The sequence below is a fragment of the Nocardioides caldifontis genome (genome assembly GCF_008087345.1).
In the GTDB taxonomy this organism is placed as follows: Bacteria; Actinomycetota; Actinomycetes; order Propionibacteriales; family Nocardioidaceae; genus Marmoricola_A; species Marmoricola_A caldifontis.
Genome location: NZ_VHIB01000001.1, coordinates 1 through 54,935, shown reverse-complemented (window position 1 = coordinate 54,935; position 54,935 = coordinate 1). Strand labels below are relative to the sequence as shown.

The window sequence follows — 54,935 nt, the reverse complement described above, 5'->3', positions numbered from 1 at the left end:
GGCACAAGTTCCAGCTCGTGCTCCGGCCCGCGCGCACGTTCGACCACAAGGGGCACAGCCTCTACGAGGGGCCGCGGCACCGGAAGATCGGGCTGCCGACGCTGAGGGCGATGACCTTCATGAGCGACTTCGAGGGTGACGTGGTCTTCGGGTTCGGCGTGCGGAGCAAGCCGTTCCGGGTCTTCACGCTGTCCCGGCCGAGCCGCGTGGTGCTGGACTTCAAGCACCCGCAGTAGCCGCGTCAGCGCCGGGCGCCGCCGAGCCGTCGGCTCACCTGCTCGGCCGTACGCCGGGCACCGGCCACGAGCCTCGGCTGGTCGGCGTCGCCGGGGACGGTGATCGCGACCGCGGCCACCGGGTGCTCGTTGTGGTCGAGCACCGGTGAGGCCACCGAGCCGAAGCCGGGGGTGATCTCGCCGTCCTCGAAGGCGTATCCCCGCCGCCGTGTCTCGGTGAGCAGCTGGCGGAGCGCGGTCAGCGAGGAGGGTCCGTCGGGGCCGCGGGTGACGAACGCGCTCCGGTCGGGGTAGAGCGCCCGCACCTGGTTGGTCGGCAGCGCGGCCAGGATCGCCCGGCCGCTGGCGGTCAGGTGGGCGGGGAGCCGGACGCCGACGTCGGTGACGAGCGGCGGCCGACCGGGGGCGCGTTCCTCCACCACGTAGAGCACCTCCCGGCCGTGCAGCACCGCGAGGTGCGCCGACTGGCCGACCGCGTCGACGAGAGCCGCCAGGTGGGGGCGCGCGATCCGCTGCAGCGGCTCCTGGCGGGTGTAGCCGCTGCCCACCTCGAACGCCGCCAGCCCGAGCCCGTAACGGTGCTCCTCGGGCAGGTGCACCACGAACCCTTCGGCGATCATCGCGCCGACGAGGTGGTAGGCACTGCTGCGCGGCACGTCGAGCTCGCGGGCCAGCCGGTCGAGGGTGACCGGCTCCGGCTGCCGGGCGAGGAACCGGAGCACCCGGAGGGCGCGGGTGGCAGCCGGGACGTGGGACATGGACCGAGTCTCGGATACGAGACGGCTGCTGGTCCACCGCCCTGGCGGCGGCCACCTCGGCGGCGTCTCATGGAGGGGTGGCAGAACGTCGAACCGTGACCGTCGGGACCGGACCCCTCGCGCCGGAGGAGGTGGTCGCCGTCGCGCGCGAGGACGCCCGCGTCGAACTCGGGCCGGACGCCCGTGACGCCCTCCAGCGCGCCCGCAAGACCGTGGACGCGTTGGCCGAGGAAGCCACGCCGGCGTACGGCATCTCGACGGGGTTCGGGGCGCTGGCGACGAAGCACATCCCCGCCGACCGGCGGGCGCAGCTCCAGCGGTCGCTGGTCCGCTCGCACGCCGCCGGGAGCGGCCCCGAGGTCGAGCGCGAGGTCGTCCGGGCCCTGATGCTGCTCCGGCTGTCGACGCTGGCCACCGGGCACACCGGCGTGCGGCTCTCCACCGCGGAGGCGCTGGCCGCGATGCTCGACGCGGGGATCACGCCGGTCGTCCACGAGTACGGCTCCCTCGGCTGCTCGGGGGACCTCGCCCCGCTGGCGCACTGCGCGCTCGCGCTGACGGGCGAGGGCGACGTGCGGACGCCCGACGGCGAGCGCGTCCCCGCTGCCGACGCGCTGCGCGCCGCGGGGCTCGAGCCGGTCGAGCTGGTGGCCAAGGAGGGGCTGGCGCTGATCAACGGCACCGACGGGATGCTCGGGATGCTGGTGCTCGCCCTCCACGACCTGCGCCGGCTGCTGCGCACCGCGGACGTCGCCGCCGCGATGTCGGTCGAGGCGCAGCTCGGCACCGACCGGGTGTTCGCCCCCGAGCTGCAGGCGCTGCGGCCGCACCCCGGCCAGGCCGACTCGGCGGCCAACCTGCTAGGACTCCTGGCCGGGTCCGCGATCGTCGCGAGCCACCGCGGCCCCGAGTGCAACCGCGTCCAGGACGCCTACTCGCTCCGCTGCTCGCCGCAGGTGCACGGGGCGGCCCGGGACACCTGGGAGCACGCCCTCCGAGTGGCGGAGCGCGAGCTGGCGTCGGCGATCGACAACCCGGTCGTCCTCGACGACGGACGAGTGGAGTCCAACGGCAACTTCCACGGCGCCCCGGTCGGCTACGTCCTGGACTTCCTCGCGATCGCGGTCGCCGACGTCGCGTCGATCTCGGAGCGGCGCACCGACCGGTTCCTCGACCCCGCACGCAGCCACGGGCTCCCGCCGTTCCTCGCCGACGACCCAGGGGTCGACTCGGGACACATGATCGCGCAGTACACCCAGGCCGGCATCGTCTCCGAGCTCAAGCGGCTCGCCGTCCCGGCCTCCGTCGACTCGATCCCGTCCTCCGCCATGCAGGAGGACCACGTCTCGATGGGGTGGGCGGCCGCCCGCAAGCTGCGCCGTTCCGTCGACGGGCTGGGACGCGTCCTCGCCGTCGAGCTGCTCACCGCCGCCCGGGCGCTGGACCTGCGCGCGCCGCTCGCCCCCTCGCCGGCCACCGCCGCCGTGGTGGCGCTGCTCCGCGAGGGAGTCGGCGGCCCCGGCCCCGACCGCCACCTCGCGCCGGAGATCGAGCACGCGGTCTCGCTCGTCACCTCGGGCGCCGTCGTCGACGCTGCCGAGTCGGTCACCGGGCCGCTCCACTGAGTTCTGGTCACACTGAGGAGAAACTGATGGAGAAGTCGGGACGGACGATCCGGGCCCCACGAGGCACCGAGCTCACCGCTCGCAGCTGGCAGACCGAGGCCCCGCTGCGGATGCTGATGAACAACCTCGACCCGGAGAACGCCGAGCGGCCCGAGGACCTGGTGGTGTACGGCGGGACCGGCAAGGCCGCGCGCAGCTGGCCGGCGTACGACGCGATCGTCCGGACGCTGACCACGCTGGCCGACGACGAGACGCTCCTCGTGCAGAGCGGCAAGCCGGTCGGCGTCCTGCGCACCCACGAGTGGGCGCCCCGGGTGCTGATCGCCAACTCGAACCTCGTGGGGGACTGGGCGAGCTGGGAGGAGTTCCGCCGGCTGGAGGAGCTCGGGCTGACGATGTACGGCCAGATGACGGCCGGCTCGTGGATCTACATCGGCACCCAGGGGATCCTGCAGGGCACCTTCGAGACGTTCGCCGCCGTGGCGGACCGGCGATTCGGCGGCACGCTCGCCGGGACCATCACGCTCACCGCCGGGCTCGGCGGGATGGGCGGCGCCCAGCCGCTCGCGGTCACGATGAACGACGGTGTCGCGATCTGCATCGAGTGCGACGACGGCCGGATCGCCCGGCGGATCGAGCACCGCTACCTCGACGTCCGCGCCGATTCCCTCGACCACGCGCTCGAGCTCGCTGTCGCCGCCCGCGACGAGCGCCGGCCGCTCTCCATCGGCGTGCTCGGCAACGCCGCGGAGCTGGTGCCCGAGCTGCTCGACCGCGGGGCGCCGATCGACGTGGTCACCGACCAGACCAGCGCCCACGACCCGCTCTCCTACCTCCCGGTCGGGGTGGCGTTCGAGGACTGGGCCGCCGAGCGCGAGGCGGACCCGGTCGGGTTCACCAAGCGGGCGCAGGAGTCGATGGCGCGCCACGTCGAGGCGATGGTCGGGTTCATGGACCGCGGGGCCGAGGTGTTCGACTACGGCAACTCGATCAGGGACGAGGCGCGGAAGGCCGGCTACGACAGGGCGTTCGACTTCCCGGGGTTCGTGCCGGCGTACATCCGGCCGCTGTTCTGCGAGGGCAAGGGGCCGTTCCGCTGGGCGGCGCTCTCCGGCGACCCCGCCGACATCGCGGCCACCGACCGGGCGGTGCTCGAGCTGTTCCCCGAGGACGAGCGGCTGCGGAAGTGGATCACGATGGCCCAGGAGCGGGTGCAATTCCAGGGGCTGCCGGCGCGGATCTGCTGGCTCGGCGCGGGCCAGCGCCACCTCGCCGGGCTGCGGTTCAACGAGATGGTCGCCTCGGGCGAGCTCAAGGCGCCGGTGGTGATCGGGCGGGACCACCTCGACTGCGGCTCGGTGGCCTCGCCCTACCGCGAGACCGAGGCGATGGCCGACGGCTCCGACGCGATCGCCGACTGGCCGCTGCTCAACGCGCTGGTGAACACCGCCTCGGGCGCCTCGTGGGTCTCGATCCACCACGGCGGCGGCGTCGGGATGGGCCGGTCGATCCACGCCGGCCAGGTGACCGTCGCCGACGGGACCGAGCTCGCGGCGCGCAAGATCGAGCGGGTGCTCACCAACGACCCGGCCACCGGCGTGCTGCGCCACGTCGACGCGGGGTACGACCGGGCGGTCGAGGTCGCCGAGGAGCAGGGGCTGCAGGTCCCGATGGCCCGATGACGTTCGAGGCGATGTGGCGCGACCTGGTGCCGGTCGGCCGCTCGGCACGGACCGGCGGCTACGCGCGGCTGCCGTTCGCCGCCGCCGAGCGGGAGTGCCACGCGTGGTTCCTCGAGCAGTGCCGCGCGCGCGGCCTCGAGGTCGAGGGCGACGGGAACGGCAACGTGGTCGCCTGGTGGCGCCCGGAGGGAAGTCGAGGCGGCGGGGTCGTCACCGGCTCGCACCTCGACTCGGTGCCCGACGGCGGTGCGTACGACGGCCCGCTGGGCGTGGTCTCCGCGCTGGCCGCCCTCGACGTGCTCCGCGACCGCGGCTTCGTCCCCACGCGCCCGCTCGGGGTCGCGGTGTTCGTGGAGGAGGAGGGGTCGCGGTTCGGGATCGCCTGCCTGGGGTCGCGACTGGCGACCGGCACGTTGTCCGCCACGCAGGCGCAGGAGCTCCGCGACCGCGACGGCACCGCCCTCCTGGACGCCATGGCGGCGGCCGGGCTGGAGCCGTCGCTGGGTCCGTCGGCGCTGCTCGACGGGATCGGCTGCTTCGTCGAGCTCCACGTGGAGCAGGGGCGCGATCTGGTGCACCGGGGAGCCGCGGTCGGGGTGGCGAGCGCGATCCGGCCGCACGGGCGCTACCGGTTCGACTTCGCCGGCGAGGCCAACCACGCCGGGACCACGAGCATGGCGGACCGCCGCGACCCGATGCTCACCTACGCCGCGACGGTGCTCGCCGCCCGCGAGCAGGCCGGACGCACCGAGGCGCGGGCCACGTTCGGGCGCCTCGACGTGCACCCCGGCGGCACGAACGCGGTGCCCTCCCGGGTCACCGCCTGGCTGGACGCGCGGGCCGGCTCCGAGGAGGAGCTCCGCGCCCTGGTCGGCGAGGTCGAGCGGCGGGCGACCGGACACGCTGCGGTCGACGGCACCGCGGTCACCGTGACCGCCGAGTCGGTGTCGCCGGAGGTGCGGTTCGACGGGGAGCTCGCCGCGAGGATCGCGGAGGGGCTCGGCGGTGTCCCGGTCGTCCCCACGATGGCCGGCCACGACGCGGGCGTGCTGTCCGCGGCCGGGGTCCCCACCGCGATGCTCTTCGTCCGCAACCCCACCGGCGTCTCGCACTCTCCGGCGGAGCACGCCGAGGTCGAGGACTGCCTTGCCGGCGTCACTGCGCTCGCCGACACCCTCGGACGGCTGGCCGGATGAGCGACCGCTACTGGCTCGAGCGTGCGTGGCTGGGGGACCGGCTCGAGGACGGCGTGCTCGTCACGGTCGAGGACGGCCGGTTCTCCTCGGTCGAGCCTGGGGTGGCGACGCCGGCGGAAGCCGTACGGCTCGCGGGGCTGACGCTGCCGGGGCTGGCGAACTGCCACAGCCACGCGTTCCACCGGGCGCTCCGCGGCCGGACCCAGGTGCGGGGCACCTTCTGGAGCTGGCGCGAGCGGATGTACGACCTCGCCGGCCGGCTCACCCCGGACACCCTGTTCGAGCTCGCCCGGGCGACGTACCGGGAGATGGCCGCGGCCGGCATCACCACCGTCGGGGAGTTCCACTACCTCCACCACGACCGCGACGGACGCCGGCACGCGGAGGCGAACGCGACGGGGCTCGCCCTCGTCGACGCGGCCCGCGAGGCCGGCATCCGGATCGCGCTGCTCGACACCTGCTACCTCGCCTCGGGGATCGGCGCGCCGCCCGAGGGGGTGCAGCGTCGGTTCTCCGACGGCACGGCCGAGATCTGGGCCGAGCGCGCGGAGTCGCTCGCCTCGGCCGTGGCCCGCCGCCCGGACGCCTCCGCGGTGGTGGTCGGCGCGGCGATCCACTCGGTGCGTGCGGTGCCGCGCGAGGCGCTGCCGACGGTGGCGTCGTGGGCGACCGGGCGGGAGGCGCCCCTCCACGTGCACGTGTCCGAGCAGGTCGGGGAGAACGAGGCGACCCGCGCGGCGTACGGCTGCACCCCGACGGAGCTGCTCGCCGACGCCGGCGCGCTCGGGCCCCTCACCACCGCGGTCCACGCCACGCATCTCACCGACCGCGACGTCGCGCTGCTGGGCAGCAGCGCGACCACGGTCTGCGCGTGCCCGACGACCGAGCGTGACCTCGGCGACGGCGTCGGGCCGTTCCGGCGGCTCCGGGACGCGGGGGCGCCGCTGTCGGTCGGGTCGGACAGCCACGCCGTGGTCGACCCGTTCGAGGAGCTGCGCGCCGTCGAGCTCGACGAGCGGCTGGTGTCCCAGGAGCGCGGCCACTGGGCCGCCGAGGAGCTGGCGGCGGCGGCGACGTACGACGGCCACCGGTCGCTCGGCTTCGCCGACGCCGGGCGGATCGAGGTCGGCGCCCGGGCGGACCTGGTCACCCTCGACACGGCGAGCCCGCGCACGGCCGGGACGGGTGCCACCCTGGGCACCGTGGTCTTCGCCGCCTCCGCCGCCGACGTCACCCACGTCGTGGTCGACGGCCGCGTGGTCTCCACCGGCGACTCCGCCGAGGTCGGCCGGGAGCTCGACCGGATCGTCACCCGGCTGTGGGAGGACCGATGACGTCGCTGCTGGTCACCGGGGTCGGTGAGCTGGTCACCAACGACCCTGCGCTCGGCGACGGCTCGCCGATCGGGCTGCTGCGCGACGCCGCGCTCGTGGTCGAGGACGGTGTCGTCACCTGGGTCGGGAGCATGGCCGAGGCGCCGGCGGCGGACGAGGCGTACGACGTCGGCGGCCGCGCGGTCGTGCCGGGGTTCGTGGACTCCCACAGCCACCTGGTGTTCGCGGGCGACCGGAGCGCCGAGTTCGAGGCCCGGATGACCGGGACGCCGTACTCCGCCGGCGGTATCCGCACCACCGTCGCCGCCACCCGTGCCGCCACCGACGAGCAGCTGCTGGCGAACGTCATCCGGCTGGTCGGCGAGATGCGCCGCCAGGGGACGACCACGGTCGAGGTGAAGAGCGGCTACGGGCTGACGGTCGGGGACGAGGCACGGTCGCTCGCCCTCGCCCGGCAGGTCACGGAGGAGACGACGTTCCTCGGGGCGCACGTGGTGCCGCCCGAGAACGCCGACGACCCCGCGGCGTACGTCGACCTCGTGACCGGCCCCATGCTCGAGGCCTGTGCGCCGCACGCCCGCTGGATCGACGCGTTCTGCGAGCGGGGTGCCTTCGACGCCGAGCAGGCGAGGGCGGTGCTGGCCGCGGGGTCGGCGAAAGGGCTGCGTGGGCGGCTGCACGCCAACCAGCTCGGCCCCGGTCCCGGGGTGCGGCTCGCGTGCGAGCTCGGGCTGGTCGCGGTCGACCACTGCACGTACCTCACCGACGACGACGTCACCGCGCTCTCCTCCAGCGGCACGGTGGCGACGCTGCTGCCGGGGGTGGAGTTCTCGACCCGGTCGCCGTACCCGGACGCCCGCCGGCTCCTCGACGCCGGGTGCACCGTCGCGCTCGCCAGCGACTGCAACCCGGGGTCGAGCTACACCTCCTCGATGCCGCTCTGCGTCGCGCTCGCCGTCCGCGAGATGCGGATGTCACCGGCCGAGGCGCTCTGGTCGGCCACGGCGGGTGGTGCCCGTGCCCTCGACCGCGACGACGTCGGCCGGCTCTCCCCGGGGGCGAAGGGGCACCTCGTGGTGCTCGACGCCCCGTCGTACGTCCACCTCGCCTACCGCCCCGGCGTCCCGCTGGTCCACCAGGTGCTGTCGTGACCGTGTCGAGCCGCCCCTCGTGGCGCGCGTGGTGGGTGTTGAACCGCCCCTCGTGGCGCGCGTGCTCGCGTCCCTGGTCGCGCAGCTGAACGAGCTTTCACCGGATCCGCGCCGGTCCGCGTGAAAGTCCGCGCAGGTGCACGCATCGAGACACCGGCGCGTCGTACGACGGCCCGGCTCGCCACAAGGGGCGGTTCGACACAACCGCGCTCGCCACGAAGGGCGGTTCGACACAACCGCGCTCGCCACGAGGGGCGGTTCGACACAACCGCGCTCGCCACGAAGGGCGGTTCGACACAACCGCGCTCGCCACGAGGGGCGGTTCGACACAACCGCGCTCGCCACGAGGGGCGGTTCGACACAACCGCGCTCGCCACGAGGGGCGGTTCAACCACCTCGAGGGGTTTCGACAAGCTCAACGACCACCGTCGTAGATCAGGCCGGCGTCGGTGACCCGGGCGCCGGCGGAGGGGCGGTGCGGGGTACGCCGCCCGTCGTGGCCGAGGTGCTCGACGGGCACGGAGCGGATCAGGACCAGCACGTCGCTGACCAGCCGCCGGTGACAACGCCACCAGAGGCTCTCGCTGCACATGATCGCGGTGGTGCCCTCCTCCGCCAGGAGCTCGTCGAGGGCGTCGGTGAACTCGGGAGTGCGCGTGTGGACGGCGTACGCCCGGAACGCCTCCACCTCCCACCAGGTGTCCGGCGACTCCTCCGGCGCCGTGCGCCGGCCGCCGAGCCGTGGCTCCCACCGGTACGCGATGCCGGCCTCCGGCAGCCACCGCGCGAGCTCGTCGGTCGCCACGTGCGGGTGGCGTCGGCTGCCGGGGAAGCGGCGTACGTCGACGACCCGCTCCACCCTGGCGCCGCGCAGCAGCTCCACCAGCTCGTCCTGGGATGCCGTCCCGTGGCCGAACGTCAGCATGCCGTCACGCCACGCGCACGCAGCAGAACCCCGGCTCCGGGGCGAGCCGTGCCTCGAGGTCGGCCTCCCCGAGCCCGTCGAGCACGCCGCTGACCAGCGAGAGGTTCAGCCCGCAGACCAGCTCGACGTGGTCGGCGGCGAGCCGGTCGAACGGGCAGTTCGTCAGGCACAGCTCGACGTCGACCACCCGCGGCTCGTAGCCGTGCGGTCGGAGCACCTCACCGACGCGGTCCAGCGGCGACCCGGCCGGAGTCGGCGCCGCCGCGGTGAGTCGCGCTCCGACCTGCCGGGCAGCCCCCCGCACCGCCTCGTCGACCGGCACCTGGTCCCGCACCGCCCGGTCGACGCCCTCGGCGAGCACCTCGCCGACGAGGTCGTAGCGGCGCGGGGGCACCGAGACCGCGACCTCGCGCTCCGACCGGCGGTAGAGCTTCGCCGGCCTCCCCGCCCCCGGCCCCGTCCGGCCGGTGAGCCGGCGGTACTCCACCTCGAGGAGCCCGGCCGCGACCAGCTTGTCGAGGTGGAACTTCGCGGAGTGCACCGGCACGCCGACCGCCTCCGCCGCCTGCTCGCGGCTGACCGGCGCCGGCTGCCCGACGACGTGCTCGTACAGGGCGCGGCGGGCCGGCTCGGCCAGGACCCCCACGCTGCTCAGCTGGGCACCGACGTCGTCCATGCGACTCCTCTATCAGACACGGCCATTGACGAAAGAAGATTGGGGTTCTAACGTCAAGAACATACTCCGTTAGAGCCCGAGGAGGCTGCCATGACCCACCTCCGTTCCTTCCGACCCGGCACCGCGACCACCGGCGCCGAGTCCCGGGACCCGGCCGCCGAGCAGGCGTTCGCCCTGCTCCGGACCGTCTTCACCATCGCCCCGATCGCGTTCGGGCTCGACAAGTTCGCCGGGCTCCTCGCCGACTGGGAGCAGTACCTCGCCCCGTGGGTGGACGATCTCGTCCCGGGCACCGCCCACCAGGCGATGCTCGCGGTCGGCGTGGTCGAGGTCGCGGCCGGGCTGCTGGTCGCCGTACGCCCCGACCTCGGCGGCTACGTCGTCGCGGCCTGGCTGGCCGGGATCATCCTCAACCTGGTCACGATGGGGGAGTACCACGACGTCGCCCTTCGCGACTTCGGGCTGCTCGTCGCGGCCCTCGCCCTCGCCCGGCTGGCCGCGGGCCGCACGCGCACCGGGGCGGCCCGATGACCGCGCCGATGTCTGCGGCGACGTCTGCGGCGATGTCTGCGCAGCCCGACGCCGCGACCGTGCTGCCGTGGCGGCCGCGCGTCGCCGCGGAGACGACGGTCGACCTCGAGGCCGCCGAGGAGGCCGCCGCCGCTCTTCTCGCCGCGCTCGGCCAGCGGCTGGACACGCCGCACCTCGCCGAGACGCCGAGGCGGATGGCGGCGGCGTACGCCGAGCTGCTGAGCCCCGCGCCGTTCGAGCTCACGACGTTCCCCAACACCGAGGGGTACGACGAGCTGGTGCTCGTCCGCGACATCCCGGTGCGCTCGGTGTGCGAGCACCACGGGCTGCCGTTCACCGGGGTCGCGCACATCGGCTACCTCCCCGGTGAGCGGATCCTCGGGTTGTCGAAGTTCGCCCGGCTCGTCGAGTTCTTCGCCTCGAGCACCCAGACCCAGGAGCGGCTCACCAAGCAGGTGGCCGAGCACCTGCAGACCCACGTCGCGCCGCGCGGCGTCGGGGTGGTCGTCGAGGCCGAGCACACGTGCATGAGCCTGCGCGGAGTCCGCGCACCGGGCACCCGCACGGTCACCTCCGCGATGCTCGGCACCCTGCGCACCGACCCGTCGTCGCGCGCGGAGTTCCTGGCGCTGACCCGCGATCGGGGTGGTCCGCGATGAGCAGCGGGGCCTTCGTGGTGGTCGGTGCCGGGCTGGCCGGCGCCACCGCGGTCGCGACGTTGCGGGAGCAGGGGTACGACGGACGCCTGGTGCTCGTCGGCGCCGAGCCGCACCTGCCGTACGAGCGCCCGCCGCTGTCCAAGGCCTACCTCGCGGGCCAGGCCTCCTTCGAGGACGCGTTCGTCCACCCGGCGGAGTTCTACGACACCCGCGACGTGGAGCTCCGGCTCGGTGCACCGGCCACCGGGCTCGACCTCGAGGCCCACACCGTGAAGGTCGGTGGCGAGCGGTTCGGCTACGACCGTCTCCTGCTCGCCACCGGGTCGACCGCCCGTCGCCTCCCGTCGGCCGACCGCAGCGGAGCGACCGTGGCCTACCTGCGCACCGTCGAGGACTCCGACCGGATCAGGGCGGCGCTCCGCCCCGGTCGCCGTGTGGTCGTCGTCGGCGGCGGCTGGATCGGCCTCGAGGTAGCCGCCACCGCGCGCACCGCCGGCTGCGACGTCGTCGTGGTCGAGCCGCTCGCGGAGCCGTTGACGCGGGTGCTGGGCCCGACCGTCGGCCGGCTCTTCGCCGACCTGCACCGCGCCCACGGGGTCGAGGTCCGCACCTCGACGGCCGTCACCGGGATCCGCAGCCGGCCCCCGACCGGGACGCCCGCCGACGGTGTCCCCGCCGTGGTGGAGCTCGACGACGGCACCGCCGTCCAGGCCGACCTGCTGGTCGTCGGGATCGGCGCGGTGCCGACCACCGAGCTCGCGGAGGCAGCCGGCCTCGAGGTGGGCGACGGCGTCCTCGCCGACGAGACGCTGCGCACCTCCCACCCGGACGTGTTCGTCGCCGGCGACCTCGCGAACGCCTGGCACGCGCGGTTCGGACGGCGGCTCCGCGTCGAGCACTGGCACAACGCGAAGGCGCAGGGGGCGACGGCGGCCCGGAACATGCTGGGCGCGGAGGAGCCCCACGACCACCTCCCGTACTTCTTCACCGACCAGTACGACCTCGGCATGGAGTACGTCGGTCACGCCGGCGGCGACGACGGGCTGGTGCTCCGAGGCGACCCGGGAAGCGGCGTCTACACCGCCTTCTGGGCCACCGGCGACCGGGTCTCGGCCGCGATGCACGTCAACGACTGGGACGCCACCCCGTCGCTGCGCGCGATCGTGGGTGCCGACCACGTCGACCTCGCCCGGCTCCGGGACCCCGCGGTCCCCTTGGGCGAGGTCGTCGCGAGTCCTACAGTGCCGTGAACCCGTCCTGAGGAGAGCCATGGAGCCCCGGCCGCCCGTCCCGCCGTTCACCGAGGAAGACGCGATCAAGAAGGTCCGAGCCGCGGAGGACGGCTGGAACACCCGGAACCCCGAGAAGGTCGCCCTCGCCTACACCCCCGACAGCCGGTGGCGGAACCGGTCGGAGTTCTTCACCGGCCGCGAGGCGATCGTCGAGTTCCTGACCCGCAAGTGGGCCAAGGAGCTCGACTACCGGCTGATCAAGGAGATGTGGGCCTTCGGCGAGGACCGGATCGCGGTGCGGTTCGCCTACGAGTGGCACGACGACACGGGCGCCTGGTTCCGCTCGTACGGCAACGAGAACTGGCTTTTCGACGCCAACGGGCTGATGGCGCGCCGCCACGCCAGCATCAACGACGTGCCCATCGACGAGGCGGACCGCAAGTTCCGCTGGCCGCTCGACGGTCCGCGCCCCGCGGACCACCCGGGGCTCACCGACCTCGACCTGTGAGCGCTGACGTGTCCACGTGGCTGACCGACACGCTCGGTATCGAGGTGCCGCTGGTCCAGGCGCCGATGGCGCGGGTCAGCGAAGGAGTGATGGCCGCGGCGGTCTCCGCGGCCGGCGGGCTCGGGATGGTCGGCGTCGGCCCGACCGCTTCCCGTGAATGGGTGCACGAACAGGCGCGGACCGCGGGAGGTGCGGGAGCGCCGTACGGCCTCGGGTTCATGGCGTGGGCGCTCGAGCGGGACCCCCGACCCCTCGAGGCGGCGCTCGAGACCGACACCGCCCTCGTCTCGGTGAGCTTCGGCGCGTTCGAGGAGCCGCTCCGCCGGGCGAAGGCTGCCGGGAAGCTGGTGACCACCCAGGTCGGCAACGTCGCCGAGGCGCGGCGTGCCGAGCAGGCGGGCGTCGACCTCGTGGTCGCGCGGGGGCGGGAGGCCGGCGGCCACGGCCGCGACGAGGTCAGCACCCTGCCGCTGCTCCAGCTGGTGCGCGCCGCCGCCGACGTCCCGGTCGTCGCGGCGGGCGGGATCGCGAACGCCGACGGGCTGGCCGCGGTCCTCGCCGGAGGCGCCGTCGGTGCCTGGGTCGGGACGGCGTTCCTCTGCTGCCGGGAGAGCGTCTTCCCCGCCGCCGCCCGGCAGCGGCTGATCGCCGCCGACGACACGGCCACCGTCTACGGCCGCGTCTTCGACGTCGCCCAGCGGGCCCCCTGGCCGCGGGAGTACGGCGGACGCGCGCTGCGCAACCGGTTCTTCGACGAGTGGGTGGGCCATGAGGACGAGCTCGAGGCGGACACCGAGGCGTTGGCCCGGTACGACGCGGCCGCGCGCGAAGGGGACTTCGACGTCGCCGTCGTCTACGCCGGCCAGGGTGCGGCGCTGCTGACCGAGGAGACGGCAGCGGCGGACGTGGTCGCCTCCTTCGCCCGCGCGGGGACCGTCACCCCCGGATGAGCCCGAGCCCGGTGGCGTGGTGCCGTACGGCGTCGCTGTCGGCCGCCAGCACGAACGGCGTCTCGTGGCCCCAGGCGCTCGAGATCTTCTCGACGCGGCCGTCGCCCGGGTCGAGCCGCACCTCGCGGATGTAGACGGCGAGGATCCGGCCGGGGTGCTCGCGCACGATGTCGGCGTAGACCGCGGGGTCCTTCTCGCCGGAGTCGCCGATGAGCACGAACCGGAGCCCGGGGTGGAGCGCGAGGACCTCGCGGATCCGGTCGTGCTTCTCCTCCCGGCCCTTCGCGGCGCCGAGGAGGTCCCGCAGCAGCACCGGGCCGAGCGGGAACCCCCGGTGCCGGAGGAACGCCTCGATGAACGCGTGCAGGTTCCACGGGCTGGAGGAGACGTAGAAGAACGGGTTCCGCCCGCCGTGCGCGAGGTCGGTGTAGAGCTCGGCCGCGCCCTCGAACGGCACCCGCGTGAGGGCGGAGCCGGTGAGCGTCTGGAGGACCATCCGGCCGGCCCGCTGGACGCCGGTCTGCAGGATCGTGTCGTCGATGTCGGAGATGACGCCGAAAGCGGCGTCGGGGCCCGGGACGCGCACGTCGAACGTGGTGGTGTGCGGCGCGGTCAGCCCGCGGTACTCCCCGGCCAGCTCCACCGTCCCCTGCGACCAGGGCGGTCGCACGGCCGGCGGCGCGAGCCGGACGACGAAGTACCCCTCCGCGTCGGTCACCGCCTCCACCTCCGTGCCGGCGACGGAGACCCGGAGCGGCACCCCGGGGAGCTCGTCGGTGACGAAGCTCCGCACGGAGCGGCGGACGGCCGCGCCGACTCCCTCACCCTCGACGGCGGAGGAGGGCGGCGGGTCGTCGACCACACGGCCGCGGACCACCACCTGGCCGTCGCTGCCGTGACCGCCGTACGCCACGATCCGGAAGTGCTCGGGCACCCGCGACGCCCGCCGCCGCAGCCGCGCCGCGTCCCAGGCTTGCTCGGCGCGGAGGAGCCACCGGGGGACGCTCATGGGGTCGACAGTATGCGCCGGAGGTACGACGAAGGGGCCCCCGACCAGGTCAGGAGCCCCTCCGTTGCCGTGGCCAGGGGCGGGGTCGAACCGCCGACCTACCGATTTTCAGTCGGTCGCTCGTACCAACTGAGCTACCTGGCCGGGCCGACCGGAACTCTACCCGACACCGCCCGCGTCGCAGGACGCGGAGGTAGGGAAGGGCTCCGGAACACCGACGCCCCGGACCTGAGGTCCGGGGCGCACTGGCGACCCCGACGGGACTCGAACCCGCGGCCTCCGCCGTGACAGGGCGGCGCGCTAACCAACTGCGCTACGGGGCCAGGACTGCGGCGCTCGCGAGGAGCACCTGCGACGGGCAACTCTAACAGTTGTCCGGCGTTCGTCCGAATCGAGCCCGGCGAGGGGTTGCTCACGGTCCCGGTGGGCCGCTCGCCGCGCCGTTCGAGGGACAGATCGGACACCGAAGAGGTACGTTGCCCTGCCGCTCGAGCGCGGCGCCCCGCACCCGGAGGAACCCCATGAAGAGCTGGCTCACGCGCGCCGTCTGCGCGGCCGTCCTCGCCACCGGCGCCCTGGCCGCCCCCGCCGCGAGCGCGGCGACCCTCACGATCCGCGACAGCGCCGGCGACGTCGGGGTCACCGTCGGGCCGGACAGCGTCCGGCTGCACGGCAGCCGTGCGAACGCCGACCTGCTCCGGGTCCGGGTGGCCCACCGGCCGCGCGTGGTCCACGCGACGCTGGTCTACGACGACCTCCGGCGCGGCACCGACTGGCGGCTGGGGATCGTCCGGCTCCGGACCTCGCTCGGCCGCACCTTCCAGGTGAGCTGGAACGCCGAGTCCAGCAACGCCCGCGGCTCGGCTGACCTGGGGCGCGTGCACCAGGGGCGGGGCGGGGTCAGGTGCCGCGGCCTCGCGCACACCGTCGACCACGCCGCTGACGCCGTCACCCTGACCGTGCCTCGCTCGTGCATCGGCACCCCGCGTTGGGTCCGGGCCAAGGCGTACGGCGTCGCGGTCAAGGGCGACTTCTCCCGGTCGTACGTCGACGTCGCCGGCACCGACCGGTGGGTGGCTCGCGACTGGTCCGGCCCGATCCGGGTCGGCTAGCCCGAGGCGTGTGTCCTGGGTGTTGAGCCGCCCCTTCTGGCGCGCGTGAGATCGAGCCGCCCGGTGTGGCGCGGCCGACCGAGTTGCCGGTGGGCATCAGGGGCGAGTACGCCGGTGCAGGGCCGGTCGGACGGGCAGCTTCCGCGAAAATCAGCCTGAGATGGGCCCACGGAGTCGAGTTGCATGTTCGGGTGGCCTTCGAGGCCCTGCACGCGCCACGAGGGGCGGTTCAACACGTCCCGCACGCGCCACAAGGGGCGGTTCGAGGCCACCGACGCGCGCCACGAGGGGCGGCTCGACGGGGGGCAGCTGCCCGGACCAGGCGGCGACCTGGGGCACCCCCAACGCTGCACCCCCAACGGGATTCGAACCCGTGCTACCGCCGTGAAAGGGCGGGGTCCTAGGCCGCTAGACGATGGGGGCCCGTCCACACCGACCGGCGGGCGGACCCGGACATCGTAGAGCACCCCGGCGGCCGTCAGCCCTCCGGTTCGAGGCGGACCGCGCCCGGCCCGCGGGCCGCCAGGACGTCGCCCGGGTTGCGGAGCCGGCACGACTGGAGGCTGAGGCAGCCGCAGCCGATGCAGCCGTCGAGCTCGTCGCGGAGGAGCTGGAGCCGCTCGATCTGCTCGTCGAGCCGCGTCCGCCAGCTCCGGCTGAGCCGGTGCCAGTCGCGCTTGGTCGGGGTGCGCCCTGCCGGGAGGGTGCTCAGCGCGGCGGTGATCTCCTCGAGGCTCAGCCCGACCCGCTGGGCGGCCCGGATGAACCCGAGCCGTCGCAGCGTCGCCTTCTCGTAGCGGCGCTGGTTGCCGGCCGTCCGGACCGACGACACGAGCCCCTTGGACTCGTAGAACCGGATCGCCGACGTGGAGATCCCGGACCGCTCAGCGAGCTGACCGATCGTGAGCACGTCACCCACCATCCTTGACTTCAAGTGAACTTGAACTTGTCCCATGGTGCCATGACAACGACGACGAGAGACGCCACGGGCACCTACGGGCACGTGCTCGACCTGATCACCACCATGACCGGCGACGAGAAGCACGCCGCGGCCTCGGAGTCGACGGTCGACGTGCTCTGGACGCTCTACGACCGCGTCCTCGACGTCTCGCCCGACCGCCTCGACGACCCCACCCGCGACCGGTTCCTGCTGAGCAAGGGCCACGGGCCGATGGCCTACTACGCGGTGCTCGCCGCGAAGGGGTTCATCCCGGCCGAGTGGCTGCCGCGGTGGACGGCGTTCGACAGCCCGCTCGGCTACCACCCCGACCGGCTGCTGGTGCCGGGCGTGGAGATCTCGTCCGGCTCGCTGGGCCACGGTCTCCCGCTCGCCGTCGGGCTGGCCGCCGGGCTGCGCGCCCGACGGATCGGGTCGCGCGTCGTCGTGCTGGTCGGTGACGCCGAGCTGGACGAGGGCTCCAACGCGGAGGCGATCACGGTCGCCGCCGCCCTCGGGCTCGACAACCTCACGGTGGTCGTCGTCGACAACGAGTCGACCTCCTACCCGGTGCCGATCCCCGAGCGGTTCGCCGTCGAGGGGTGGGCCACCGCCGCCGTGGACGGCCGCGACCACGACCGGCTGGAGGCCGCGCTGCGACGGCGCCCGGGCCGGCCGGACGTCGTGGTCGCCGTCGTGGAGAGGAAGATGCGATGAGCAGCCCCCGCGGTGCCTTCGCCCGCACCACCAACGCGCTCCTCGACGAGGACCCCCGGGTCGCCGTCGTCCTCGCGGAGATCTCGCGGCAGTACTTCCCCGACGCCGAGCGCCGCCACCCCGGCCGGGTCGTCAACGTCGGGATCCGCGAGCAGCTGTTGGTCAGCGTCGGCGCCGGGATGGCGCTCGCCGGGATGCGGCCGGTCGTGCACACCTTCGGCCCGTTCCTCGTCGAGCGCGCGTTCGAGCAGGTGAAGCTCGACTTCGCCCACCAGGGGGTCGGCGGGGTGCTGGTCGGCTCCGGCGGCTCCTTCGACATGGCCGGGGCCGGGCGGACCCACCAGTCCCCGGGCGACGTGGCCCTGATGGACACCCTCGACGCGCACATCGAGGCACCGGCCACCGCCGACGGCGTGGAGGCCGCGCTCCGCCGGGCCGTCGCGTCGGACGGGCTCCACTACGTCCGGGTCACCGAGCAGGTCGACCGCACCCCGGTCACCACCCGACCCGGTCGCCTCACCGCCGTACGACGGGGGAGCGGGGGTGTCGTCGTGGTGCTCGGGCCGGGGCTCGACGCGGTGCTGGAAGCCACGCAGGGGCTCGACGTCACCGTCCTGCACTCGACCACCGTGCGCCCGTTCGACGCGGCAGGGCTCCGGGCGCACGTCGGGGACCGGGCGGACGTGGTGCTCGTCGAACCGTGGCTGGCGGGCACGTCGAGCCGGGTCGTGGCCGACGCGCTCGTCGACGTGCCGCACCGGCTGCTGGCGCTCGGGGTGGGCCGGGGCGAGCTGCGCCGCTACGGGACGCCGGCCGACCACGTCCGCCACCACGGGCTGGACGCCGAGGGGATCCGGCGGGAGGTCGGCTGGTTCCTGCCCGCCTGACAGGATGGTGGTGTGCCGATCGAGATGAGCCGGGAGAGGTTCGAGGAGCTCGTCTCCGAGGCGCTCGACACGGTGCCGGTGGAGCTGGCCCGGCTGATCGACAACTGCGTGGTGCTCGTCGAGGACGACCCGCCGCCGGACGACCCCGACCTGCTCGGGATCTACGACGGGATCCCGCTGACCGAGCGGGACAGCACCTACGTCATGACGGTCCCGGACCGGATCACGATCTTCCGCAACCCCACGCTGGACATGTGCGAGTCGGAGGAGGAGATCGTCGAGGAGGTGCGGATCACCGTGGTCCACGAGATCGCGCACCACTTCGGGATCGACGACGACCGGCTCCACGAGCTCGGCTACGCCTGAGGTCGGCTCAGCTCCCCGCCGCGAACCCCACGGCGCACGCCGCGAGGGAGAGCACCACGGTCCCGACGACGTACGCCGACCCGCGCCGCGGCCCCAGCCCGACCGCCTGCACGGCGAACGCCGAGAAGGTGGTGAGCCCGCCGCAGAACCCGACCCCGAGCAGCGCCCAGCCCCGGTCGTCGAGCGACAGCGCCGCGAAGAGGCCGAGCAGCCCCGACCCCACGACGTTGACCGCTGCGGTTCCCCACGGCGTGCGACCGTCGAGCCAGTGAGCCACGAGGAAGCGCAGCGGCGCACCGAGGGCGGCCCCGACGACGACGCACAGGACCGTCACGATTCGCCCTCCTCGGCGGCGAACAGGGCCCGGTCGCCGGCGGTGCTGAGCCGGTCGGCGACCACCACCGCCGCGAGGCAGGTCAGGAGCGTCCCGACGACGTAGGCGAGCGCCACGCCGGGGTGACCGCCCGCCAGCAGCGCCCGGGTCTCCTCCGAGTACGCCGACAGGGTGGTGAACCCGCCGAGCACCCCCGGTCCCAGCAGCGCGACGAGGGCGGGACGCGAGCGGACACCGGCGACCGCCGGGAGCAGCGCGAGGAGCGCCGAGCCGACCACGTTGACGCCGAACGTGGCCCACGGGAAGGAGCCGCCGGGCGTCGCGAACGCCTCCCCGAGCGCCCAGCGGGCCAGCGCGCCGAGCGCCCCGCCCACGGCCACGGCCGCCACCACCGTCGGGCGCGGTGCGGGGCGGCTCATCCGGGCATCGTCCCACCGGGCGGGCCGGCTGCTGTGAAGGGGAGCGCCCGAGGGGGTCGCGTAGCCCCCGCCGAATGGGGGAACGTGAGACGTGTGAGCGACCCCATGCCGGGGTCGGGGCATCCGGGAGCCCGGTCGGGTGTTGCAACGGATGAGGCGGACGACGTCCGCGGTGCAGGAGGACGAGACGCGATGACGACCACAGGCCAGACGACGAACGAGCGGTCCGGAGGCAGGCACCGGGTCGTCGTGATCGGCTCCGGGTTCGGCGGGCTCTTCGCCACCAAGGAGCTGAAGCGCGCCGACGTCGAGGTCACGCTGATCGCGAAGACCAGCCACCACCTCTTCCAACCGCTGCTGTACCAGGTCGCGACCGGGATCCTCTCGCAGGGCGAGATCGCCCCTCCGACCCGTGAGATCTTCGCGGACCAGAAGAACGCCAAGGTCCTGCTGGGCGAGGTCACCGACATCGACCTGGAGAACAAGCTGGTCACCTCGGTCGTGCTCGGCCGGACCACCGTGACGCCGTACGACTCGCTCATCGTGGCGGCCGGCGCCGGGCAGTCCTACTTCGGCAACGACCACTTCTCCGAGTTCGCCCCCGGCATGAAGTCCATCGACGACGCCCTCGAGCTGCGCGGCCGGATCTTCGGGGCCTTCGAGCTCGCCGAGCTCGCCGAGACCGAGGAGGAGGTCGAGCGGCTGCTCACCTTCGTGGTCGTCGGCGCCGGCCCGACCGGTGTCGAGATGGCGGGCCAGATCGCCGAGCTCGCCCACAACACGCTGCGCAAGGACTTCCGCCGGATCAACACCCACGCGGCACGGGTGATCCTGGTCGACGCGGCCCCCCAGGTGCTGCCGCCGTTCGGCGCCAAGCTCGGGGCGTCCACCCAGCGCTCCCTCGAGAAGCGGGGCGTGGAGGTCCGGCTCGGCGAGATGGTCGTCGACGTCGACGAGCGCGGCCTCGTCGTGCAGGCCAAGGACGGCACCCGGACCCGCATCGATGCCGTGGCGAAGGTGTGGGCCGCCGGCGTCCAGGCGAGCCCGCTGGGCAAGATCCTCGCCGAGCAGACCGGCGCCCCCCTCGACCGCGCCGGCCGGATCGGGGTCAACCCCGACACCACGCTCCCCGGCCACCCCGAGGTGTTCGTGATCGGCGACATGATGTCGCTCGACAACCTTCCCGGGGTCGCCCAGGTCGCGATCCAGCAGGGGAAGTACGCCGCGAAGGAGATCAAGAACCGGCTCAAGGGCCGGCCGCCGCAGAAGCCCTTCAAGTACTTCGACAAGGGCAGCATGGCGACCATCTCCCGGTTCAGCGCGGTCGCGCTGATCGGCAAGATCCGGCTCACCGGCTTCATCGCCTGGCTGATGTGGCTCGGGGTGCACCTCGTGTACCTGACCGGGTTCAAGAACCGGTTCGCGACGCTGGTGAAGTGGTTCGTCACGTTCATCAGCAACAACCGGTCCGAGCGCGCAGCGACCGAGCAGCAGATCTTCGGCCGGCTCGCGCTCGGCAAGCTGGAGCACGGCGCCGCCGACCTCGTCACCCCGCCGGGTGAGTGGAACCGGATCCGCGAGGAGCTGGTGGCGCGCGCCGAGGAGGAGGCCCGGCTCACCGACTCGGGTCAGCGCGGCGTGCGACGCGAGACCGTCGGCGCCGGCGCCGGGTCCGGCGACAGCAGCAACACCAACGCCCGGATCAGCGGCGCCTGAGGCCGGCCGCGCGGCGGGCCGTCACTCGAAGCTGGACTTCCGGTCCGTCCAGGACGGGTGCTCCAGCGCCCAGCTCGGCAGGATGAAGAGCCCCTCGGCCTCGACGGTCACGTTGCCGTCGGGGTCGAGCACGTCGCCCTTCGCGATCGACTTGCGCCCCTGGATGCTCTCGCTCCACCCGCGGAACCGCAGCTTCCCCAGCGGCGTCGGCCGGCGGTAGTGCACGGTCAGCCGACCGGTCATCCCCGGACCGCCGGCCCGGGCGGTCGCCTCGCCGAGCAGCTGGTCGAGGAGCATCGCGGACACCCCGCCGTGCACCAGCCCGGGCGGCCCCTCGTAGAGCGCCCCGAGCTCGACGTCGTAGACGACCCGGCCCTCGTCGTCGATCGTGCGCCGCTCCTCCGAGAACGCCGCGAACGGGTTGCGGAGCCCGAGCACCGCGTTGCCCTGGTTGCGGATCTCGTTCTCCCGCGGACCGAGCTCGGTGCCCAGTGAGCCCTCCTGGGCGCGGGTGAGCAGCCGCTCGGTGAGCCGCTCGACCTCCGCGGTGACCGCCTCCGCCTCGTCGAGCTCCACCTGCGTCCGCAGCTGCGCGTCGGCGAGCGCCCGGGTCGCCGCGGTGAGGGCGCCGTGCACGCGGTCCAGCCGGTCGGCCTCCTCAGAGGTGAGCGTGGAGGGCGTGTAGAACGCGAAGTCCATGCGCGCACCCTAGGTCACGTCCCGGCCCGCCAGGTTTGGCACCCGGGCCGGTGTGGCACTGTGAGTCGTGCCCCCCGAGCCGATCGTTCCTGCACGCGCGCCCTCGACCGGCCCCCTCGCCGTCCGGCGGGCAGGGGTCCTGCTCCACGTCACCTCGCTTCCGGGGGTGGACGGCGGCCACGGGGAGCTCGGCCCCGCGGCGTACCGCTTCGTCGACTTCCTCGAGACGGCCGGCTGCACGGTCTGGCAGGTGCTGCCGCTGGTCCCGACTCACGAGGGGGACGGGTCGCCGTACAACGCGATCAGCGCGATGGCCGGCAACCCCGACCTGGTCAGCCTCGACCTGCTCGTCAAGGACGGTCTCCTCGAGCCCGAGGCGGTCGCCGCCGTGCGCGCCGGGCGGGCCACCCGGCAGGAGGCGCACCGGGCCGCCGCGGCGACGTACTTCGCCCGGCACGGCGAGGACGCCGACACCGAGTTCACCCGTTGGTGCGCGGACGAGGCGGAGTGGCTCGAGACCTACGTGACGTTCGTGGCGCTGCGCGAGTCGCTCGGCCACGTCAGCTGGCTGGACTGGCCCGCCGCGCTGCGGGACAAGGACCGCGCCGCAGTCGCCGAGGCCGTCGAGCCGCTGCAGGGCCGGATGAACGACCTGCGCTTCGAGCAGTGGCTGTTCGCGCGGCAGTGGCAGGCACTTCGGGAGTACGCCGCCGGGCGGGGCGTGCTCTTCTTCGGCGACCTCCCGATCTTCGTCTCCCTCGACAGCGCCGACGTGTGGGCGGCCCGGCACATCTTCCGGCTCGACGAGGAGGGTCGGCCGCTGACGGTGACCGGGGTGCCTCCGGACTACTTCTCCGAGGACGGACAGCGCTGGAACAACCCACACTACGACTGGGACGCGATGGCCGCCGACGACTTCGCCTGGTGGCGGCTGCGGATCGCCAACCAGCGCAAGCTCTTCGACCTCGTGCGCATCGACCACTTCCGCGGCTTCCAGGCCGCCTGGCACGTGCCGGCCGACGCCCCGACCGCGCGGGAGGGGGAGTGGGTGGAGAACCCGGGGCCGGACGTGCTCGCCGCCCTGCTCGACACCGCGGGCACCGGCACCCTCGTCGCCGAGGACCTCGGCATCATCACCGCCGAGGTCAACGCGCTGCGGACCGGCGCGGGGCTGCCGGGCATGAAGGTGCTCCACTTCGCCTTCGACGGCAACGCCGACAACGCCTACCTCCCGGAGAACCACGAGGAGGCGACGGTCGCCTACACCGGCACCCACGACAACGACACCACCATGGGCTGGTGGGAGGCGCAGAGCCAGGAGGAGCGCGGCGAGGTGCGGCGCCACCTGCTCGACCCCTCCGAGCACATGCCGTGGGCCCTCGTCCGGCTCGCGATGGCGTCGCACGCGCGGCTCGCCGTCGTGCCCGCCCAGGACCTGCTCGAGCTCGACGCCTCCGCGCGCATGAACACCCCGGGCTCCGCCGAGGGCAACTGGAGCTGGCAGGCGGAGAACGGTGCGTTCACCGAGGCGGTCGCGCTGCGGATGCGCGCGTTGGTCGAGGAGTACGACCGGCTGCCCGCCTAGTCGACCCCCAGCCCCTCCTCGCGGGCACGGATCATCGCGGCGGCCCGGTCGGGAGCCCCGATCTTCGCCAGCACGTTCGCGACGTGGTTGCGGACCGTCTTCGGGCTGAGCACCAGCCGCCGGGAGATCGTGGTGTTGTCGAAGCCGCGGGCCAGCAGGTCGAGCACCTCGCGCTCCCGGTCGGTCAGCTCGGGGAACGGCAGCCGCACCGCCGTACGACCGGAGACGACGGCGGCCATCGCCCGCTCGGCGACCTGGGGACCGAGGATCATCTCGCCGTTCGCGACCGCCCGGACCGCTCGCTCGACCTCCGCGGGCGAGGCGGCCTTGAGCAGGTAGCCGCGCGCCCCGGCCCGCACCGACGCGACCACCGACTCGTCGTCCTCGCGCATCGTGACCACCAGGACGCGCACGTGCGGGTGGCGACGGACCAGGTCGCGGGTCGCCTCGATGCCGGAGTCGTCGCCGAGGTGCAGGTCCATCAGCACCACGTCGGTGTGCTGGTCGACGACCTCCAGCGCCTCGGCGCGCGTCGCCGCCTGGCCGACGACCGTGAACCCGTCGATCGTGCCGAGCAGCGCGACCATCCCGAGCCGGAACACCGGATGGTCGTCGACCACCACGAGCGAGACCTGGTCAGCCACGGGCGACCACCCCGACCGGCAGCGTGGCGCGGACCACGGTGCCGCCGCCCTCGCGCGGCAGCCGCTCGACCCGGCCGCCCTGCTCCTCGGCGCGCTCCCGCATCGAATGGGTGCCCACGCCGCCCCTCGCATCGGCGGGGACCCCGCGGCCGTCGTCGGCGACGGTGAGGACGAGCGCCTCGTCGACCACGCGGGCGTCGACCCAGCAGCGGCTCGCGCCGCTGTGCCGGACCACGTTCACCACCGCCTCCGTCGCGATGCCGTACGCCGCGCCGGCCAGCGCAGGATCCACGGTCTCCACCCCCTCGCTGGTCACGGAGACCTCCACCCCCTCCTCGGCGTACCTCGTCGCGAGCTCGGTCAGCGCCGCGTCGAGCCCGAGCTCGTCGAGCACCGGTGGCAGCAGCTGGTGGGACAGGGAGCGCACCTCGTCGACCCGCTGGTCGAGCTCCTCCTGGAGCGCGCCCAGGAGCTGTTCGGCGGCCGCCGGGTCGGTGGCGAGCAGGTTGCGGACCCCCTGGAGCCCCAGCCGGAGCCCGGCCAGGGACGGGCCGAGCCCGTCGTGGATCTCGCGCCGGATCAGCCGTCGCTCCTCCAGCCGCGCCCGCGAGAGCCGGTCGCGGGCGGCCGCGACCTCGTGCCCCGCGAGGGTCACGGCGACGGCGGTGGCGAGCACCGCGGAGAGGTCGCGCAGCGTCGCCTCGTCGCGGGTCCCGAGAGCCTCGCCGGCCGGCAGGGTGACCTCCAGCCCGCCCACGGTCGTGCCCCGGTGGAGCAGCGGCACCGAACGCGGGGCCGAGGTCGGGGAGCCCCACACGACCTCGGCGAGGGGCGGGGCCTCGAGCCGCACCGACTCCAGCCGCATCGCCCGGCCGAGGTCGGCGACCAGCCCCTCGAGGAGGAGGTCGGGGTCGTCCGTGCGGAGGTTCGAGCCGATGCGGCGCACCAGCCGGGCCGGGTCCGCGGCGGCGCCGTACACCAGCCGCTCGACCAGCCGGCCCAGCCAGAGCCGCGCGGGCTGCACGGCCACCGCGACCACGCCGGCGCCGACCAGCGCCGCGGCGCCGTCCGGCATCAGCGCGGACACCAGCGGCACGACGACGAGGTACAGCGCGAGCAGCCCCACGGTCAGCAGCCCGGCCAGCGTCGCCCGGCTGACCGCGAGCCCGAGGTCCCACATCCGGCCGCGCAGCACCGCGGTGAGGACCGCCGCCGGGTAGACCGCTTGGGTGGCGAGCTGGACGACCGGGGTGAACCAGTACGGCACCGGCATCGCGTCGAACGGGAACAGGAACGGGGCGAACGACAACGCGATGCCCAGCGACCCGACGGCCAGCCAGCCGAGCCCGTTGCGCTCGGCGACCGGGCCGCGCCGGTGGCGCCACTCCACCTCCGCCGCGGCGGCCGACCCCACCACCATCGCGAGCGCGGTGAGGCCGCGGATGTCGTCGACCAGCTGGAACCCGGCCGCGACGGTGAACGTGGTCGTGACGGCAACCCCGGCCGCGACGCCCGCCCAGGACCACCAGCGCAGCGGGTGGTCGCGGACCAGCCAGGGCACCACCAGGAACAGCGCCAAGGTCCCGGGCATCCAGGCCGTGCCCTGTAGCCGCCCGATCTCCTCCTCGAGCGGCAGCCCGCCGCGCGCCCAGGAGAGCTGCTCGTACGCCGCCCCGAGGCCGGCGAGACCGCCCCCGACCGCCGCGATCCCGAGCACGGCGGGGACGACGTGGCGCCGACGGGCCAGCACCACCGCCGCGACCGTGCCGTAGACGGTCGCGACCGTGACGTCGACGAGGAAGAAGAGCAGGTCCTCGCTGAGCGGCGGCCGGGCCGCGAGCAGCAGGACGGTCGAGACCAGGGCGAGCCCCCAGGCCACCACGGCGACGGCCGTGGCGACCCGGGGGAGCCCGTCCCGATGGGGGGACGGTAGGGAGAGCGCGGACGTCATGAGGACGGGAACTCTAGTGCGCCCGCTGCCCCGTGGGTGGCGTCACCGACCGGCGTGCGCCGCCCGGTCGCCGAAGGCGAAGCCGGCGGCGGCGACCAGCACGAGGACCGGGCCGGAGAAGCCGGCCATGTACTGCAGCGGCGAGAGCCCGGCGAGCAGCGTGACGCCGCCGAGGAGCGCCGCGACCCAGCCGATCCAGCGGGGTGCTGCGGCGTGGCGCAGGGCAGCCACCGCGACGGCGATGCCGGTGACGCCCGCACCGACCCACAGCCACGGGATCGTGCCGATCCAGTGCGCGAACACGACCGCCATCTCCGGGGTCAGCTTCGAGTCGTCGTTGGTGACCCCGAAGACCATCTCGGTCGTGAAGCCGGCGCCGAGCAGCCCGGCGACCGCGGTGAGGAAGGTCCCGCCGAGCGCGACGTCGGGGAGCAGGCTGTCGGCCGGCGCCTGCTGGCGGAGCCTCCGCCGCAGCCCCGCGCCGAAGACGAGGAGCAGCACGGTCGCCAGCATCGTCGTGGTGTGGAAGGTGAGGATCGACGGGACGCACTCCTCGAGCCGGTCCATGATCCGCTGCGGGTCGCCGGCGAACCGTTCGTCGTAGACGGCGTCCACCCCCAGGGAGGCCTGCATCCCGACCGTCCCGAGGAGGCCGGCCGCCACCCCGGCGTACGCCCAGAGACGGCTCGGCGCGTGGGAGCTGGTCACGGGCGCGAGGCCCAGGGTGCCGGGGGCGGTGGAGGTGTGCGTCATGGTGCTCTCCTTCGAGCGTCGATCTCGTGGTCGTGGAGGACTCTGGCGAGCCCGGCGTCCCGACCGGGAGGGCGCCGTGTCCCGACCTCTCGGGCAGCTGCATGCGTTGTGCGATCAACGTTCGCCAGGAGGGGCTGCGGGGCGTAGTGTCGAACCACCAGCTCTGCTGGCGCGGTGGTCAAGGCGTGGCGCCGCATCCGCATCGTCCCGGGTCCTCCGGGAGATCGGCCCAGGTGCCCCCATGGACCTCCCCCTCCTCACCGTCCTGGTCGAGATCGACCCGCCCGCGCTCCTCGTCCGGCTCCAGGGCGAGATCGACCTGAGCTGCGTCGACCTCCTCGACAGCATCACGGGGCTGAGCCTCGAGGAGGTCGACCGGGTCATGCTCGACCTGTCCGGCCTCGTGTTCACCGACTCGGCCGGCGCCGACGCCCTGCTGCGGCTGCGGGAGGACCTCCTGGCCACCGGCCGGATCGTCATGCTGGTCGGGCCGCGACGGATCGTCCGCACGGTCTTCGAGCTGCTCGGCGCGGGGCACCTGCTGGCCGCCTGAGCCGTTTGTCGTCCCGGTCCGCGGGTACGCCGGAGGGGTCCCCCACCCCGCCGAGAGGATGCCCATGCCGACCAAGGACCCGTTGACGATCGTCGCCGCCGCGGCTGTCGGGGTCGTGAGCGCCGCCCGGCTGACCCGGCTGGTCACGAAGGACCACTGGCCGCCGATGTCGTTCGTCCGCCGCAAGTACGTCGAGATGACCGAGGGCACCGAGTGGTCGGTGCTCGCGGAGTGCCCCTTCTGCGTCGCGCCGTACGTCGTCGCCGCGGACCTCGCCTGGGCCCTCAAGTCCGACCTCGGCAAGAACTGGTGGGTCGCCAACGGGTGGCTCGCCGCGTCGTACGCCGCCTCGCTGATCGTGGTCCGCGACGACGTGCCCGAGCGGACCATCACCGTCAAGGAAGGCTCCGACGACGAGGCCTGACGCCCGCTCTATGGTGGCCGGGTGAGGGAGACCGGCATCCGAGGGAACACCCGCGCGCTCGAGGACGGGGTCGTCACCGACTTCTCCGACCGGATGAGCTACGGCGGCTACCTCGACCTCCCGACGCTGCTGTCGGCGCAGCGGCCGCTGAGCGACCCGGAGCACCACGACGAGCTGCTGTTCATCGTCCAGCACCAGACCACCGAGCTGTGGCTCAAGCTGGTCCTCCACGAGCTCCGCAACGCCTGCGAGCTGCTCCGCGACGACGACCTCGCGCCGGCGCTCAAGCGCATCGCCCGGGTCAAGCACATCCAGCGGACGCTGACCGAGCAGTGGTCGGTGCTCGCGACGCTGACCCCGAGCGAGTACGCCGAGTTCCGAGGCGTTCTCGGCAACGCCAGCGGGTTCCAGTCGTGGCAGTACCGTGCCGTGGAGTTCGTCCTCGGCAACAAGAACCCGGCGATGCTCAAGGTGTTCGAGGCCGACCCGGCCGCGCAGGCGGTCGTCCGCGAGGCCCTCGAGATGCCGTCGCTGTACGACGAGTTCCTCCGCTACCTGGCCCGCCGGGGGCACGCCGTCCCCGCGCACGTGCTGGAGCGTGACGTCACCCAGGCCTGGCAGTTCGAGGAGGCACTGGTCCCGGTGATCCGGGCGGTCTACGAGGCGCCCGACGAGCACTGGTCGGAGTACGAGACCTGCGAGGAGCTCGTCGACCTCGAGGAGAACGTCCAGAACTGGCGGTTCCGCCACCTCAAGACCGTCGAGCGGATCATCGGCATGAAGCCGGGCACGGGCGGGTCCAGCGGGGCGCCGTTCCTCAAGGCGGCGCTGGAGCTGACCTTCTTCCCCGAGCTCTACGCCGTGCGCACGCAGATCGGTCGGTGACCCGTGGCCACCGAGGACGACGTGCGCCGGCTCTGCCTGGCGATGCCGGACGTCACCGAACGGCCCAGCTGGGGGCAGCCCACGTGGTTCCGCGGCACCGGGAAGAGGGGGAAGCTCTTCGCCCGGATGTGGGAGGACGGCGTGCTCACCGTGAAGACCGAGGAGCGCGACGTGCTCGCGGGGTCGCAGCCCGACACCTTCTACTGGACGCCGCACCACGACCGCTCGCCGCTGCTCGTCCTCGCCCGGCTCGACCGGATCGGGGAGACCGAGCTCGTCGAGCTGCTGGAGGATTCCTACCGGCTGGCTGGGTAGGAGTGGGTCGTGACCGAGACACCCGATGACCAGCAGTGGACGCAGACCTGTGCGACGTGCGGGACGGAGCTGGCGCACGCCACCGTCGACATGAACCCCGAGAAGCTCGACCGCCCCGAGCTGCGCCCCGGCGAGATGGCGGCCGTCGACTACTGCCCCAACCCGGACTGCCCGTCGAACAAGCCGGCGTGACCTTGCCCTCGCGCACACCGGCACGCAGGATCGGCGCGTGAGCGCGCCCCTCGCAGCACCTCGGCGACCCTCGCGCGCCGACTTCGTCGGCCTCGGCGTCCTCCTGCTCCTCCTCGTCGTCGGGCTCAGCTGGGCCAAGTGGATGCCCTACTGGGAACGGACCTGGTCGCTGGTCGACCAGCCCGCCTGGCCGTCCGGGGCGATCTTCGAGTCGGCCGGCGACGCCCCGTCGTTGAGCGGGGCCTGGGAGTTCACCCGGGCGTACGTCGACGCGGTGTGGAAGGCCGTCGTCGTGGCGCTGCTCGTCGCCGCCGCCATCGACGCGCTCGTCCCGCGGGCGTGGCTGGTCCGGCTGATGAACCGCCGTACCCCTGTCGGGCAGGCGCTGGTCGGCGGCGCGGCCTCGCTGCCGAGCATGATGTGCTCCTGCTGCACCGCCCCGGTCGCGGTGGGACTGCGCCGCTCCGGCGTCTCGACGGGCGCCGCGCTCGCCTACTGGGTGGGCAACCCGCTGCTGAACCCCGCAGTGATCCTCTTCCTCGCGATCGTGCTGCCGTGGGAGCTGCTCGCCACCCGTGTCCTGGTCGGGGTTCTCGTGGTCGTCGGCGCCAGCGCGCTGATCGGCCGGCTTCTCGGTGACGGGACCGTCGCGGTGCCGACGCCCGAGGAGCCGCCTGCGGTGGCCGAGCTGCCCGGTCGGTACGTGCGGTCGCTGAGCCGGTTCGTCCTCGTCCTGGTGCCGGAGTACCTCGCCCTGGTCTTCGTCATGGGGCTGCTCAGCCCGTGGCTCAGCGGGTTCTCCTCGCTCGAGGCGTCCCTCGGCGTCGCGGCCCTGCTCGTCGCCGCGGTGGCCGGCACGCTGCTCGTCATCCCGACCGGCGGCGAGATCCCCGTCGTCGCGGCGCTCCTCGCGGCCGGCGCGGGGGCCGGGACGGCCGGAGCGCTGCTGGTCACGCTCCCGGCGCTGAGCGTCCCCTCGGCGGTGATGGTCGGCAAGGCGCTGGGGTGGCGGGCGACCGCTGCGATGGCGGGTGCCGTCGCGGTGGGCGGCGTGGTGGCGGGGGTGGTCCTGGCGGTGCTGGTCTGAGGGTTTCGACGAGCTCAACCACCTAGCAGTGCCAGGTCCTGCTCGTCGAGCTCCAGCTCGGCGGCGGCCGCGGAGTCCTCGACCGACTCCGGCCGGCTCGCTCCCGGGATCGGCACGACCGCGTCGGAGAGCGACAGCTCCCAGGCCAGGCAGATCCGCTGCGGGCTGACCCCGTGGCGGCGGGCCACCTCGGCGAAGCCGCTCCACTTGCTGCCGAGCGCTGCTGCGTCGCCCATCCCGCCCAGCGGGCTCCAGGCGAGGAAGGTCAGCCCGAGCTCGGCGCACAGGTCGATCTCGGGCCGCGAGCTCCGGAAGGCGGGGGAGAACTGGTTCTGCACCGCGACCAGCCCGTCGCCGAGGACACCGTGCGCCAGCCGGATCTGGTCGGGGTCGGCGTTCGAGAGCCCGACCGCGGCGACGAGCCCCTCGTCGAGCAGCGCCTTCAGCCCACCGACCGTCTCGTCGTACGGCACCTCGGGGTCGGGGCGGTGGTGCTGGTAGAGGTCGATCCGCTCCACGCCGAGCCGCTCGAGCGACGCCAGGCACGCCTTGCGGAGGTGCTCCGGCGACCCGTCGAGCCCCCAGTCGGTGCCGCTGCGGGTGTGGCCGCCCTTCGTCGCCACCAGCACGTGGTCGGCGCCGACCTCGCGGAGCGCCTTCGCGACCAGCCGCTCGTTGTGGCCGAAGGTCGCCTCGTCCGGCGCGTAGGCGTCCGCGGTGTCCACCAGAGTCACGCCGAGCTCGACGGCCCGGCGGATCGTCGCGAGCGACCGCTCCTCGTCGTTGTGCGTGCGGACCGACATGGGCATGGCGCCCAGCCCGATCGCGCTGACCTGCCGGGTGCCGAGGCGTCGCTGCTGCATGGCGCCCACGGTAGGCAGGCGTCACAACGACCCGATCCGGGTACGCCGCAGCCATGGCGAAGCTCGTGGCGGATCTTCTCGTGGAACGGCTCCAGGCTTGGGGGGTGCCCCGGCTCTTCGGCTACTCCGGCGACGGCATCAACACGTTCATGGGCGCGCTCCGCCGGGCGGGCGGCACCCCGGAGCTCGTGCAGGCGCGCCACGAGGAGGCCGCCGCGCTGATGGCGGTCGGCCACGCGAAGTACACGGGCGGCGTCGGTGTGGTCACCAGCACCCAGGGCCCGGGTGCGGTCCACCTCCTCAACGGGCTGTACGACGCGAAGCTGGACCACGTCCCCGTCGTGGCGATCGTGGGCCAGCAGCAGACGACGGCACTGGGGTCGGAGTACCAGCAGGAGATCGACCTGCAGACGCTGTTCAAGGACGTGGCGGCGCAGTACTGCCAGACCGTCTACGCCGCCGAGCACGCGGTGATGGTGCTCGACCGCGCCTTCCGAGCGGCATTGGCCACCCGGTCGCCGACGGTGGTGGTCGTGCCGCACGACGTGCAGAAGGAGGAGGCGCCCGAGCAGCCGCCGCACGAGCACGGCGTGCAGGTCAGCAGCCCCGGGTGGCGGCCGCCGCGGGTGGTCCCGCACGACGAAGACCTGGCGGCCGCGGCCGAGGTGCTGAACGCCGGACGTCGCGTCGCGCTGCTGGTCGGGCAGGGTGCGCGGCACGCGCAGGAGCAGGTGCGCGCGGTCGCGGAGAGGCTCGGCGCCGGCGTGACGACGAGCCTGCTCGGCAAGCCGTTCTGGGACGAGACGCTGCCCTACAGCTGCGGGGTGATGGGCCACCTCGGCACCACCGCGAGCGGCTGGCTGATGCACGAGTGCGACACGCTGCTCGTGGTCGGCAGCAACGACCCGTGGACCGAGTACTACCCGGCGCCCGGCCAGGCCCGTGCCGTGCAGGTGGACCTCGACGGCCGCCACCTCGGCAACCGCTACCCGGTCGAGGTCGGGCTCACCGGTGACGCCGCCGAGACGCTGGAGCGCCTCCTGCCGTTGTTGTCGGAGCGACAGGAAACCTGGCGCCCCGAGGTGGAGGCGAAGGTCGCGGAGTGGCACCGGCTCTCCGCGGAGCGGGCCGCGCTGCCAGCGGAGCCACTCAACCCCGAGCTGGTGGTGCGGGAGCTCTCCGACCGCCTGCCGGCGGACGCGCAGGTGAGCGTCGACGTCGGGTCGGTGGTCTACCACTACGCGCGCCACCTGCGGCTGCCGCAGGGCGTGCAGGCGCACCTGTCGTCGACGCTGGCGACCATGGGCTCCGGGATCCCGTACGGGCTCGCGGCCAAGCTGGCGGCCCCCGACCGGCCGGTGGTCGCGCTCCTCGGCGACGGGGCGATGCAGATGAACGGTCTGGCGGAGCTGGTCACCGTGGCGGACCGGTGGCGGGACTGGGCGGACCCCCGCTTCGTCGTGCTGGTGCTGAAGAACCGCGACCTCGCCGAGGTCACCTGGGAGCAGCGCGAGATGGAGGGCGAGCCTCGGTTCGACACCAGCCAGTCGCTGCCGGACGTGCCCTACGCCGGCTGGGCCGAGCTGCTCGGGCTGGCCGGGACCACCGTGGACTCGCCCGACCAGGTCGGCGCCGCGTGGGAGCAGGCGCTGTCGGCGGACCGCCCGTTCCTCGTCGAGGCGGTCGTGGACGCCGATGTCCCGCTGCTGCCGCCGTTCCCGGCCGGTGAGCAGAAGCTCGACTCGTTCCGCCAGGGGCTCGACGCCGAGGGGGAGGACGGCCGGCACGCCCGCGAGCTCCTCGACCGGCAGGCCGCCCAGGAGGAGAAGTCGTAGGTGTGCCGAGCCGCCCCTCGTGGCGCGCCAGCGCGCCGAGGGGCGGCTCGACAACCCCGGGGTGGGGTCAGCGGACGTGGGTCCGGACGGAGGGGCGCGTGGCGAGGGCGAGGACGACCAGCGCGGCCACGCCGAAGGGGATGGCCTCGACCTCCTGGATGGTCACGAGCTTGCAGAGCGTGAACACCACCTGGAACGAGGCGTACCAGAGGACCCCGACGAGCCCGAGACGGTAGCCCCGAAGCAGGGCGACACCGGAGAGCAGCGCGGTCACGGCGATGCACTCGTACGTCGTGACGTAGGTGATCCCGAAGTCGTCCCACCCCTCGAGGCCGGTGAAGTAGATCGCGCCGTACCCGCCGATCGCTCCCATCAGCAGGACGAGGATCCCGGCGGCGAGCCCCGGTGCCGGGAGGCGGCGGGTGGCGGTGACGGTGGGGCGGTGGTTGGTGAGCGTCGTCATGACGTCCTCCCTCTCAGTGGTGTGGTCAGTGGCACCACCGTCGTGGCGGAGTTGTCCCGGCGCCCACGGTCCGGGACACCGACCTGGTCGGGACACCGTGTCCCGTGACGACGGGATACCCCGACCGCGAAGATGCCGTCATGGGAGTGGTCCTCGGAGCTGTCGGTGTCGTCGCCGGTCTGCTCGGCGCGGGGCTGCACGCCGCGAACGCCGCGGCCGGCCGCACCAGCGAGCCCTCGTTCTGGCTGATGGGCTTCGCCGCGTCCCTCGCGTACGGCCTCGGCTCGGTCCTGCTGCGCCGCAGCGACGCGACGGTCCTGCGGAACCTGATGGGTGCGGTGGCGCTCGCCCAAGGAGGATCGCTGCTGCTGCAGGAGTACGCGTTCCTCGGCACGGCCGTCCCCGGCCGGGAGTGGTCGCTGTGGCTGGGGTCGTGGTGCTGGGCGCCGGGCTATGTGGCGATCGCCGCCCTGTTGCCGCTGCTCCTCCCCGAGGGGCGGCTGCCGTCCCCGCGCTGGTGGCCCGCGCTCGTGCTGAGCACGGCGACCCTGCTGGTGGTGTCCGTGTCCTGGGCGCTCACGCCGTACGACGCGCAGGACTTCCCCGAGCCCTTCGCCGGTGCACGGAACCCGGTCGCGGTGGAGGCGATGGGCGACCCGGTGGTCTGGGTCGTCGGCGGCAGCGCGTTGGTGGTGGCCGTCCTGGTCGCTTTCACCTCACTGGTGGTGCGGTGGCAGGGCGCGGTCGACGTGCAGCGGCAGCAGCTCAAGTGGGTGCTGCTCGGCTACGCCGGCACCGTCCTGTTGTTCGGACTCGCCCAAGTGCTCCCGGTGGCCACGACCGAGGTGGTCGCCGGGCTCGCGATGGTGCCGCTCCCGGCGGCGATCGGCGTCGCCGTGCTGCGCCACGGGCTGTGGGAGGTCGATGTCGTCATCTCCCGGTCGCTGGTCTACGGCCTGCTCTCCGCGGTCGTCGCCGGGGTGTACGCCGCCACCGTGTGGTTCCTCGGCGAGGTGCTCGGGGAGAGCACCGGCGCTCCGATCGTCGCCACCACCGTCATCGCCCTGCTCGCGCTGCCGGCCCGGACCTGGTTGCAGCGCCACGTGAACCGGTGGGTGCACGGCGACGCCGAGGAGCCCTACGCGGTGCTGGCCAGGCTCGGGGACCGGCTCGGCTCCGTGGCCGCCCCCGACGAGCTCGTCGAGCGGGTGCTCCCGTCGGTGGTCGAGCAGGTGGCCCGCTCCCTGCGCGCGCAGGAGGCCCGGCTCGCCCTCGGGGACGGCACCGTGGCGTCGTACGGCGGAGGGGCGGGTGAGGAGGTGGCCGTCGACCTCGTCTACGCGGGGGAGCGGCTCGGCGTCCTCGCGGTGCGCCGCTCCGCGGGGTTCGACGACGCAGACGTCCGGGCCCTCGACCGGCTCGCCGCCCAGGCTGCGGTGGCCGCCCACACCGTGCTGCTCTCCCGTGAGGCGCAGCGGGCCCGCGAGGCGGTGGTGCTGGCCCGGGAGGAGGAGCGCCGGCGGCTCAGGAGGGACCTGCACGACGGGGTCGGTCCGTCGCTCGCGGCCCTGGCGCTGCACGCGGAGACCGCCCGGGACCTCGCGGCCGAGGACCCCGCCGCCGCCGTCGCGGTGCTGGACCGGCTGGTGCCGAGGCTCAACGCCGCGGTCGCCGACGTCCGCGCGCTGGTCCACGAGCTCCGGCCGCCCACCCTCGACGAGCTGGGGCTCGTCACCGCCGTGCACGCGCTCGCCGACCGGCTCTCGACGGGCCGGACCCGCGTGGTCGCGGAGGTCGACGCGCTCCCGGAGCTGCCCGCCGCGGTGGAGGTCGCGGCGTACCACCTCGTCGGCGAGGCGGCCGGCAACGCGGTCAGGCACTCGGGGGCGTCGGTCGTCCGGGTGCGGATCGTCGCGGGCCACGACGCGCTGGAGGTGACCGTGGCCGACGACGGGACCGGGCTCCCGCAGGCAGCCCCGACGGGGCTCGGCATGACGACCATGCGGGAGCGGGCCGAGGAGCTGGGCGGGCGGTTCACCCTCCACTCGGACGACGACGGCACCCTGGTGACCGCGACGCTGCCGTTCGCGCCGGTGCCGGTGGGGGCGGCATGACGGTCCGGGTGCTGGTGGTCGACGACCACCCCCTCTACCGCGAGGGGCTGGTGACCGCGATCGCGACGATGGCCGACAAGGAGGTCGTCGGCGAGGCCGGCGACGGTCGCGAGGCGGTCGCGATGGTCACCGAGCTCCGCCCGGACGTCGTCGTGATGGACCTGCACATGCCGGAGCTCAACGGCGTGGAGGCGACCCGGGAGATCACCGCGGAGCACCCCGGCACCGCAGTGCTGGTGCTGACGATGCTCGAGAACGACGAGTCGGTGTTCAGCGCCGTACGGGCGGGGGCGAAGGGGTACCTCCTCAAGGGCGCCGACCGGGCCGAGATCGCCCGGGCGCTCGACGCCGTCGCGCACGGGGAGGTGGTGTTCTCGTCCGGGATCGCGGGGCGGGTGCTCTCCTACTTCGCGTCCGGCAGCAGCGGTCCGGAGGTCACGCCCTTCCCCGAGCTGACCGAGCGGGAGCGGGAGGTGCTCGACCTCGTGGCCCGCGGGCTCACCAACGCCGCGATCGCGCGGCAGCTCGTCGTCAGCGACAAGACGGTCCGCAACCACGTGTCGAACGTCTTCGCCAAGCTGCACGTGGCCGGCCGCGCCGAGGCGGTGGCCCGGGCCCGCGACGCCGGCCTCGGTGGTTGACCGCCGACGTCCGGTCCGGTCCGTCAGGCCGGTCCGGACTGCGGGCTGGTGTTGTCCGTCCCGCCCAGCCGGCGGAGGAACTCGTGGCACTTCTTCGCGCGGTTCGAGTCCTCCTCCATGACCTGGCGGAAGAAGTCCGCGATCTCCTGCTGGTTCGCGTTCTCGGCGTCGCGGACGTACTGGCCGTAGTCGTGGCCGGCCTTGAGGGAGTGGTACTGGACCGAGATGAGGTCGAAGGTGACGTCGTCGAAACCGGTCTCGCCGGTGGCCATGGGAGCCTCCTGTCGTCGGTGCCGCCCCCGAGGGGCGCTTGCGCGCGTCCGGTACCCCTCCGACGCCGGCTCACACGGGGTCAGTGGCGCGACGCGCGGCGCGCCGCCTGGAGCCCGATCAGCCGGGTGACCACCATCGCGATGTAGAAGAGCCCGGCGGCCTGCTCGATCATCACCACGCTCCGGGCGTGACCCTTCACCGGCACCACGTCGGAGAGCCCGACGCCCGAGAGGGTCGAGAAGGAGAGGTAGAGCATCTCCGTCCACGACCGTGACTCGTCGGGGGAGAGCGCCGCGATGAAGCTCCCGGGGTCGACGGCCTGCACCACGACGTACACGTAGGCGAAGCCCCACGCGAGGAGGGTGAAGACCGCGCCGATCGCGAACAGCTCGTCGGTGGTGACCCGGTCGTCCTCGAGCATGTAGACGATCATCGCGGCGGCGGCGTAGAAGTAGAGCGCGGCCTCGAAGCCGGCGCTCCACGGCGCCAGGTCGCCGTTGTTGGTGACCGCCTGGGCGAGCAGCAGCCCCACCGACGGGCCCGCGATGCCGAGCGCCACCCACCACAGCAGCGGCGTCATCCGGATCGCGAGGAGGGCGATGCCGAGCACCAGCAGACCGAACAGGGCGAGCAGCGACTGGCCCGCGACCGTGTCCTCCATGAAGGGGTAGGCGAGCACCCCCAGGAGCTGCACGACGAGGAGGATCGCGCAGGGGGTGGTCCGGAAGAAGCGGGTGGTCCGCACCGCGTCAGGCTAGTGCCGACGGGGCCGGATGGCGCGCATGACGGACGAGAAGACCGAGACGCCGGCGATGAGGGCCTCCCGCGCGTCCTGGGCGGCGGTCCAGTCCCACGACCGCGACGGGTGGCTCTCCCTGATGGCCGACGACGTGGTGATCGAGGTCCCGATCGGGCTGGCGATCACCAACCCCGACGGGACGGGGGTCCGGGGCGCGCGGCGGTCGAGGAGTTCTACGACCGGAACATCGTCACCAACGACCTGCGGATCACCTGCGAGGAGACGTTCCCGTCGAGCTCGCCGCACGAGGTCGCGCACGTGATGACGCTGCGAAGCTCCTTCGAGGGCGGGCTCACCAGCACCGTCCGCGGCGTGTTCTGCTACCGCGTCGACGACGACGGCCGGATCCTCAACCTGCGCGGCTACTGGAACCTCGACGCCATGCGGTTCGAGGAAGGCTGAGCCAGGTCAGCGCGGCAGCAGCGCGACGCCGTCGACCACGACCGGCTTCTTGTTCGCCGGCCGCAGGGTGACCTTCATCGGCTTGCGCCCGGCCTTGCCGGTGGCTGGCAGCGCGACGACGCGCTGCTTCGCGGCGCCCTTGAGGTTGACCGTCTTCACCAGCTTCTTGCCGTAGTAGACCCGCACCTTGCCGCAGGTCGAGCACGACCAGGCGACGAGCGAGGCGTTCTTCGCCAGCACCTTCCCCAGCCGGAGCTCGCTCTTCGGGCCGGTGATCCGGCTCGCGGTGCCGCCGAAGTACGACGCGCCGGAGAGCCGCTTCACGGTGCCCTTGGCCTTGAACGCCCGGTCGTCGGTCGGGGTCGAGCGGCACGCCACCGCGGACCAGGGGCCGAGGTTCCCCAGCCCGTCGACCGCCCGCACCTTCACGCACACCGTCCGACCCGGCGCGAACGCCAGCGTGGTCGACGTGGCCGTGGTGGAGGTGGTGGTCCAGGCGCCGTACCCCTTCTTGCGCGCGACTCCCGAGCGCGTCGCGACGCGGTACTCCGACACTCCCGACGGGTCGGTCGCGGTCCAGCGGAGCTGCCCGGTCGTGCCGGTGACCGTGCGCCACCTCGGCTGCTTGACCGTGGTGCGCGGCCCGACACCGTCGGCGACGACCGGGGCGGACGCAGCGGAGAGCGGGCCGACACCGGCGCTGTTCAGCGCCCGGACCGTGAACGTGTACGTCTGCCCCTCGACGAGCCCGTCGGGGCCGATGGGGACCGTGCAGCTGCGCCGGGTCACCTGGCAGACCTGGTCGTCGGCGAAGTTCCCGCGCGGGCTCACGAAGACGCGGTAGCGGTCGATCCCGCCGCCGTCGCTGACGGGAGCGCCCCAGCTGACCCGCACCTCGCGGCCGACCGCCGTGGCGGTGACGTCCTGCGGCGCCGACGGCGGCTCGACGATGTAGCTCATCCGGGCGTAGCGGCGTGCCGGGTTGCCGCCGCTGAACCGGAAGGAGCCGCCGATGTGGAGCCCCGAGCTGTCGGCGAGGACCGCCCAGATGCCGGGGAAGTCGGAGCCGGTGAACGGCAGCCGGTAGCCCTGGACGGCGCCGTTGGACACCGCGAGCGCGACCAGCATGTGGCGGGTCTGCCCCTCGAACAGCGGACCGAAGTGGCCGCCCGCGTAGACGATCCCGGAGTCCACGTCGATCGCCTGCACGTCGCCGTCCCCGCGCCGCTGCCAGGCGACCCCGCCGTTCTCGTTCCAGGCCAGGACACGGCCGCCGCCGCCGCCCACCGCGGCGAAGACCCGGTCGCCGTCGGCGACCATGTCGAAGATGTGGCAGATGTCGCAGCGGGCCGGCGGTGCCCATGACGTCGAGACCGCTCCGGTCTCGGCGTCGACCGCGCCCTGGAAGACCCGGCTCTGCCCGCGCAGCTGGGAGAAGGTGCCGCCGAGGTAGAGCCGGGTGCCGTCCGGCGAGAGGGCGATCGCGTTCACCCGACCGCCGGAGACCTGGGCGTTGAAGGTGCTGACCAGGGCACCGGTGCCCGGCTCCAGCCGGGCCAGCCGCGGCCGTTGGACGCCGTTCACCGCCCCGAACTGGCCGCCGATGTAGACCGCGGTGGGCGTCGCGACGATGCGCACGACCGTGTTGTTGACCTGCGCGCTCCACCCCGGGACCGCGCTGCCGTCGGCCCCTACCGCGGCGATGCGCGTCGCGGGCTCGCCGTTCGCCTGGGAGAACTCGCCGCCGAAGTAGACGGTGCCGCCCGCGGCGTCGATCGCGCGGACGGTGTCGTTGGCCCCCGGGTTCCAGGGCAGCAGCTCACCGGTCGCCGCGTCGAGCGCGGCCACCCGCTGCCGGGTCGCGGTCGTGCCGGTCGCCGGGTCCTGCAGGCTGGTGAAGTCCCCGGCGATGTAGATGACGTCGTCGCCCCGGGCCACGTCGTAGACGACGCCGTTGGGCACCCACGAGCGCCCCGGCACCGTGTTGTACGCCGCGGTGGCGGGCGAGGTCACCAACCCCACGAGCGACCCCGTCAGGGCGAGGACGGTCGCGGCGACGACCGCGAGGACAAGGCGTCCGACTGGCCTCAAGACTGGCTCCCAGGTTCACGCGTCGGAGCCCCCCGGCGCCCGACGTCCCGGAACGCTAACCGGACGCTCAACCGTTTCGCACCGGTTCGGGGCCTTCATTCGACCGCCGAACGTCCCGACTTGGCGGGACCCCCACGGAATGCCCCCTTTTCGGGACCTTGGGTACGGGACTACTGTCGCGGCCTCAGGCGTCGCTCGGACCGGCGCCCGCACAGGGGAGGCTCACGCATGGCGCGTGCTCGGTGGATCGTCGGTGTCGTCGGGGTTGGGATGGTCGCGGGGGCGGGGCTCGTCCCCGGCAGCGTGCAACCGTCCGAGGCGGTGGACCCGACCCCTGTCCCCGAGGTGCGCAGCGCGCTCGGCAACGGGCTCGGCCGGCTGCTCGCCGACGACACCACCCGGCTGCGCCGCAAGGCCGTGGGCGGGCTCCGCTTCGACCAGGAGGCGCTCACCGTCCGCGACGACGCCGGGCGGGTGCTCGTCTCGCTCACCCCGCAGCAGGGGGTCGCGCGGCAGGCGTTCCGCCGGCAGGCCGAGGAGCTCGGGATGGTCGTGACCGCGACCGACCCGGAGGTGGGGACGCTCGAGGGGTTCGTGCCGCTGGACGCCGTACGCTCCCTGGCCTCGCTCGAGGGCACCGGCACCCTGGCGCAGGTCGTGAAGCCGCAGGGCTCCGCTGGCTCGGTCGACTGGGCGGGGGTGCCGTTCCAGCGGGTCGACGAGGTGCACCGGCGCGGGATCACCGGCAGCGGCGTGACGATCGGCGCGCTGTCGGACTCCTTCGACACCGCCACCGAGCTGAACGGCGCACCGCCGCTGACCCGGGCGGCCGACGACGTGGCCTCCGGTGACCTCCCGGGCCCCGGCAACCGCCGCAACCCGAACCCCGTGGTGGTCCTCGAGGACTACGACGCCCCCGACGCCAGCGATGAGGGGCGCGGGATGCTGCAGATCGCCCACGACGTGGCGCCCCGGTCGCGACTCTGCTTCGCCACCGCGTTCACCGGCCTCGTCGGGTTCGCCGACAACGTCCGCCGGCTCGCCGACCGCAGCGGGCCCTGCCGCGCCGACGTGATCGTCGACGACGTCGCCTACTTCGACGAGCCGTTCTTCTCCGACTCGATCCTCAGCGACGCGATCGACGACGTCGCCGCGGACGGCGTCCACTACTTCAGCTCCGCCGGCAACCAGGGGCAGCAGAACGCCTGGGAGTCGCGGGTCCGGCTGGTCTCGCCGGAGCGCGGCGTGGCCGGCAGCGACCTCGACTTCAGCCAGGTCGACCCCGACCTGTACGACGGCGGGCTGCAGGACGTGCGCCCCGGCCCGGGTGTCGACATCGCCCAGACGATCACGCTCGGTGAGGCCGGCGGGCTCCTCAGCTTCCAGTGGGACGACCCGTTCGACCTCGACGGCGCGACGTACGGCGACCCGATCTTCGAGGCGACGGGCGCGATCACCGCCGCCGAGCCGGAGCCGAGCTTCACCTTCACCGCGACGCCCGAGCAGGTCGGGACCACGGTCGAGATCCGGGTCGACGGCATCCCGTCGGGCTCCACAGACCTGCTGCTCACGGTCGAGACCCCCGACGGCGAGGTGGTCGGCCCGATCGACACCGGCACCAGCCCCGAGCTGCTGGCGACCGAGATCGACACGGCCGGTGACTACACGATCACCGTCACCGGGTTCCAGGGCGAGGTCGGCGACTTCGAGGTGGTGGTCCGTCCGGTGACCGCGCCGTCGCAGGTCACCGCGGACTTCAACGTGCTGTTCTTCGACGCCGACGGCGGCTACCTCGGGGCGCTGAGCGACCTCAACACCCTTTCCGGCCGCCCGATCGAGATCGTCGCGCTCGCCGGGCTCCCCGAGATCCAGATGGTCGTCAGCCGCGCGGGAACCGGCCCGATGAAGGCGACCCGGCTCCGGGCGGTGGCCAACGGGGACTGGTACTTCACCGAGTACGAGAACCCCTTCGCCCCCTCGGTCTTCGGCCACTCGGCGGCCGCGGGAGCCACCGGCGTCGCGGCGTACGAACCGTTCCGGCCCTTCCTGCCGGAGTACTTCACCTCGGTCGGCGGCCGGCTCCCGGTGCTCTTCGACTCCGAGGGCAACCGGTACCGCCGACCGCAGCAGCGGACCTCGCCACTGATCGCGTCGACCGACGGCGGGAACACCACGTTCTTCTTCTCCGACACCACGCGTGACCCCGACACGTTGCCGAACTTCTTCGGCACCAGTGCGGCGGCCCCGCACGCCGCGGCGGTGGCGGCACTCGTGCTCGACGAGCGCGGGCGCATGAAGCCCGAGGCGATGCGGCGGCTGATGTCGCGGTCGACGTTCGCCCACGACCTCGACCCGTTCCGCTCCGGCGGCCGCAAGGGCGGGCTCACCGTCCGCGCCTTCGGCCCGCAGGGCGCCGAGGGGAGCCCGGTGCCGGGCACGCTGGACGACACCGACTTCTTCCGGTTGCGGTACGACGGGAAGAAGCCGCTCAAGCAGGTCACGTTCTACGGCGAGACCGCGAGCCCGACGGCGCTGGGGAAGCGGGGCAAGGGCGGCATCGTCTTCGACCCCCGGCCGTTCGACGCCGCCGGGCCGTTCAGCGAGGTCGGCTTCCCGTTCACCGTCGGCTCGACCAGCCGGGGGCTGTCCGCGAAGGACGTGCGCGCGGTGTTCTCGGTGCCGGCCGGCGGTGACGCCCCGAAGGGGGTCTACCGGCGGATGACGCTGAAGTTCCCGAAGGGGCTGAAGCGTGGCCAGTGGCTGACCTTCGGGGTCGACCGCGACCTGGCGATGTCGCCGTTCGGAGACGTCAGCGAGGGCAACGGCGCCGACGAGCTCGGCGGCGCGATCTCCATCCCGCAAGGGACCGGAGACCCGCGCGGCATGGTCTTCGAGGCCCGGCGCACCAACGGCTCGAAGATCGTCGGGCAGTTCCGGAACCGGCTCGGGAAGGGGTACTCCCCGGTCGACGGCTACGGGCTCCTCGACGCCAAGAAGACCGTCCTCGGAGGTCGCTGACCGCCGACCCGTCGCATCTTCACCCGGTTTCCCCGCCGAGTCGTCGCGTCTTCACGTGATTTTGATGCCGAGTCGTCGCATCTTCACTCCGGATGAGGGTCGAGTCGGCGCGTCCTGCCGGCGTACGGCGGTCCAGTCGGCGTTGCTTGCCTGATGCGGGTGGTCGGCGTCGTTCATGCCCGTCCGCATCTCGTTGGCCCGCCCAGACCTGTCGGCGACATGAACGGTGCAGGCGCGGTGAAGATGCGACGGCTCGGCCCCGAAATCTCGTGAAGATGCGACGGCTCGCGGCGAGAACGGCGTGAAGATGCGACGACTCGGCCCCGAAAGCCGGTGAAGATGCGACGGCTCGGCGGGGAAACAGGGCAGGACGTGCCGGGTCAGCGGCCGGGGGTCAGCGGCCGTCGAGGGCGGGCTCCCGGAGCAACCGGGCCCGGCGGCGGGCGTCGAGGGGTGACGGCCGCCGGTCGAGCCGGCCCCCGAGCAGGGTGGCGGCCCCGTCGGCGTCGCCGTTGCTGACCAGGCAGAAGAGCAGCGCCTCCTCGACGACCTCGCGCTGGGCGGCCGAACCGCCGACCCGCACCAGCACCGGCAGGGCGTCGGACAGGAGCCCGACCGCGCGCCCCCACTCCTCGGCCAGCATCGCCTCGAACGCCTCGCAGACCGGCGCGACGACCGTCCGCACGACGGGGTCGTGCGCCGACGAGCAGTGGTGCCGCAGGGCCGCCAGCCGTCCGGCGTCTCCGGCCGCGGTCAGCGCGACCGCGGAGTGCAGCGCCACGAACGGGGTCTGGGGTCGGAGCACCAGCGCGTCGTCGAGCGCCTCGAGGATCGGCTTCACGGGCGGCACCGGCCCCTCGCCTGCGAACGCCGGTGCGGCCCCCACAGCAGCCGCGGCGCCGTCCCACCCGGAGGTGGTGAGCTGCCACCGCCAGAGCAGCGACGCGGAGTCGACGAGCCCGCGGACGCCGCAGACCTGGGGCGGCGCGAGCTGGGAGTAGTACCGCCTCCGCACGGCCTCGGTGTCGCCGAGGGCGAGCTCGTGGAGCGCGGCGTGCCAGGAGAAGTGCGCCCGGTGGCTGGCCGACCGGCCGCTCTCGGCGACCCAGTGGTCGAGCCACACCCGGCCGGCCTCGTGCTCGCCGGTCTCGTAGAACACGTGGGTCTGCGCGTGCACGGCGTGGCCGGACGAGGGTTCGCAGGACAGGGCGCTCTCGGCGAGCAGCCCCGCCTCGTCGTACCGTCCCTGGTCCTGGCGGGTGAACGCGAGCAGGGAGATGTACCACCAGTGGTCGCCGTACGCCGGGGCGAGCCCCTCGACGAGGTCCCACGCCTGCCGCTGCACGTCGGTGATCCCGGAGAACGCGATGGTGGGCACCGCCGCCGAGACCGCGAGCACGTCGCGCGGGTGCGCGGAGATGTGCGCCATCAGCGCCTGTGCGCCGGTCCGCCGGACGTCCTCGACCCGTCGGGCGACGACGTCGACGAGGCTCGCCTCGCGGGCGTCGCCACGCTTGCGGATGGCTTCGCGGGCGGCGGCGAGGCTGGCGCGTACGTCGGTGCCGGCGCCGGCCTCGTGACCGAGCATCGCCAGCGCCGCGTGGGCGACCGCGAAGCCCGGGTCGAGCAGCGTGGCCTCGCGGATCAGCTCCTCCCCTCCCGACTGGAGCAGCATCACGCGCTCCAGCCCGGCGTTGAAGGACGCGGCCGCCTCCGTGGTCGTGGACAGCGGTAGACCGAGCGGGTCGCGCGGGCGGGCGACGGGGTGGTGACCGCCGACGAGCCGGCCGTCCTCGAGCCGGCGGGGAAGCGGCGCGACCGTGTCGAGCACCGCGGTGGCGACGGCGAGCGCCTGGCCGCGGATCTCCGGCACGGCGGTCGACTCCCACAGCTCCCCGCGGCGGAGCGCGCCGAGCGTCCAGACCGGGGCGTCGGTGGTGCCGGCGGAGTCGAGCAGCCGGCCGTTGTCGGTGCGGAACCCCATGCCTCCGGTCGCGATCGTCGCGAGCGCCGCACCAGCGCGGGGCCGCAGGAGGTCGTCGAGGAACGGGTTGCCGAGCCCGCGGACGTCCGGCCGGGGGCCGGTGCAGTTGACCACCCAGCCGACCTCGCGGGTCGAGCCGTCGGAGAGCCTGACCCGGAGGCCGCCGCGCGGCAAGGGTGAGACGTCGACGACCTCGCCGGTGCCGACGGTGAGCCGGCCGCTCTCGCGGAGCGACTCGACGAGCAGGGCGCTGGAGGGCGGCATGCGGTGGCGCAGGACGTTCCAGGCACCGGCGTGCTCGGTGACGAACCGGTGGCGGTCGTCCTCGCCGAGGCGGCCCCACAGCTCGGCGAGCCGGAACCGCAGCCCGTCGACCGCGGGGCGCCAGTCACCGGTGGTGGCCCGCACGTCGAGGAAGTGCCGCTCGGCCCGGGCGAGGATGGCGTCGAGGTCGTCGCCCCAGTCGGTGATGTCGGGGATGACGGGCACCTTGGGGGTCTTCAGGTGCGCGCGCGGCAGGCGGGCGGTGCGGGAGAACGCGTGCAGGGCGCGGTCGGGGCGGTTGCCGCCGCCGGAGAGCGACAGCACCACGTCGACCATCGTCAGGCCGGCCCCGACGACGAGCACGTCGGAGGGGCCGCTGCGGTCCCGTCGTACGACGTCGAGGGCACCGGGGGCCCACGGGTCGGCGACGAAGAACGCCGACTGCTGCAACGACGTCGGTGCCCAGGACCAGCCGACCTGGGGGAGCCCGGTGGCGACGACGACCGCGGCCGCGTCGAGGACGGTGCCGGTGCGGGTCAGCACCGCCCAGCCCGACGAGGTACGAGCGACGCCGGTGGCCTGGTCGCGCACGTGGCGAAGGGTCACCAGCCCCTCGGCCGCGGCGAGCTCGCGGGTGAGCAGGTCGTCGACGTAGAGCGCGAACCTCCGCCTCGGCATGAACGCGTTGGGGTCCTGCACGGTGGCGAGCTCGCGGCTGAGCCAGGAGACGAAGTGCGCCGGGTCCTCGGGCAGCGCGCTCATCCCGGCTGCCGGGACGTTGAGGAGGTGGTCCTCCTCGGGGGTGCCGAACGCGACGCCTCGACCCCACCGGTCGGCGGGGTCGAGGAGCAGGACGTCGAGGGCGGTCGACCGTCGGGAGGCCATCCGGGTCAGGTGGACGGCGGTGAGGGTGCCCGCCGCGCCGGCGCCCACGACCACGACGGTCGGGCGCGGTGCCCCTTCACGCCGGCTCACGGCGCTCACCCGGCCAGCCGGCCGAAGGACGAGCGGTGGAAGACCAGCGGCGAGCCGTCGTCGCTGTGCGTCACCGCGTGCAGCCGCAGGAGCACGACGGTGTGGTCCCCGGCCCGGACCTCGCGGAAGACGCTGGTGTCGAACCCGGCGACGGCCTCGTGGAGGAGCACGGCGCCGGCGTCGGTGTGCAGGAGGTCGAGCCCCTGGAACCGGCCCTCGGCGGGTCCGGAGAGCTGGCGGCAGACCTGGTCGTGGTGGTCGGCGAGCACGCTGACCCCCAGCCGCGGTGCCCGGCGGAGCAGCGGCCAGGTCGTGCTGGAGTTCGCGATGCAGAACGACACGAGCGCCGGCGCCAGCGAGACCGAGGTGAACGAGCTCGCCGCCATGCCGACGTGGCGGCCGTCGACCTCGGCGGCCACGGCCACGACGCCGCTGGGGAAGGCACCGAACGCGCGACGCAGGACGGACGGGTCGAGGTCCTCGTCGGCGGTGGCGAAGGGCAGCACGATGGTCACGTCAGACTCCTGCTCGGGTGGTGGAGATGGCGGTGAGGCCGCTCATGAGGCGGCCGCCGCCGCGAACGGCACCACCGAGGGGCGGTAGGTGGTGGTGACCCGGCTCTTCCAGAGGCCGCGCTTCTCGAGCAGCGGCATGACGCCCTCGCCGAACCAGTACGCCTCCTCGAGGTGCGGGTAGCCGGAGAGGACGAACTCCTCGATCCCGACCGCGTGGTACTCCTCGATCCGCTCGGCGACCTCGTGGTGGCTGCCGACCAGCGCCGTCCCGGCACCGCCGCGGACCAGGCCGACGCCGGCCCAGACGTTCGGGTAGACCTCGAGGTCGTCCTTCCTGCCGCGGTTGAGCTCGAGCATCCGGCGCTGCCCCTCGGACTCGCTCGCGCGCAGCCCGGCCTGGACGCGGGCGATGCTTCCGTCGTCGATGTCCTTCAGGAGCCGGTGGGCCTCGGTCCACGCCTCCTCGGAGGTGTCGCGGGCGATGGTGTGCATACGGATCCCGAAGCGGAGCTCGCGCCCCTCCTTCTCGGCCAGCCCACGGATCCACTCGACCTTCTCGGCGACCGCGGCGGGCGGCTCGCCCCAGGTGAGGTAGACGTCCGCGTGCCTTGCGGCAACGGTGCCGGCCGCGGTCGAGGAGCCACCGAAGTAGACCTCGGGGACCGGGTCCGGCAGCTGCTGGAGCCGGGCACCCTCGACCCGGAGGTGGCGCCCCTCGAAGTCGACGGTCTCGCCGCGCCAGAGCCGGCGCACGATCGTCAGGAACTCGTCACCGCGCTCGTAGCGCCCGGCCTTGTCGAGGAAGTCGCCGTAGCCCCGCTGCTCGACCCCCTCGCCGCCGGTGACCACGTTCAGCATCAGCCGGCCGCCGCTCATGTTCTGGTACGTGGTGGCCATCTGCGCGGCGAGCATCGGCGAGATGACCCCGGGGCGGAAAGCGACCAGGAACTTCAGCCGCTCGGTGAGCGGGGCGAGCATGGCGGTGCTGACCCAGGCGTCCTCGCACCACGAGCCGGTCGGCGTGAGTGCTCCCTCGAAGCCGAGCTGCTCGGCGCTGCGGGCGACCTGGCCCAGGTAGCCCAGCGAGGCGGGGCGACCCATGCTGCCGGTCTCCACACCGTGGCCGCCCGCGAGGACCTGACGGCCGTCGCCGCCGTTGGTCGGAAGGAACCAGTGGAAGGTCAGCGTCATGGGGTCCTCATCTCGTGCCGGTGGTGCACTAGCTGCCGTTAGTGCAGTAGGTTGCTAGACAAACGTGAGAGACACAAGGTGAACACGGCCACGGGGCGCGACAAACCTCCGATGTGCCGCAAGGGCGCTCCTATCGCCCCGGGTCGCCTGGCGGGGAGAGGGGAGTGGTGCCGTGAGGTTCGAACAGCTGGAGTACCTCGTCGCCGTCATCCAGCACGGTTCGCTGCGCAAGGCCGGTGACAGGCTCCACCTGTCCCAGCCGGCGCTCAGCGAGTCGGTGCGCAACCTCGAGCGGGAGCTCGGGGTGACGCTGCTCGACCGGCGCCGTACGGGCGCCCGGATCAGCCGCCAGGGGCGTGACCTGATGCCGGCCATCGTCGAGGTGCTCGAGGCCGTCGACCGGCTGCGGACGACCGCGGGGGACCAGGAGCTCTTCTCCCGGATGGTGCGGATCGGCACCGTCAACGCCGGCACCTCGCCGATCCTGGTGCCCGCCGTGCGCGAGTTCCGGGCCCGCCGGCCGGGCACGACCGTCGAGATCCTCAGCACCCAGCACGCCGAGGTCCTCACCGCGCTGAGCGAGGGAGCCATCGACCTCGGCCTGATCAACGTCCTGCCCGGCGACGACGTCCCTCCCGACCTCGCCGCCACCGAGCTGACGCACGGCCGACCGGTGGTCTGTTGCCGCCCCGACGACCCGCTCGCCGACCAGGAGGCGGTGACCGTCGAGGAGCTGCGCAGGCAGCGGTTCATCACGATGCGCGCCGGCTACCTGATGCACCGGTTCACCCACCGGCTCTTCGACGGCGACCCGCCGCCGATGGCGTTCTCCACCGACGGCGCCGAGATGGGGAAGCTGCTGGTCGCCGAGGGGCTGGGGGTGACCGTGCTGCCCGACTACAGCATGGAGGAGGATCCGCTCGTCCGGGCCGGCGTGATCGTGCACCGGCCCATCAAGGACGACGACACCGACGTGACGCTGCTCTGCCTCAGCCGGAAGGGCGCGCACCTGGCGCCCGCCGTACGGGAGCTGCAGGCGGAGCTGGGCAGCCACGCCCGCGCACGGGAGGCAGGGTCCGCCTGACGCGTCAGGGGCGGCGCTGCGCCGGCACCCTCACCGGCGGGAGCTGGCGCTCGGCCATCGCCGGGCGGTCACCGAGCACCGCCGGCGCGGTCGCCGCGTGGAGCTCGTCGAACCGGTCGCGGGCCGCGGCGAACAGCTGGGCCATCGCGGCGACCACCTCGGCCGTGGTGCGGTCGTAGACCGGCTCGTCGGACTCGAGGTGCACGTAGCCCAACGTGCGCTCGGCGTAGGTGATCGGGCAGACCACCAGCGAGCGGCACGACCGGCCGAGCGCGAACGCGGCCGCGGCGTGTCCGGGCTCGTCCGCGAGGTCGTGAACCCACACCAGCGCCGGCTCGTCCCGCAGCGTGGCGAGGATCGTCGCGTAGCGCTTGCTCGTCGGCTCGGGCACCGGCGGCACCTCCGCCCAGCCGTGGCGCAGCTCGTCGGTCCGGAGCTCCCCGTCGTCGAACCAGAACAGCGCGCCGCGCACGGGAGCGTCGGGCGTCAGCGTGGTCAGGGCATGGAGCAGGTGCTCGTTGAGCGCACGGCGCTTCTCGGCCCGGCTCTGCGGTCCGGCCAGGAGCGTGGCGTTGAGGTCACGCGCCAGCGCCGGTAGCGCCGAGGTGACCCCGCGGAGCAGGTTGTCGGCCTGCCGCGGATCGGTGTGGTGCTCGATGACCCGGGTGCTGCTGGTGCGCGGTTCCACGACGTGTTCCCCTCGGTCGGTCCTCGGAGCGTACGTCGGCCGCAGCGGCCCACGGAACCGGCGCGCAAGCCGGTCTAATCCCGGCACGAACGTCCTCAGTCGGTCATCTCGTAACGGATCCACTCGTCTCCGTCGGAGTCGATCGTCTTCTGCACCAGCACCGGGGTCTCGTCGAGCTTGTCCCACACGCCGGTGCCCTCGCAGGAGAGGATCACCTCCTCACCGGAGGAGGGCGTCTCGTAGTCGTCGCGGTTGTCCTCGACGATGCTGAGCGCCTTGACGTCCTCGAGCACGAAGAGCTGGCCCTCCTGGTCGTCGGAGATCCCCACCGCCTCCTCGGCGACCTCCTCGCAGGTGAGGTCGCTGTTGGGGTCGCCGACGACGACCGCCAGCACCACCAGCCCGACCACGCCGACGGCGAAGAGCGCGGCCAGCGCGACGAGGACCTTGAGCCCGGTCGCCATGCCGCGCTTCGGGGGCTCCTGCCCGGTCGGGTAGGGGGCGACGTACGACGGGGCCTGGTGCGGGGCCTGGGGTGGCTGCTGGACCGGCACCCATTGCCGGCCGTCCCACCAGAACCGGCCGTCGGGGCTGGTCTGCCGGCCCTGCGGCTGCTGTTGGGTGGGCTGCCGGGTCGGCACCCAGTTGTGGCCGTCCCACACGAACTTCCCGTCCGGGCTCACCTGCGGCTGGTGGCCGGCGTCCCCGGTGCGGTCCTCGTCGCTCATCGTCCGTCGTCCTCGTCGTCAGCGGGCGCCCCCGTCGGCGCCGGCGACACGGTAGCCGTGCCGAGACCGGAGCGCGTTACCGACGACCGCGCCATGGCCCGACCGGACTACGGAGCCGGGACCACCGTCGCCACTGGGTCCGGCGGCGAGGAGCTCGACGCCGAAGGTCAGCGGCGCCGGACCAGCCGCTTTCCGAGCCTGTACGCCGCCACGCCGCCGGCCACCCAGGGTGCGCCGACGATCACCGGGTCGAGGAGCTGGTGCCGGACGTCGGCGCGGTTCTGCCCGACGCGGGAGGCCACCCCGTGGTGCCGGCGCTCGCTCAGGATCCCGGTCTGGGTGACCGGGTTGTCCGGTCGCGTGGTGGCGAACGAGCGGAGCGTGCTCTCCACCGTGTCGACGCGGTCGGCGGCGAGCAGCACCAGCCAGTGCGCCGCCCGCCCCTCGCTCCACCGCCGGTAGGCGAGCTTCCGCATCGCGCCGGAGAGCCCGCGGGGCGGGGTGGAGGTGCCGAAGACCGGCGTGAGCCGCAGGTGCTCGATCGACCGCTCGCGCGGCCACTTCTCCGGCTGCTGCTCGGGGAGCTCCCAGTGCGCGCCGCTGGCGCCAGGGTCGAACCGCTCGCGCGGGTACGCCGGACGGTCCGCCGGGTCGAGGTCGGCGCCCCACCCGGGGATCCGGGCGCGGAGCTGCTCGCTGTTCTCGGCGAGCGGCGGCTTGTCGGGGGTGTAGGGCATCGGGTCCTCCTCAGGCCGCGTCGACGAGGATCAACGGCTTGATGCAGCCGTCGAGCTTCGCGGAGAAGATGTGGTAGCCCTCCGCGACGTGCTCCAACGGGATGCGGTGGGTGACGATGTCGTTGGGCTTCAGGTACCCGTTGCGGATGTGCTCGAAGAGCCGCGGCCACTGCCGTTTCACCGGGCACTGGTTCATCCGCAGCGTGAGCCCCTTGTTGAGGGCGTCGCCGAACTTCACCGCGCTGAACATCGGGCCGTAGGCCCCCATCACCGACACGGTCCCGCCCTTGCGCACCGCGTCGATCGCCCAGTTCAGCGCGACCGGTGAGCCGCCCTGGAGCTTGAGCTTCGCCGAGGTGACGTGCTGAAGGAAGTTGCCGTCGGCCTCGGCCCCGACGCACTCGATCACCCGGTCGGCGCCGAGCCCGTCGGTGAGCTTCTTGAGGTGGACCACGACGTCGTCGTGCTCGACGAAGTTGATCGTCTCGGCGTGGGCGAAGGTGCGGGCCTTCTCGAGCCGGTAGTCCAGGTGGTCGACCACCACCACCCGTCCCGCCCCCATGAGCCAGGCCGACCTCGCGGCGTACAGCCCGACGGGGCCGGCGCCGAGGACCACGACCACGTCGCCCTCGACGATGTCGGCGAGCTGGGCGCCGAAGTACCCGGTCGAGAGAGCGTCGGTGAGCAGCACCGCGTCCTCGTCGTCCATCCAGTCGGGGATGAGGCTCGGCCCGACGTCGGCGAACGGCACCCGGACGTACTGCGACTGGCCGCCGTCGTAGCCGCCGCAGGTGTGCGAGTAGCCGTAGATCCCGCCGACCGCGGTCGCGTTCGGGTTGACGTTGTGGCAGTTGGAGTAGAGGCCGCGGGCGCAGAAGAAGCAGCTGCCGCAGTAGACGTTGAACGGCACCATCACCCGGTCGCCGACCGAGAGGTTCCGCACCGACGGACCGACCTCGTCGACGACGCCGATGAACTCGTGGCCGAAGGTCATCCCGACCCGGGTGTCCGGCATCATCCCGTGGTAGAGGTGCAGGTCGGAGCCGCAGATCGCCGCCCGGGTCACGCGCACGATCGCGTCGTTGGGGTGCTCCACGACGGGACGGTCCTTCTCCTCCACCCGGACCCGGTAGGGCCCTCGGTACACCATCGCCTTCACCCGTGCCTCCTCGTCCGATCGCTCGCAGCATCGGCGTACCCGGGGCGGGTGGCCGGAAACGGGCCCGCTTGTCCGGCCGGTGATCACCGTGTTGGGTCGGCGCATGGACAGCGACGCACCCCTGGACCCTTCACAGCTCTCGATCGCCGACTACCTCGAGGGGCTGGCCGCGCGCACGAGCGCCCCCGCGGGCGGGGTCGCGGCCGCACTGCTCGCCGCGCAGTCGGCGGCGCTGCTCGCGATGGCCGCCCGGTTCACGGCCGGTCGCGACGACGAGGACGCGGACGAGGCCGCGGGGCCGCTGGCCGAGGCGGCGGACGGGCTCCGCGAACGGGCTCTGGAGCTGGCCGCGGAGGACGTGCGCGCCTTCGCCGAGGTGCGCGACGCGTGGAACCTGCCGAGGGGCTCGGAGCGCGACGAGCGGGTGCGCGAGGCGATGGTGGGGGCCGCGCGACCCCCGGCCGGGGTGGTCGCCGTGGCCCGCGACCTCGTGACCCTCGCGGAGCGGTTGCTGCCCTACGTGAACCCGACGGTGGCCGCCGACCTCGCCGCCGCCACCGACGCCGCGCACGCCGCGGCCAGCACCAGCAGGAGGAACGTCGAGTCGAACCTGACCCGCGAGTCAGCACACGAGCTGCTCGACGATGTCGCCGACGTGGACGATCTTCTGCGGCGAGCCATCGACATCGGGGAGATCGTCCGGCGAAGATGCCTCCCGTGAACAGTGACGCAGACCACACCGCCGGCTCCTCGGGGCTCCCGCCCGTCCCGCCGGACATCGACATCGCCAACGCGGCGTACCTCCGGCGCATCACCGAGGTGGCGCGCGAGACGCTGGGGATCGAGGAGTCGAACCTCGTGCCCTACGGCCACCACAAGGCGAAGGTCGAGCTGCCGTACCTCGCCAGCCTGGAGGACCGGCCGCTCGGCAAGCTCGTGCTGATGACCGGCATGTCCCCGACCCCGGCGGGCGAGGGCAAGACGACGACCACGGTCGGGCTCACCGACGCGCTGAACCGGCTCGGTCAGCGCGCGATGGCGTGCCTCCGCGAGCCGTCGATGGGGCCGGTGTTCGGCATGAAGGGCGGGGCGGCCGGCGGCGGCTACGCCCAGGTGGTCCCCATGGCCGACATCAACCTGCACTTCACCGGCGACTTCGCGGCGCTCGCGGCGGCCAACAACCTGCTCGCGGCGCTGATCGACAACCACGTGCACCACGGCAACAAGCTCGGGATCGACGTACGCACCGTGACCTGGAAGCGGGTCCTCGACCTCAACGACCGCGCCCTCCGCGACGTGGTGGTCGGGCTCGGCGGCGTGCCCAATGGCTACCCGCGCGAGGACGGCTTCGACATCGTCGTGGCCTCCGAGCTGATGGCGATCTTCTGCCTCACCGAGTCGTGGGCCGACCTCAAGCGGCGGATCGGCGACATCGTCGTCGGCTACACGCACGACCGCACCCCGGTCACCGCGCGCGACCTGGACGCGCACGGGGCGATGGCGGTGCTCCTCCGCGACGCGCTCGCGCCCAACCTCGTGCAGACCCTCGAGCACTCGCCGGCCTTCGTGCACGGCGGTCCGTTCGCGAACATCGCGCACGGCTGCAGCTCGGTGATCGCGACCCGGTCCGCGCAGCGGCTCGCCGACTTCGTCGTCACCGAGGCAGGGTTCGGCGCTGATCTCGGCGCGGAGAAGTTCGTCGACATCAAGTGCCGCAAGTCCGGCCTGGTGCCTGACGCGGCCGTCGTGGTCGCCACCGTCCGGGCGCTGAAGTACCACGGCGGCGTCGAGGTGGCCGACCTGAAGGACGAGAACCTCGACGCGGTCCGGGCCGGCATGGAGAACCTGCGCCGGCACCTGCGGAACATGCGCGAGCGCTACGGGATCCCGTGCGTGGTGGCACTCAACCAGTTCCCCACCGACACCCGCGCCGAGATCGACCTGGTCGTCGAGCTGGTCGGCGCCGAGGGGGTGGAGGCCTTCCCGGCCAGGCACTTCTTCGAGGGCGGTGCGGGCGCGCTGGACCTCGCCAAGGGGGTGCTGGCGCTGGTCGAGCAGCGGGAGGAGCCGTCGGTCACCTTCACCTACGAGGACGACCTGCCGCTGGCCGAGAAGGTCGAGACGGTGGCGTCGCGGCTGTACGACGCCGGCCGCGTCACGTGGGACCCGAAGGCCGCCCGTCGCCTCGAGCGGATCGAGAAGGACGGCTTCGGCTCGCTGCCGGTCTGCATCGCCAAGACGCAGTACTCCTTCTCCACCGACCCGCACCTGCGCGGCGCGCCCTCCGGCCACACGCTGCACGTCCGCGAGGTCAGGCTCTCGGCCGGCGCCGGGTTCGTCGTCGTCATCTGCGGTGACGTCATGACCATGCCCGGGCTGCCCGCCACCCCCGCCGCAAGCCGGATCGACCTCACCGACGACGGCCAGATCCTGGGGCTCTCGTAGTGGTCGGTGGTTGAGCCTGTCGAAACCACCGGGTGGTGGAGCGTGTCGAATCGCCGAATCCCCAACCCTGCTTGGGGAAAACCGGTCTGCACCACTCCCACGGACTGTCGGTGGGCCTCCGTAGCGTCCTGCCCATGAAGACCACCGCACCAGAGCCGTTCGAGCTCATCCCCACCGCGAGTTCGAGGGACTGAGCCGGCACTGACGGTGCGGTCGAGCGGCCGGTGGAGCCTGACGTGCTGGGCCAGGACGCCCCAACGGCTCTGGCGTTCATCCGGGCCCGCCGGGTCGCGCAGGACGTCGCGGCCGCGGAGGAGCTCCGGGCGTTGTGCCACTGGGCCGACCTGCACCGCGTCGCCCCCGGCCGGGAGCTCGACGAGGGCGCGATCGACCCTGTGCTGCTCGCCCAGGCTCCCGCCGGGCACGAGGCCCAGGTCGCCGCCGCCAAGGCCAGGATCCTCGGGCAGCCGGTCCCCGAGTGGGCCGCCGAGCGGCTCGCCTCCACCCCCGGTGAGCTCGGCGTCGAAGGCAGCCTCCGCCTCGACGGGCAGGGCTGCTTCATGGTGCAGGAGTTCGCGATCACCCAGCTGGCCACCGAGCTCAGCATGAGCGAGGCCG

55 protein-coding genes and 3 tRNA genes (1 of these 58 running past the window's edge) are annotated in these 54,935 nt (G+C 73.5%); 32 read left to right on the top strand and 26 right to left on the bottom strand.

All coding sequences use genetic code 11. The features are described from left to right. Positions 1 to 236, top strand: partial view of an AMIN-like domain-containing (lipo)protein gene (locus FIP57_RS08435; RefSeq protein ID WP_148573104.1) — the final stretch only. It extends 301 nt beyond the left edge of the window; only the last 236 of its 537 coding nucleotides appear in the window; its start codon lies off the left edge, out of view; its stop codon occupies positions 234 to 236. Positions 237 to 241: 5 nt separating this feature from the next. Here the strand turns inward: FIP57_RS08435 and FIP57_RS08430 are convergent, their stop codons facing one another. Continuing rightward, complete coding sequence (locus FIP57_RS08430; RefSeq protein ID WP_148573103.1) at positions 242 to 994, bottom strand: IclR family transcriptional regulator; 753 nt, start codon at positions 992 to 994, stop codon at positions 242 to 244. Positions 995 to 1,089: 95 nt separating this feature from the next. On the opposite strand from FIP57_RS08430, the gene hutH reads away from it, so the two are divergent. Genes hutH through hutI form a run of 5 tightly spaced genes read left to right on the top strand, consistent with a single transcriptional unit; the run spans position 1,090 to position 7,982 of the window. Beyond that, the gene (gene hutH, locus FIP57_RS08425; RefSeq protein WP_203231134.1) at positions 1,090 to 2,619 is read left to right on the top strand and encodes a histidine ammonia-lyase; all 1,530 of its coding nucleotides are present in this window, start codon (positions 1,090 to 1,092) and stop codon (positions 2,617 to 2,619) included. A 26-nt stretch (positions 2,620 to 2,645) separates the two neighbouring features. Next, on the top strand, positions 2,646 to 4,301 hold the full coding sequence (gene hutU, locus FIP57_RS08420; RefSeq protein WP_148573101.1) for a urocanate hydratase: 1,656 nt from the start codon (positions 2,646 to 2,648) through the stop codon (positions 4,299 to 4,301). Next, positions 4,298 to 5,497, top strand: coding sequence for an allantoate amidohydrolase (locus tag FIP57_RS08415; RefSeq protein ID WP_203231133.1), 1,200 nt, complete (start codon positions 4,298 to 4,300; stop codon positions 5,495 to 5,497). Before hutU ends, FIP57_RS08415 begins: the two co-directional genes overlap by 4 nt. Beyond that, positions 5,494 to 6,831: a formimidoylglutamate deiminase gene (locus FIP57_RS08410; protein ID WP_148573100.1), complete on the top strand. Its 1,338-nt coding sequence runs from the start codon at positions 5,494 to 5,496 to the stop codon at positions 6,829 to 6,831. The genes FIP57_RS08415 and FIP57_RS08410 overlap by 4 nt, the downstream gene beginning before the upstream one ends. Beyond that, a complete protein-coding gene (hutI, locus tag FIP57_RS08405; protein WP_148573099.1) occupies positions 6,828 to 7,982 on the top strand; it encodes an imidazolonepropionase in 1,155 nt (384 codons plus the stop codon). The genes FIP57_RS08410 and hutI overlap by 4 nt, the downstream gene beginning before the upstream one ends. Positions 7,983 to 8,397: 415 nt before the next feature. On the opposite strand, the gene FIP57_RS08400 is transcribed toward hutI, so the two are convergent. Both FIP57_RS08400 and FIP57_RS08395 read right to left on the bottom strand, forming a co-directional pair. Beyond that, positions 8,398 to 8,907, bottom strand: coding sequence for a DUF488 domain-containing protein (locus FIP57_RS08400; RefSeq protein WP_148573098.1), 510 nt, complete (start codon positions 8,905 to 8,907; stop codon positions 8,398 to 8,400). 4 nt (positions 8,908 to 8,911) lie between these two features. Beyond that, on the bottom strand, positions 8,912 to 9,583 hold the full coding sequence (locus tag FIP57_RS08395) for a helix-turn-helix transcriptional regulator (RefSeq protein ID WP_148573097.1): 672 nt from the start codon (positions 9,581 to 9,583) through the stop codon (positions 8,912 to 8,914). 90 nt (positions 9,584 to 9,673) lie between these two features. Here FIP57_RS08395 and FIP57_RS08390 point away from each other — a divergent pair, with 90 nt between their 5' ends. From FIP57_RS08390 to FIP57_RS08370, 5 genes are read left to right on the top strand one after another with little or no spacing between them, the layout of a single operon-like run. After that, the gene (locus FIP57_RS08390; RefSeq protein WP_148573096.1) at positions 9,674 to 10,114 is read left to right on the top strand and encodes a hypothetical protein; all 441 of its coding nucleotides are present in this window, start codon (positions 9,674 to 9,676) and stop codon (positions 10,112 to 10,114) included. Between the two features lie 32 nt (positions 10,115 to 10,146). Further along, entirely contained in the window at positions 10,147 to 10,773 is a 627-nt protein-coding gene (gene folE / locus FIP57_RS08385; protein ID WP_148573095.1) for a GTP cyclohydrolase I, read from the top strand. Beyond that, complete coding sequence (locus FIP57_RS08380) at positions 10,770 to 12,023, top strand: NAD(P)/FAD-dependent oxidoreductase (RefSeq protein ID WP_148573094.1); 1,254 nt, start codon at positions 10,770 to 10,772, stop codon at positions 12,021 to 12,023. Before folE ends, FIP57_RS08380 begins: the two co-directional genes overlap by 4 nt. Positions 12,024 to 12,042: 19 nt before the next feature. Further along, on the top strand, positions 12,043 to 12,513 hold the full coding sequence (locus FIP57_RS08375) for a nuclear transport factor 2 family protein (RefSeq protein ID WP_148573093.1): 471 nt from the start codon (positions 12,043 to 12,045) through the stop codon (positions 12,511 to 12,513). 8 nt (positions 12,514 to 12,521) lie between these two features. Next, positions 12,522 to 13,463 carry an NAD(P)H-dependent flavin oxidoreductase gene (locus FIP57_RS08370; RefSeq protein ID WP_238993361.1) on the top strand — a complete coding sequence of 314 codons (942 nt, stop codon included), beginning with the start codon at positions 12,522 to 12,524 and terminating at the stop codon, positions 13,461 to 13,463. Here the strand turns inward: FIP57_RS08370 and FIP57_RS08365 are convergent. The 3 genes from FIP57_RS08365 to FIP57_RS08355 all read right to left on the bottom strand — a co-directional run bounded on the left by FIP57_RS08365 (position 13,450) and on the right by FIP57_RS08355 (position 14,795). Then, on the bottom strand, positions 13,450 to 14,472 hold the full coding sequence (locus FIP57_RS08365) for an App1 family protein (RefSeq protein WP_148573091.1): 1,023 nt from the start codon (positions 14,470 to 14,472) through the stop codon (positions 13,450 to 13,452). The genes FIP57_RS08370 and FIP57_RS08365 overlap by 14 nt on opposite strands. A gap of 70 nt (positions 14,473 to 14,542) precedes the next feature. Beyond that, positions 14,543 to 14,616: transfer RNA gene (locus FIP57_RS08360), tRNA-Phe, on the bottom strand. Positions 14,617 to 14,718: 102 nt separating this feature from the next. After that, a tRNA-Asp gene (locus FIP57_RS08355) sits at positions 14,719 to 14,795 on the bottom strand. 198 nt (positions 14,796 to 14,993) lie between these two features. Between FIP57_RS08355 and FIP57_RS08350 the strand changes: the two genes are divergently transcribed. Further along, positions 14,994 to 15,584 (top strand): hypothetical protein, encoded by a 591-nt coding sequence (locus tag FIP57_RS08350; RefSeq protein ID WP_148573090.1) that lies wholly within the window; start codon positions 14,994 to 14,996, stop codon positions 15,582 to 15,584. Between the two features lie 350 nt (positions 15,585 to 15,934). Here FIP57_RS08350 and FIP57_RS08345 read toward each other — a convergent pair. Continuing rightward, positions 15,935 to 16,007 (bottom strand) — tRNA-Glu (locus FIP57_RS08345). Between the two features lie 55 nt (positions 16,008 to 16,062). Beyond that, the gene (soxR, locus tag FIP57_RS08340; RefSeq protein WP_338039898.1) at positions 16,063 to 16,494 is read right to left on the bottom strand and encodes a redox-sensitive transcriptional activator SoxR; all 432 of its coding nucleotides are present in this window, start codon (positions 16,492 to 16,494) and stop codon (positions 16,063 to 16,065) included. Positions 16,495 to 16,545: 51 nt separating this feature from the next. Here soxR and FIP57_RS08335 point away from each other — a divergent pair, with 51 nt between their 5' ends. Genes FIP57_RS08335 through FIP57_RS08325 form a run of 3 tightly spaced genes read left to right on the top strand, consistent with a single transcriptional unit; the run spans position 16,546 to position 18,491 of the window. After that, positions 16,546 to 17,238 carry a thiamine pyrophosphate-dependent enzyme gene (locus FIP57_RS08335; RefSeq protein ID WP_148573088.1) on the top strand — a complete coding sequence of 231 codons (693 nt, stop codon included), beginning with the start codon at positions 16,546 to 16,548 and terminating at the stop codon, positions 17,236 to 17,238. Continuing rightward, positions 17,235 to 18,125, top strand: coding sequence for a transketolase family protein (locus FIP57_RS08330; protein WP_148573087.1), 891 nt, complete (start codon positions 17,235 to 17,237; stop codon positions 18,123 to 18,125). Before FIP57_RS08335 ends, FIP57_RS08330 begins: the two co-directional genes overlap by 4 nt. A gap of 12 nt (positions 18,126 to 18,137) precedes the next feature. After that, positions 18,138 to 18,491 carry a metallopeptidase family protein gene (locus FIP57_RS08325; RefSeq protein WP_238993360.1) on the top strand — a complete coding sequence of 118 codons (354 nt, stop codon included), beginning with the start codon at positions 18,138 to 18,140 and terminating at the stop codon, positions 18,489 to 18,491. A 7-nt stretch (positions 18,492 to 18,498) separates the two neighbouring features. Here FIP57_RS08325 and FIP57_RS08320 read toward each other — a convergent pair whose 3' ends face one another. Together FIP57_RS08320 and FIP57_RS08315 are read right to left on the bottom strand one after the other, a co-directional pair. After that, complete coding sequence (locus FIP57_RS08320; RefSeq protein ID WP_148573086.1) at positions 18,499 to 18,825, bottom strand: fluoride efflux transporter FluC; 327 nt, start codon at positions 18,823 to 18,825, stop codon at positions 18,499 to 18,501. Beyond that, positions 18,822 to 19,244 carry a FluC/FEX family fluoride channel gene (locus tag FIP57_RS08315; RefSeq protein ID WP_148573085.1) on the bottom strand — a complete coding sequence of 141 codons (423 nt, stop codon included), beginning with the start codon at positions 19,242 to 19,244 and terminating at the stop codon, positions 18,822 to 18,824. Before FIP57_RS08315 ends, FIP57_RS08320 begins: the two co-directional genes overlap by 4 nt. 192 nt (positions 19,245 to 19,436) lie before the next feature. Here FIP57_RS08315 and FIP57_RS08310 point away from each other — a divergent pair, with 192 nt between their 5' ends. Then, a complete protein-coding gene (locus FIP57_RS08310; RefSeq protein ID WP_148573084.1) occupies positions 19,437 to 20,960 on the top strand; it encodes an NAD(P)/FAD-dependent oxidoreductase in 1,524 nt (507 codons plus the stop codon). A 21-nt stretch (positions 20,961 to 20,981) separates the two neighbouring features. Here FIP57_RS08310 and FIP57_RS08305 read toward each other — a convergent pair whose 3' ends face one another. Then, positions 20,982 to 21,659, bottom strand: coding sequence for a PaaI family thioesterase (locus FIP57_RS08305; protein WP_148573083.1), 678 nt, complete (start codon positions 21,657 to 21,659; stop codon positions 20,982 to 20,984). Positions 21,660 to 21,726: 67 nt separating this feature from the next. Between FIP57_RS08305 and malQ the strand changes: the two genes are divergently transcribed. Beyond that, positions 21,727 to 23,244: a 4-alpha-glucanotransferase gene (gene malQ / locus FIP57_RS08300; protein ID WP_203231132.1), complete on the top strand. Its 1,518-nt coding sequence runs from the start codon at positions 21,727 to 21,729 to the stop codon at positions 23,242 to 23,244. Here malQ and FIP57_RS08295 read toward each other — a convergent pair. The 3 genes from FIP57_RS08295 to FIP57_RS08285 are packed head-to-tail and all read right to left on the bottom strand — an operon-like array spanning position 23,241 to position 26,592. Continuing rightward, positions 23,241 to 23,888 (bottom strand): response regulator, encoded by a 648-nt coding sequence (locus FIP57_RS08295; RefSeq protein ID WP_238993359.1) that lies wholly within the window; start codon positions 23,886 to 23,888, stop codon positions 23,241 to 23,243. The two genes, malQ and FIP57_RS08295, sit on opposite strands and share 4 nt — an antisense overlap. Then, a complete protein-coding gene (locus FIP57_RS23970; RefSeq protein ID WP_148573081.1) occupies positions 23,881 to 25,839 on the bottom strand; it encodes a sensor histidine kinase in 1,959 nt (652 codons plus the stop codon). Before FIP57_RS23970 ends, FIP57_RS08295 begins: the two co-directional genes overlap by 8 nt. A gap of 42 nt (positions 25,840 to 25,881) precedes the next feature. Beyond that, complete coding sequence (locus FIP57_RS08285) at positions 25,882 to 26,592, bottom strand: hypothetical protein (protein WP_203231131.1); 711 nt, start codon at positions 26,590 to 26,592, stop codon at positions 25,882 to 25,884. Between the two features lie 241 nt (positions 26,593 to 26,833). On the opposite strand from FIP57_RS08285, the gene FIP57_RS23165 reads away from it, so the two are divergent. From FIP57_RS23165 to FIP57_RS08255, 6 genes are all read left to right on the top strand, one after another. After that, complete coding sequence (locus FIP57_RS23165) at positions 26,834 to 27,145, top strand: STAS domain-containing protein (RefSeq protein ID WP_162529726.1); 312 nt, start codon at positions 26,834 to 26,836, stop codon at positions 27,143 to 27,145. Positions 27,146 to 27,209: 64 nt separating this feature from the next. Beyond that, positions 27,210 to 27,569 (top strand): hypothetical protein, encoded by a 360-nt coding sequence (locus FIP57_RS08275; RefSeq protein ID WP_148573079.1) that lies wholly within the window; start codon positions 27,210 to 27,212, stop codon positions 27,567 to 27,569. A gap of 21 nt (positions 27,570 to 27,590) precedes the next feature. Continuing rightward, positions 27,591 to 28,454 carry a tryptophan 2,3-dioxygenase gene (kynA, locus tag FIP57_RS08270; RefSeq protein WP_148573078.1) on the top strand — a complete coding sequence of 288 codons (864 nt, stop codon included), beginning with the start codon at positions 27,591 to 27,593 and terminating at the stop codon, positions 28,452 to 28,454. A 3-nt stretch (positions 28,455 to 28,457) separates the two neighbouring features. Further along, positions 28,458 to 28,769, top strand: coding sequence for an MmcQ/YjbR family DNA-binding protein (locus tag FIP57_RS08265; RefSeq protein ID WP_148573077.1), 312 nt, complete (start codon positions 28,458 to 28,460; stop codon positions 28,767 to 28,769). A gap of 9 nt (positions 28,770 to 28,778) precedes the next feature. Then, a complete protein-coding gene (locus FIP57_RS08260) occupies positions 28,779 to 28,961 on the top strand; it encodes a hypothetical protein (RefSeq protein ID WP_148573076.1) in 183 nt (60 codons plus the stop codon). A gap of 37 nt (positions 28,962 to 28,998) precedes the next feature. Then, positions 28,999 to 30,048, top strand: coding sequence for a permease (locus tag FIP57_RS08255; protein WP_203231130.1), 1,050 nt, complete (start codon positions 28,999 to 29,001; stop codon positions 30,046 to 30,048). A gap of 14 nt (positions 30,049 to 30,062) precedes the next feature. On the opposite strand, the gene FIP57_RS08250 is transcribed toward FIP57_RS08255, so the two are convergent. Further along, positions 30,063 to 30,911 carry an aldo/keto reductase gene (locus tag FIP57_RS08250; RefSeq protein WP_148573075.1) on the bottom strand — a complete coding sequence of 283 codons (849 nt, stop codon included), beginning with the start codon at positions 30,909 to 30,911 and terminating at the stop codon, positions 30,063 to 30,065. Positions 30,912 to 30,964: 53 nt separating this feature from the next. Between FIP57_RS08250 and FIP57_RS08245 the strand changes: the two genes are divergently transcribed. Next, complete coding sequence (locus FIP57_RS08245; protein ID WP_148573074.1) at positions 30,965 to 32,746, top strand: thiamine pyrophosphate-requiring protein; 1,782 nt, start codon at positions 30,965 to 30,967, stop codon at positions 32,744 to 32,746. Positions 32,747 to 32,813: 67 nt separating this feature from the next. On the opposite strand, the gene FIP57_RS08240 is transcribed toward FIP57_RS08245, so the two are convergent. Next, the gene (locus FIP57_RS08240; protein ID WP_148573073.1) at positions 32,814 to 33,209 is read right to left on the bottom strand and encodes a hypothetical protein; all 396 of its coding nucleotides are present in this window, start codon (positions 33,207 to 33,209) and stop codon (positions 32,814 to 32,816) included. Between the two features lie 104 nt (positions 33,210 to 33,313). On the opposite strand from FIP57_RS08240, the gene FIP57_RS08235 reads away from it, so the two are divergent. Further along, positions 33,314 to 35,323 carry a sensor histidine kinase gene (locus tag FIP57_RS08235; RefSeq protein ID WP_203231129.1) on the top strand — a complete coding sequence of 670 codons (2,010 nt, stop codon included), beginning with the start codon at positions 33,314 to 33,316 and terminating at the stop codon, positions 35,321 to 35,323. Further along, positions 35,320 to 35,964 carry a response regulator gene (locus tag FIP57_RS08230; RefSeq protein WP_148573071.1) on the top strand — a complete coding sequence of 215 codons (645 nt, stop codon included), beginning with the start codon at positions 35,320 to 35,322 and terminating at the stop codon, positions 35,962 to 35,964. Before FIP57_RS08235 ends, FIP57_RS08230 begins: the two co-directional genes overlap by 4 nt. A gap of 23 nt (positions 35,965 to 35,987) precedes the next feature. Here the strand turns inward: FIP57_RS08230 and FIP57_RS08225 are convergent, their stop codons facing one another. Both FIP57_RS08225 and FIP57_RS08220 read right to left on the bottom strand, forming a co-directional pair. Next, positions 35,988 to 36,236 (bottom strand): acyl carrier protein, encoded by a 249-nt coding sequence (locus tag FIP57_RS08225; RefSeq protein ID WP_148573070.1) that lies wholly within the window; start codon positions 36,234 to 36,236, stop codon positions 35,988 to 35,990. 80 nt (positions 36,237 to 36,316) lie between these two features. Further along, entirely contained in the window at positions 36,317 to 36,982 is a 666-nt protein-coding gene (locus tag FIP57_RS08220; RefSeq protein WP_238993358.1) for an ion channel, read from the bottom strand. Positions 36,983 to 37,297: 315 nt separating this feature from the next. On the opposite strand from FIP57_RS08220, the gene FIP57_RS23600 reads away from it, so the two are divergent. Next, complete coding sequence (locus tag FIP57_RS23600) at positions 37,298 to 37,438, top strand: hypothetical protein (protein ID WP_203231128.1); 141 nt, start codon at positions 37,298 to 37,300, stop codon at positions 37,436 to 37,438. 6 nt (positions 37,439 to 37,444) lie between these two features. Here FIP57_RS23600 and FIP57_RS08210 read toward each other — a convergent pair whose 3' ends face one another. Beyond that, positions 37,445 to 39,529: a fibronectin type III domain-containing protein gene (locus FIP57_RS08210; protein ID WP_148573069.1), complete on the bottom strand. Its 2,085-nt coding sequence runs from the start codon at positions 39,527 to 39,529 to the stop codon at positions 37,445 to 37,447. Positions 39,530 to 39,757: 228 nt separating this feature from the next. On the opposite strand from FIP57_RS08210, the gene FIP57_RS08205 reads away from it, so the two are divergent. Next, entirely contained in the window at positions 39,758 to 42,547 is a 2,790-nt protein-coding gene (locus FIP57_RS08205; protein ID WP_148573068.1) for a S8 family serine peptidase, read from the top strand. 394 nt (positions 42,548 to 42,941) lie between these two features. Here FIP57_RS08205 and FIP57_RS08200 read toward each other — a convergent pair whose 3' ends face one another. Genes FIP57_RS08200 through FIP57_RS08190 form a run of 3 tightly spaced genes read right to left on the bottom strand, consistent with a single transcriptional unit; the run spans position 42,942 to position 47,476 of the window. Next, a complete protein-coding gene (locus FIP57_RS08200; RefSeq protein ID WP_148573067.1) occupies positions 42,942 to 45,770 on the bottom strand; it encodes an FAD/NAD(P)-binding protein in 2,829 nt (942 codons plus the stop codon). A gap of 5 nt (positions 45,771 to 45,775) precedes the next feature. Then, a complete protein-coding gene (locus FIP57_RS08195) occupies positions 45,776 to 46,285 on the bottom strand; it encodes a flavin reductase family protein (RefSeq protein ID WP_203231127.1) in 510 nt (169 codons plus the stop codon). A 42-nt stretch (positions 46,286 to 46,327) separates the two neighbouring features. Then, entirely contained in the window at positions 46,328 to 47,476 is a 1,149-nt protein-coding gene (locus FIP57_RS08190) for an LLM class flavin-dependent oxidoreductase (protein ID WP_148573066.1), read from the bottom strand. Positions 47,477 to 47,648: 172 nt separating this feature from the next. Between FIP57_RS08190 and FIP57_RS08185 the strand changes: the two genes are divergently transcribed. Further along, positions 47,649 to 48,560 (top strand): LysR family transcriptional regulator, encoded by a 912-nt coding sequence (locus FIP57_RS08185; protein ID WP_148573065.1) that lies wholly within the window; start codon positions 47,649 to 47,651, stop codon positions 48,558 to 48,560. A gap of 4 nt (positions 48,561 to 48,564) precedes the next feature. On the opposite strand, the gene FIP57_RS08180 is transcribed toward FIP57_RS08185, so the two are convergent. From FIP57_RS08180 to FIP57_RS08165, 4 genes are all read right to left on the bottom strand, one after another. Further along, positions 48,565 to 49,248, bottom strand: a complete 684-nt coding sequence (locus FIP57_RS08180) for a GAF domain-containing protein (RefSeq protein ID WP_162529725.1) — start codon at positions 49,246 to 49,248, stop codon at positions 48,565 to 48,567. A 95-nt stretch (positions 49,249 to 49,343) separates the two neighbouring features. Then, positions 49,344 to 49,976: a hypothetical protein gene (locus tag FIP57_RS08175; protein ID WP_148573063.1), complete on the bottom strand. Its 633-nt coding sequence runs from the start codon at positions 49,974 to 49,976 to the stop codon at positions 49,344 to 49,346. 167 nt (positions 49,977 to 50,143) lie between these two features. Continuing rightward, positions 50,144 to 50,713 (bottom strand): hypothetical protein, encoded by a 570-nt coding sequence (locus FIP57_RS08170; RefSeq protein ID WP_148573062.1) that lies wholly within the window; start codon positions 50,711 to 50,713, stop codon positions 50,144 to 50,146. A gap of 10 nt (positions 50,714 to 50,723) precedes the next feature. Then, positions 50,724 to 51,863: a zinc-dependent alcohol dehydrogenase gene (locus tag FIP57_RS08165; RefSeq protein ID WP_238993463.1), complete on the bottom strand. Its 1,140-nt coding sequence runs from the start codon at positions 51,861 to 51,863 to the stop codon at positions 50,724 to 50,726. A 112-nt stretch (positions 51,864 to 51,975) separates the two neighbouring features. On the opposite strand from FIP57_RS08165, the gene FIP57_RS08160 reads away from it, so the two are divergent. The 3 genes from FIP57_RS08160 to FIP57_RS08150 form a co-directional block, all read left to right on the top strand. Beyond that, positions 51,976 to 52,593: a cyclodeaminase/cyclohydrolase family protein gene (locus FIP57_RS08160; protein WP_148573060.1), complete on the top strand. Its 618-nt coding sequence runs from the start codon at positions 51,976 to 51,978 to the stop codon at positions 52,591 to 52,593. Next, positions 52,590 to 54,317, top strand: coding sequence for a formate--tetrahydrofolate ligase (locus tag FIP57_RS08155; protein WP_238993357.1), 1,728 nt, complete (start codon positions 52,590 to 52,592; stop codon positions 54,315 to 54,317). Before FIP57_RS08160 ends, FIP57_RS08155 begins: the two co-directional genes overlap by 4 nt. A 236-nt stretch (positions 54,318 to 54,553) precedes the next feature. Beyond that, positions 54,554 to 54,935, top strand: a 382-nt coding sequence (locus FIP57_RS08150) for a hypothetical protein (protein WP_148573058.1), incomplete at its 3' end; no start/stop codon positions are given.

Coding starts and splice junctions, on each gene's coding strand:
- FIP57_RS23165 (WP_162529726.1), top strand. CDS start 26,834: ATGGACCTCCCCCTCCTCACCGTCCTGGTCGAGATCGACCCGCCCGCG.
- FIP57_RS23970 (WP_148573081.1), bottom strand. CDS start 25,839: ATGACGTCCGCGCTCTCCCTACCGTCCCCCCATCGGGACGGGCTCCCC.
- FIP57_RS08310 (WP_148573084.1), top strand. CDS start 19,437: ATGACGACCACAGGCCAGACGACGAACGAGCGGTCCGGAGGCAGGCAC.
- FIP57_RS08375 (WP_148573093.1), top strand. CDS start 12,043: ATGGAGCCCCGGCCGCCCGTCCCGCCGTTCACCGAGGAAGACGCGATC.
- FIP57_RS08175 (WP_148573063.1), bottom strand. CDS start 49,976: ATGAGCGACGAGGACCGCACCGGGGACGCCGGCCACCAGCCGCAGGTG.
- FIP57_RS08240 (WP_148573073.1), bottom strand. CDS start 33,209: ATGACGACGCTCACCAACCACCGCCCCACCGTCACCGCCACCCGCCGC.
- folE (WP_148573095.1), top strand. CDS start 10,147: ATGTCTGCGCAGCCCGACGCCGCGACCGTGCTGCCGTGGCGGCCGCGC.
- FIP57_RS08410 (WP_148573100.1), top strand. CDS start 5,494: ATGAGCGACCGCTACTGGCTCGAGCGTGCGTGGCTGGGGGACCGGCTC.
- FIP57_RS08390 (WP_148573096.1), top strand. CDS start 9,674: ATGACCCACCTCCGTTCCTTCCGACCCGGCACCGCGACCACCGGCGCC.
- FIP57_RS08305 (WP_148573083.1), bottom strand. CDS start 21,659: ATGGACTTCGCGTTCTACACGCCCTCCACGCTCACCTCTGAGGAGGCC.
- FIP57_RS08250 (WP_148573075.1), bottom strand. CDS start 30,911: ATGCAGCAGCGACGCCTCGGCACCCGGCAGGTCAGCGCGATCGGGCTG.
- FIP57_RS23600 (WP_203231128.1), top strand. CDS start 37,298: ATGACGCTGCGAAGCTCCTTCGAGGGCGGGCTCACCAGCACCGTCCGC.
- FIP57_RS08245 (WP_148573074.1), top strand. CDS start 30,965: ATGGCGAAGCTCGTGGCGGATCTTCTCGTGGAACGGCTCCAGGCTTGG.
- FIP57_RS08350 (WP_148573090.1), top strand. CDS start 14,994: ATGAAGAGCTGGCTCACGCGCGCCGTCTGCGCGGCCGTCCTCGCCACC.
- FIP57_RS08170 (WP_148573062.1), bottom strand. CDS start 50,713: ATGCCCTACACCCCCGACAAGCCGCCGCTCGCCGAGAACAGCGAGCAG.
- hutU (WP_148573101.1), top strand. CDS start 2,646: ATGGAGAAGTCGGGACGGACGATCCGGGCCCCACGAGGCACCGAGCTC.
- FIP57_RS08400 (WP_148573098.1), bottom strand. CDS start 8,907: ATGCTGACGTTCGGCCACGGGACGGCATCCCAGGACGAGCTGGTGGAG.
- hutI (WP_148573099.1), top strand. CDS start 6,828: ATGACGTCGCTGCTGGTCACCGGGGTCGGTGAGCTGGTCACCAACGAC.
- FIP57_RS08205 (WP_148573068.1), top strand. CDS start 39,758: ATGGCGCGTGCTCGGTGGATCGTCGGTGTCGTCGGGGTTGGGATGGTC.
- FIP57_RS08315 (WP_148573085.1), bottom strand. CDS start 19,244: ATGAGCCGCCCCGCACCGCGCCCGACGGTGGTGGCGGCCGTGGCCGTG.
- FIP57_RS08395 (WP_148573097.1), bottom strand. CDS start 9,583: ATGGACGACGTCGGTGCCCAGCTGAGCAGCGTGGGGGTCCTGGCCGAG.
- FIP57_RS08190 (WP_148573066.1), bottom strand. CDS start 47,476: ATGACGCTGACCTTCCACTGGTTCCTTCCGACCAACGGCGGCGACGGC.
- FIP57_RS08330 (WP_148573087.1), top strand. CDS start 17,235: ATGAGCAGCCCCCGCGGTGCCTTCGCCCGCACCACCAACGCGCTCCTC.
- FIP57_RS08365 (WP_148573091.1), bottom strand. CDS start 14,472: ATGAGCGTCCCCCGGTGGCTCCTCCGCGCCGAGCAAGCCTGGGACGCG.
- FIP57_RS08165 (WP_238993463.1), bottom strand. CDS start 51,863: ATGGTGTACCGAGGGCCCTACCGGGTCCGGGTGGAGGAGAAGGACCGT.
- FIP57_RS08285 (WP_203231131.1), bottom strand. CDS start 26,592: ATGACGCACACCTCCACCGCCCCCGGCACCCTGGGCCTCGCGCCCGTG.
- FIP57_RS08230 (WP_148573071.1), top strand. CDS start 35,320: ATGACGGTCCGGGTGCTGGTGGTCGACGACCACCCCCTCTACCGCGAG.
- FIP57_RS08225 (WP_148573070.1), bottom strand. CDS start 36,236: ATGGCCACCGGCGAGACCGGTTTCGACGACGTCACCTTCGACCTCATC.
- FIP57_RS08430 (WP_148573103.1), bottom strand. CDS start 994: ATGTCCCACGTCCCGGCTGCCACCCGCGCCCTCCGGGTGCTCCGGTTC.
- FIP57_RS08335 (WP_148573088.1), top strand. CDS start 16,546: ATGACAACGACGACGAGAGACGCCACGGGCACCTACGGGCACGTGCTC.
- FIP57_RS08380 (WP_148573094.1), top strand. CDS start 10,770: ATGAGCAGCGGGGCCTTCGTGGTGGTCGGTGCCGGGCTGGCCGGCGCC.
- FIP57_RS08415 (WP_203231133.1), top strand. CDS start 4,298: ATGACGTTCGAGGCGATGTGGCGCGACCTGGTGCCGGTCGGCCGCTCG.
- FIP57_RS08275 (WP_148573079.1), top strand. CDS start 27,210: ATGCCGACCAAGGACCCGTTGACGATCGTCGCCGCCGCGGCTGTCGGG.
- FIP57_RS08160 (WP_148573060.1), top strand. CDS start 51,976: ATGGACAGCGACGCACCCCTGGACCCTTCACAGCTCTCGATCGCCGAC.